The 54,753-nt window shown below is 74.0% G+C and carries 58 protein-coding genes (1 of these 58 only partly in view); 37 read left to right on the top strand and 21 right to left on the bottom strand.

Features of this window, described 5'->3' with window-relative positions; translation table 11 throughout:
• Nucleotides 1-1,074, top strand: partial view of a class I adenylate-forming enzyme family protein gene (locus ACFPCY_RS30520; protein ID WP_378260836.1) — the 3' portion only. Its footprint begins 459 nt before the window's first position; only the last 1,074 of its 1,533 coding nucleotides appear in the window; its start codon lies off the left edge, out of view; the stop codon is at nt 1,072-1,074.
• A gap of 68 nt (nt 1,075-1,142) precedes the next feature.
• On the top strand, nt 1,143-2,186 hold the full coding sequence (locus tag ACFPCY_RS30515) for an AMP-binding protein (RefSeq protein ID WP_378260834.1): 1,044 nt from the start codon (nt 1,143-1,145) through the stop codon (nt 2,184-2,186).
• 701 nt (nt 2,187-2,887) lie between these two features.
• Here the strand turns inward: ACFPCY_RS30515 and ACFPCY_RS30510 are convergent.
• From ACFPCY_RS30510 to ACFPCY_RS30500, 3 genes are all read right to left on the bottom strand, one after another.
• A complete protein-coding gene (locus ACFPCY_RS30510; RefSeq protein WP_378260832.1) occupies nt 2,888-4,321 on the bottom strand; it encodes an aldehyde dehydrogenase in 1,434 nt (477 codons plus the stop codon).
• A gap of 90 nt (nt 4,322-4,411) precedes the next feature.
• Entirely contained in the window at nt 4,412-4,849 is a 438-nt protein-coding gene (locus tag ACFPCY_RS30505) for a cytidine/deoxycytidylate deaminase family protein (RefSeq protein WP_378260830.1), read from the bottom strand.
• Nucleotides 4,842-5,528, bottom strand: coding sequence for a RibD family protein (locus ACFPCY_RS30500; RefSeq protein ID WP_378260828.1), 687 nt, complete (start codon nt 5,526-5,528; stop codon nt 4,842-4,844). The genes ACFPCY_RS30505 and ACFPCY_RS30500 overlap by 8 nt, the downstream gene beginning before the upstream one ends.
• Nucleotides 5,529-5,669: 141 nt before the next feature.
• Here ACFPCY_RS30500 and ACFPCY_RS30495 point away from each other — a divergent pair, with 141 nt between their 5' ends.
• Both ACFPCY_RS30495 and ACFPCY_RS30490 read left to right on the top strand, forming a co-directional pair.
• On the top strand, nt 5,670-6,809 hold the full coding sequence (locus tag ACFPCY_RS30495) for an exonuclease SbcCD subunit D (protein ID WP_378260826.1): 1,140 nt from the start codon (nt 5,670-5,672) through the stop codon (nt 6,807-6,809).
• Nucleotides 6,809-9,868 (top strand): AAA family ATPase, encoded by a 3,060-nt coding sequence (locus ACFPCY_RS30490; protein WP_378260824.1) that lies wholly within the window; start codon nt 6,809-6,811, stop codon nt 9,866-9,868. The genes ACFPCY_RS30495 and ACFPCY_RS30490 overlap by 1 nt, the downstream gene beginning before the upstream one ends.
• A 184-nt stretch (nt 9,869-10,052) precedes the next feature.
• Here ACFPCY_RS30490 and ACFPCY_RS30485 read toward each other — a convergent pair whose 3' ends face one another.
• Nucleotides 10,053-10,226 (bottom strand): hydrophobic protein, encoded by a 174-nt coding sequence (locus ACFPCY_RS30485; RefSeq protein WP_378260822.1) that lies wholly within the window; start codon nt 10,224-10,226, stop codon nt 10,053-10,055.
• A 162-nt stretch (nt 10,227-10,388) separates the two neighbouring features.
• Here ACFPCY_RS30485 and ACFPCY_RS30480 point away from each other — a divergent pair, with 162 nt between their 5' ends.
• Nucleotides 10,389-12,092 (top strand): glycoside hydrolase family 15 protein, encoded by a 1,704-nt coding sequence (locus tag ACFPCY_RS30480; RefSeq protein ID WP_378260820.1) that lies wholly within the window; start codon nt 10,389-10,391, stop codon nt 12,090-12,092.
• Nucleotides 12,093-12,107: 15 nt separating this feature from the next.
• On the opposite strand, the gene ACFPCY_RS30475 is transcribed toward ACFPCY_RS30480, so the two are convergent.
• Both ACFPCY_RS30475 and ACFPCY_RS30470 read right to left on the bottom strand, forming a co-directional pair.
• Entirely contained in the window at nt 12,108-13,190 is a 1,083-nt protein-coding gene (locus ACFPCY_RS30475) for an enolase C-terminal domain-like protein (RefSeq protein WP_378260818.1), read from the bottom strand.
• A complete protein-coding gene (locus ACFPCY_RS30470; RefSeq protein ID WP_378260816.1) occupies nt 13,187-16,186 on the bottom strand; it encodes an FAD-binding and (Fe-S)-binding domain-containing protein in 3,000 nt (999 codons plus the stop codon). Before ACFPCY_RS30470 ends, ACFPCY_RS30475 begins: the two co-directional genes overlap by 4 nt.
• A gap of 117 nt (nt 16,187-16,303) precedes the next feature.
• On the opposite strand from ACFPCY_RS30470, the gene ACFPCY_RS30465 reads away from it, so the two are divergent.
• From ACFPCY_RS30465 to ACFPCY_RS30375, 19 genes are all read left to right on the top strand, one after another.
• A complete protein-coding gene (locus tag ACFPCY_RS30465) occupies nt 16,304-18,097 on the top strand; it encodes a thiamine pyrophosphate-requiring protein (protein ID WP_378260814.1) in 1,794 nt (597 codons plus the stop codon).
• Between the two features lie 7 nt (nt 18,098-18,104).
• Nucleotides 18,105-18,698 (top strand): Na+/H+ antiporter subunit E, encoded by a 594-nt coding sequence (locus tag ACFPCY_RS30460; RefSeq protein ID WP_378260812.1) that lies wholly within the window; start codon nt 18,105-18,107, stop codon nt 18,696-18,698.
• On the top strand, nt 18,695-18,955 hold the full coding sequence (locus ACFPCY_RS30455) for an MrpF/PhaF family protein (RefSeq protein WP_378260810.1): 261 nt from the start codon (nt 18,695-18,697) through the stop codon (nt 18,953-18,955). Before ACFPCY_RS30460 ends, ACFPCY_RS30455 begins: the two co-directional genes overlap by 4 nt.
• The gene (gene mnhG / locus ACFPCY_RS30450) at nt 18,952-19,320 is read left to right on the top strand and encodes a monovalent cation/H(+) antiporter subunit G (RefSeq protein WP_378260807.1); all 369 of its coding nucleotides are present in this window, start codon (nt 18,952-18,954) and stop codon (nt 19,318-19,320) included. Before ACFPCY_RS30455 ends, mnhG begins: the two co-directional genes overlap by 4 nt.
• Nucleotides 19,321-19,327: 7 nt before the next feature.
• A complete protein-coding gene (locus tag ACFPCY_RS30445) occupies nt 19,328-19,651 on the top strand; it encodes a Na(+)/H(+) antiporter subunit B (RefSeq protein WP_378260805.1) in 324 nt (107 codons plus the stop codon).
• Nucleotides 19,618-20,445 carry an MnhB domain-containing protein gene (locus tag ACFPCY_RS30440; RefSeq protein ID WP_378260803.1) on the top strand — a complete coding sequence of 276 codons (828 nt, stop codon included), beginning with the start codon at nt 19,618-19,620 and terminating at the stop codon, nt 20,443-20,445. The genes ACFPCY_RS30445 and ACFPCY_RS30440 overlap by 34 nt, the downstream gene beginning before the upstream one ends.
• On the top strand, nt 20,442-20,810 hold the full coding sequence (locus ACFPCY_RS30435; protein ID WP_378260801.1) for a sodium:proton antiporter: 369 nt from the start codon (nt 20,442-20,444) through the stop codon (nt 20,808-20,810). The genes ACFPCY_RS30440 and ACFPCY_RS30435 overlap by 4 nt, the downstream gene beginning before the upstream one ends.
• A 40-nt stretch (nt 20,811-20,850) precedes the next feature.
• On the top strand, nt 20,851-22,575 hold the full coding sequence (locus ACFPCY_RS30430) for a complex I subunit 5 family protein (protein WP_378260799.1): 1,725 nt from the start codon (nt 20,851-20,853) through the stop codon (nt 22,573-22,575).
• 54 nt (nt 22,576-22,629) lie between these two features.
• On the top strand, nt 22,630-23,583 hold the full coding sequence (locus ACFPCY_RS30425) for a TIGR03557 family F420-dependent LLM class oxidoreductase (protein ID WP_378260797.1): 954 nt from the start codon (nt 22,630-22,632) through the stop codon (nt 23,581-23,583).
• Nucleotides 23,584-23,685: 102 nt separating this feature from the next.
• A complete protein-coding gene (locus ACFPCY_RS30420; protein ID WP_378260795.1) occupies nt 23,686-24,015 on the top strand; it encodes a plasmid stabilization protein in 330 nt (109 codons plus the stop codon).
• 207 nt (nt 24,016-24,222) lie between these two features.
• Entirely contained in the window at nt 24,223-24,765 is a 543-nt protein-coding gene (locus ACFPCY_RS30415) for a hypothetical protein (RefSeq protein WP_378260793.1), read from the top strand.
• Nucleotides 24,766-24,922: 157 nt separating this feature from the next.
• Nucleotides 24,923-25,381 carry a gas vesicle protein GvpJ gene (gvpJ, locus tag ACFPCY_RS30410; protein ID WP_465251242.1) on the top strand — a complete coding sequence of 153 codons (459 nt, stop codon included), beginning with the start codon at nt 24,923-24,925 and terminating at the stop codon, nt 25,379-25,381.
• Nucleotides 25,378-26,148, top strand: coding sequence for a GvpL/GvpF family gas vesicle protein (locus tag ACFPCY_RS30405; protein WP_378260789.1), 771 nt, complete (start codon nt 25,378-25,380; stop codon nt 26,146-26,148). The genes gvpJ and ACFPCY_RS30405 overlap by 4 nt, the downstream gene beginning before the upstream one ends.
• Nucleotides 26,148-26,378, top strand: a complete 231-nt coding sequence (locus ACFPCY_RS30400; RefSeq protein ID WP_378260787.1) for a gas vesicle protein GvpG — start codon at nt 26,148-26,150, stop codon at nt 26,376-26,378. The genes ACFPCY_RS30405 and ACFPCY_RS30400 overlap by 1 nt, the downstream gene beginning before the upstream one ends.
• Complete coding sequence (locus ACFPCY_RS30395) at nt 26,375-26,794, top strand: gas vesicle protein GvpO (protein WP_378260785.1); 420 nt, start codon at nt 26,375-26,377, stop codon at nt 26,792-26,794. Before ACFPCY_RS30400 ends, ACFPCY_RS30395 begins: the two co-directional genes overlap by 4 nt.
• Nucleotides 26,795-26,851: 57 nt before the next feature.
• Nucleotides 26,852-27,352, top strand: a complete 501-nt coding sequence (locus ACFPCY_RS30390) for a gas vesicle protein (RefSeq protein WP_378261446.1) — start codon at nt 26,852-26,854, stop codon at nt 27,350-27,352.
• Nucleotides 27,349-28,209 carry a GvpL/GvpF family gas vesicle protein gene (locus ACFPCY_RS30385; RefSeq protein WP_378260783.1) on the top strand — a complete coding sequence of 287 codons (861 nt, stop codon included), beginning with the start codon at nt 27,349-27,351 and terminating at the stop codon, nt 28,207-28,209. The genes ACFPCY_RS30390 and ACFPCY_RS30385 overlap by 4 nt, the downstream gene beginning before the upstream one ends.
• Nucleotides 28,206-28,448, top strand: a complete 243-nt coding sequence (locus ACFPCY_RS30380) for a gas vesicle protein (protein WP_378260781.1) — start codon at nt 28,206-28,208, stop codon at nt 28,446-28,448. The genes ACFPCY_RS30385 and ACFPCY_RS30380 overlap by 4 nt, the downstream gene beginning before the upstream one ends.
• Nucleotides 28,445-28,765, top strand: coding sequence for a gas vesicle protein K (locus tag ACFPCY_RS30375; RefSeq protein ID WP_378260779.1), 321 nt, complete (start codon nt 28,445-28,447; stop codon nt 28,763-28,765). Before ACFPCY_RS30380 ends, ACFPCY_RS30375 begins: the two co-directional genes overlap by 4 nt.
• Nucleotides 28,766-28,836: 71 nt before the next feature.
• Here the strand turns inward: ACFPCY_RS30375 and ACFPCY_RS30370 are convergent, their stop codons facing one another.
• The gene (locus ACFPCY_RS30370; protein ID WP_378260777.1) at nt 28,837-29,409 is read right to left on the bottom strand and encodes a dihydrofolate reductase family protein; all 573 of its coding nucleotides are present in this window, start codon (nt 29,407-29,409) and stop codon (nt 28,837-28,839) included.
• A gap of 178 nt (nt 29,410-29,587) precedes the next feature.
• Between ACFPCY_RS30370 and ACFPCY_RS30365 the strand changes: the two genes are divergently transcribed.
• The gene (locus ACFPCY_RS30365) at nt 29,588-29,800 is read left to right on the top strand and encodes a hypothetical protein (RefSeq protein ID WP_378260775.1); all 213 of its coding nucleotides are present in this window, start codon (nt 29,588-29,590) and stop codon (nt 29,798-29,800) included.
• Between the two features lie 143 nt (nt 29,801-29,943).
• Here the strand turns inward: ACFPCY_RS30365 and ACFPCY_RS30360 are convergent, their stop codons facing one another.
• The 3 genes from ACFPCY_RS30360 to ACFPCY_RS30350 form a co-directional block, all read right to left on the bottom strand.
• Entirely contained in the window at nt 29,944-30,237 is a 294-nt protein-coding gene (locus tag ACFPCY_RS30360; protein ID WP_378261444.1) for a GroES family chaperonin, read from the bottom strand.
• Between the two features lie 51 nt (nt 30,238-30,288).
• Nucleotides 30,289-30,804, bottom strand: a complete 516-nt coding sequence (locus tag ACFPCY_RS30355; protein WP_378260773.1) for a GNAT family N-acetyltransferase — start codon at nt 30,802-30,804, stop codon at nt 30,289-30,291.
• A 70-nt stretch (nt 30,805-30,874) separates the two neighbouring features.
• Nucleotides 30,875-32,446 (bottom strand): serine/threonine-protein kinase, encoded by a 1,572-nt coding sequence (locus ACFPCY_RS30350; protein ID WP_378260770.1) that lies wholly within the window; start codon nt 32,444-32,446, stop codon nt 30,875-30,877.
• A 172-nt stretch (nt 32,447-32,618) separates the two neighbouring features.
• Here ACFPCY_RS30350 and ACFPCY_RS30345 point away from each other — a divergent pair, with 172 nt between their 5' ends.
• Both ACFPCY_RS30345 and ACFPCY_RS30340 read left to right on the top strand, forming a co-directional pair.
• Entirely contained in the window at nt 32,619-33,743 is a 1,125-nt protein-coding gene (locus tag ACFPCY_RS30345; RefSeq protein WP_378260768.1) for a serine hydrolase domain-containing protein, read from the top strand.
• A gap of 14 nt (nt 33,744-33,757) precedes the next feature.
• A complete protein-coding gene (locus ACFPCY_RS30340) occupies nt 33,758-35,236 on the top strand; it encodes an alpha/beta hydrolase (RefSeq protein WP_378260766.1) in 1,479 nt (492 codons plus the stop codon).
• On the opposite strand, the gene ACFPCY_RS30335 is transcribed toward ACFPCY_RS30340, so the two are convergent.
• Entirely contained in the window at nt 35,192-35,797 is a 606-nt protein-coding gene (locus ACFPCY_RS30335; protein ID WP_378260764.1) for a hypothetical protein, read from the bottom strand. The genes ACFPCY_RS30340 and ACFPCY_RS30335 overlap by 45 nt on opposite strands.
• Nucleotides 35,798-35,930: 133 nt before the next feature.
• On the opposite strand from ACFPCY_RS30335, the gene ACFPCY_RS30330 reads away from it, so the two are divergent.
• From ACFPCY_RS30330 to ACFPCY_RS30310, 5 genes are all read left to right on the top strand, one after another.
• The gene (locus ACFPCY_RS30330; protein ID WP_378260762.1) at nt 35,931-36,860 is read left to right on the top strand and encodes an ADP-ribosylglycohydrolase family protein; all 930 of its coding nucleotides are present in this window, start codon (nt 35,931-35,933) and stop codon (nt 36,858-36,860) included.
• Nucleotides 36,861-36,935: 75 nt separating this feature from the next.
• Nucleotides 36,936-37,370, top strand: coding sequence for a hypothetical protein (locus ACFPCY_RS30325; RefSeq protein WP_378260760.1), 435 nt, complete (start codon nt 36,936-36,938; stop codon nt 37,368-37,370).
• A complete protein-coding gene (locus ACFPCY_RS30320; protein WP_378260758.1) occupies nt 37,340-37,804 on the top strand; it encodes an MFS transporter in 465 nt (154 codons plus the stop codon). Before ACFPCY_RS30325 ends, ACFPCY_RS30320 begins: the two co-directional genes overlap by 31 nt.
• Before the next feature lie 97 nt (nt 37,805-37,901).
• Nucleotides 37,902-38,639: a GAF and ANTAR domain-containing protein gene (locus tag ACFPCY_RS30315; RefSeq protein ID WP_378260756.1), complete on the top strand. Its 738-nt coding sequence runs from the start codon at nt 37,902-37,904 to the stop codon at nt 38,637-38,639.
• A 61-nt stretch (nt 38,640-38,700) separates the two neighbouring features.
• Entirely contained in the window at nt 38,701-39,438 is a 738-nt protein-coding gene (locus ACFPCY_RS30310) for a GAF and ANTAR domain-containing protein (protein ID WP_378260754.1), read from the top strand.
• A gap of 923 nt (nt 39,439-40,361) precedes the next feature.
• Here ACFPCY_RS30310 and ACFPCY_RS30305 read toward each other — a convergent pair.
• The gene (locus ACFPCY_RS30305) at nt 40,362-41,156 is read right to left on the bottom strand and encodes an MBL fold metallo-hydrolase (protein WP_378260752.1); all 795 of its coding nucleotides are present in this window, start codon (nt 41,154-41,156) and stop codon (nt 40,362-40,364) included.
• A gap of 128 nt (nt 41,157-41,284) precedes the next feature.
• Between ACFPCY_RS30305 and ACFPCY_RS30300 the strand changes: the two genes are divergently transcribed.
• The 3 genes from ACFPCY_RS30300 (at nt 41,285) to ACFPCY_RS30290 (ending at nt 43,942) form a co-directional block, all read left to right on the top strand.
• Nucleotides 41,285-41,650, top strand: a complete 366-nt coding sequence (locus ACFPCY_RS30300; RefSeq protein ID WP_378260750.1) for a YciI family protein — start codon at nt 41,285-41,287, stop codon at nt 41,648-41,650.
• A gap of 3 nt (nt 41,651-41,653) precedes the next feature.
• The gene (locus ACFPCY_RS30295) at nt 41,654-43,165 is read left to right on the top strand and encodes an RNA polymerase sigma factor (RefSeq protein ID WP_378260748.1); all 1,512 of its coding nucleotides are present in this window, start codon (nt 41,654-41,656) and stop codon (nt 43,163-43,165) included.
• 78 nt (nt 43,166-43,243) lie between these two features.
• Complete coding sequence (locus tag ACFPCY_RS30290) at nt 43,244-43,942, top strand: YceI family protein (protein WP_378260746.1); 699 nt, start codon at nt 43,244-43,246, stop codon at nt 43,940-43,942.
• 198 nt (nt 43,943-44,140) lie between these two features.
• On the opposite strand, the gene ACFPCY_RS30285 is transcribed toward ACFPCY_RS30290, so the two are convergent.
• Entirely contained in the window at nt 44,141-45,655 is a 1,515-nt protein-coding gene (locus tag ACFPCY_RS30285) for a CehA/McbA family metallohydrolase (RefSeq protein WP_378260744.1), read from the bottom strand.
• Between the two features lie 117 nt (nt 45,656-45,772).
• The gene (locus tag ACFPCY_RS30280; protein WP_378260742.1) at nt 45,773-46,663 is read right to left on the bottom strand and encodes a LysR family transcriptional regulator; all 891 of its coding nucleotides are present in this window, start codon (nt 46,661-46,663) and stop codon (nt 45,773-45,775) included.
• Nucleotides 46,664-46,755: 92 nt separating this feature from the next.
• Between ACFPCY_RS30280 and ACFPCY_RS30275 the strand changes: the two genes are divergently transcribed.
• Nucleotides 46,756-47,151, top strand: a complete 396-nt coding sequence (locus tag ACFPCY_RS30275) for a DoxX family protein (protein ID WP_378260740.1) — start codon at nt 46,756-46,758, stop codon at nt 47,149-47,151.
• A 17-nt stretch (nt 47,152-47,168) separates the two neighbouring features.
• On the opposite strand, the gene ACFPCY_RS30270 is transcribed toward ACFPCY_RS30275, so the two are convergent.
• Nucleotides 47,169-47,861, bottom strand: coding sequence for a TetR/AcrR family transcriptional regulator (locus ACFPCY_RS30270; protein ID WP_378260738.1), 693 nt, complete (start codon nt 47,859-47,861; stop codon nt 47,169-47,171).
• 140 nt (nt 47,862-48,001) lie between these two features.
• On the opposite strand from ACFPCY_RS30270, the gene ACFPCY_RS30265 reads away from it, so the two are divergent.
• Entirely contained in the window at nt 48,002-48,436 is a 435-nt protein-coding gene (locus ACFPCY_RS30265) for a hypothetical protein (protein ID WP_378260736.1), read from the top strand.
• Nucleotides 48,437-48,547: 111 nt separating this feature from the next.
• Here the strand turns inward: ACFPCY_RS30265 and ACFPCY_RS30260 are convergent, their stop codons facing one another.
• From ACFPCY_RS30260 to ACFPCY_RS30235, 6 genes are all read right to left on the bottom strand, one after another.
• Nucleotides 48,548-49,045, bottom strand: a complete 498-nt coding sequence (locus ACFPCY_RS30260; RefSeq protein ID WP_378260734.1) for a hypothetical protein — start codon at nt 49,043-49,045, stop codon at nt 48,548-48,550.
• Between the two features lie 68 nt (nt 49,046-49,113).
• A complete protein-coding gene (locus tag ACFPCY_RS30255) occupies nt 49,114-50,019 on the bottom strand; it encodes an NAD-dependent epimerase/dehydratase family protein (RefSeq protein ID WP_378260732.1) in 906 nt (301 codons plus the stop codon).
• Nucleotides 50,020-50,151: 132 nt separating this feature from the next.
• On the bottom strand, nt 50,152-50,901 hold the full coding sequence (locus ACFPCY_RS30250; protein ID WP_378260730.1) for a S1 family peptidase: 750 nt from the start codon (nt 50,899-50,901) through the stop codon (nt 50,152-50,154).
• A 17-nt stretch (nt 50,902-50,918) separates the two neighbouring features.
• Nucleotides 50,919-51,866 (bottom strand): DMT family transporter, encoded by a 948-nt coding sequence (locus ACFPCY_RS30245; RefSeq protein ID WP_378260728.1) that lies wholly within the window; start codon nt 51,864-51,866, stop codon nt 50,919-50,921.
• Between the two features lie 214 nt (nt 51,867-52,080).
• Nucleotides 52,081-52,848, bottom strand: a complete 768-nt coding sequence (locus ACFPCY_RS30240; RefSeq protein ID WP_378260726.1) for an SDR family NAD(P)-dependent oxidoreductase — start codon at nt 52,846-52,848, stop codon at nt 52,081-52,083.
• A gap of 37 nt (nt 52,849-52,885) precedes the next feature.
• Complete coding sequence (locus ACFPCY_RS30235) at nt 52,886-54,358, bottom strand: flavin-containing monooxygenase (protein WP_378260724.1); 1,473 nt, start codon at nt 54,356-54,358, stop codon at nt 52,886-52,888.
• Nucleotides 54,359-54,753 lie beyond the last annotated feature (395 nt).

Here is a 54,753-nt window from a genome sequence, read left to right as displayed (position 1 = left end):
GAGCCCGGCGCGGAGTCCCTCACCTCCCTGCACACCGGCGACCCCGCGCCGGACGTCCCGGTCGACCCGGCCCGCGACGCGGCCCTGGTCGCCTGCACGCGCGGCGACGGCGCGTCCGCCCGCGCCGTCCGGCTCACCCACGCCGAGGTCGTCGCCGGACTCACCCGCGTCGCCGACGCGGGGCTGGTCGGGCCGTCCGACACGGTGCTGTCCGCGCTGCCGCTCGCCGACCCGATCGCGCTGAACGGCCTGCTCAACCCCGCCCTCCGGCTCGGCGCGACGATCGTCACCCTCGCCGGCGCGGGCCGCCACGAACTGCTCCGCGCCGTCCAGGACCACCGCGTCACCGTCCTGCTCGCGCCGCCGCGGCTGGTCGAGGTGCTCGCCTACGACCGGTCCGTCCCCCGCTACGACCTGCGCTCCCTGCGCGCCGTGGTCAGCACGGGCGGACCCCTGTCCGCCGAGGCCGCGCGCGCCTGCGCCAACCGGCTCGGCTGCCCCGTCCGGCAGGCGTACGGGATCGCCGAGGCCGCCGGGATCACCCACCTCAACCCGCGCGGGGTCGAGGAGGGCACGCTCGACTCGGTCGGCCGCGGCCTGCTCGGCGTCGCCTGGCGGGTCCTCGACCCGGCCACCGGCGCCGACCAGCCCGCCTACCAGCCGGGCGAGCTGTGCCTGCGGCTGCCGATGACCTCGGCCGCCGCCGTCCCGGTCCGCTGGCTCACCACCGGCGACCAGGCGTTCGCCGACGAGCACGGCCGCGTCTACATCCTCGGCCGCCTCGGCGCCGGACGGCCCGAGCCGCCCGCCGAACCCGACGCCGTCCTCGCCGCCCACCCCGCCGTCGCCGACGCGGTCATCGTGCCCGTCCCCGACCTGGAGGTCGGGCTCGCGCCGCACGCGTTCGTCGTCGCGACGCGCCCGGTCGCCCGGGACGAGCTGCTCGCCTACGTCAACGGCCACGTGCCGTCCTACCGGAGGGTCGTCGCGGTGCACGTCGTCGACATGATCCCGCGGTCCCCGGCCGGCCGGGTGCGCCGCCGGGCGCTGCTGCAGCGCGCGGGGCTGTCCTGATGACCTACATACCCACCTACACAGTTCTGCGGATGTGGCCGCCCGGCCCCGCTCCGTACGTTCACCCCATGCCTGAGGGAGAAGCGGGGCCGGGAACGGTGGCCGAGCCCACCGTGACCCGGGCCGTGCTCGCCTCCGCCCGCGAGCACGCGGCCCGGTTCGGCGGGCGCGCCGCGCTGGTCGACCCGGACCGGCGGATCGGGTTCGGCGCCTTCGCGGCGCTCGTCCCCGCCGCCGCGGCCGGACTCCACCGGCACGGCGTGCGGCCCGGCGACGTCGCCGCCGTCCAGGTCGCGGGCGTCGGCGAGCTCGCCCTCGCCGTCCACGCGCTGTGCGCGGCGGGCGCGGTGCCCGCACCGCTCCCGCTGGACGCGACGGTCGGGGAGCTGGCCCGCATGATGACCGAGTGCGGGGCCCGGTTCCTGGTGACCGGCGGCGAGGTCGCGGGGGCGGCCCTCGCCGCCACCGAACGCTCCTACGTCCGGCAGGCGTTCGCCTTCGGGGAGTACCCGGGCGCGACGTCCTTCGCCCGCCTCGTCGGGGCGGGCGCCGCAGGGGGCACGGCCTCCGGGTGGGGGGAGCAGGCGGCCGGATGGGGAGAGACGGCCGCCACCCGGGGGGAGACGGGCGGCGGGTCGGGCAGAGAGGGGGCCGGCGTGGGGAGCGCCGGACCGTCCGACCCGCCGCCGGAAGCCCCGCGCGACCCGGCCCTGCGGCTGTTCGAGCCGCCCGTCGACCTCACCCACGCCGACCGCTTCACCGCGCTGCACCGGCTCGCCGCCGTCACCGGCGTCCACTCCGGCGACGTGCTGGTCTGCGGCGTCCGCGACTGCCGGCCGGACGTCCTCATCGGCCTGTCCGACCTGTGCCTGGCGCACGGCGCGACCCTCGTCGGCGTCCCCGAACCCGAGGTCGCCCCGCTGCTGCACGCCGTCGGCGCGCACCGCGCCACCGCCGCCGTCGTCACCCCGGAGAAGCTCCGCTCCCTCACCTTCGACCACACCCCGGTCCCGGTCCCGGACGTCCGCCTCCTGGTGACCGGCGACGTCGACCCGGACGTGGCGCGCGCCTGCCGCCACCGGCACGGCTGGAGCCCGGTCTCCCTGACCTGACCCCGGCCCCGCGGACCAACCCTCCGGCGTCCGCGCGGCGATTCCGCCCCGCCGCCGGACCCACGGGGACGGCCCCGGCCGAACGGGGACCACCGACCAAACGGGCGCCCGGTGGTCCCCGTCCGCCCGGGGCCGTCTTCGTTGATTTTGTATTCCGGCTCCGCCGGGCTCGCCTGGCGGCTCGCCCGCCGGCCCGGCCTACCTGCGAACGCGGCATCGCTTCGCGATCAAGCGCCCGAGCGCTCGCCTCCGGCGTCGCGCCCGGCCCCTTGGTCACGCGTTCGCGCGCCTCTTGAGGCTTCCGTGGGGTGCACGCTCTCGCCTTCGGCGTCGCGTCCGGGCTGTTGGTCACGCGTTCGTGCGCCTCTTGAGGCTTCCGTGGGGTGCACGCTCTCGCCTTCGGCGTCGCGTCCGGGCTGTTGGTCACGCGTTCGCGCGCCTCTTGAGCTTTTCGTGGGGTGCACGCCTCCGCCTCCGCGCGTTCTTTCCGCCCGGGCGCGGGGCTCGCCTTCGGCGTCGCGCGTTTGGCAGGCGTGCCCGGGCTCGCGCGCTCCGCTTGGCCTGCGCGCGGGCGCGCTACCAAGGGCGTGGAGATGATGCCGGAGGCGAGTCTCCACGCCCTTGATCGCGAAGCGATGTCGCGCTCGCCCGAGTCGCCGGGCCGCGTCTGAGCCGCTGGGCGAGGGCGCGGAGCCGGAGGCTCAATGGGGACGCGGGATGGCCTTGTGTTCCAGGTAGGCGGTGAGGCCTTCGGGGCCCAGTTCTCGGCCCAGGCCGGAGTCCTTGTAGCCGCCGAAGGGGGTGTTGGGGTCCAGGACGTAGAGGTTGACGCCGCAGGAGCCGGTGCGGATGCGGCGGGCCACCTCGACGCCGTGGGGGACGTCGGAGGTCCAGACGGAGCCGCCGAGGCCGTAGTCGCTGTCGTTGGCGATGCGGACGGCGTCGTCCTCGTCCTCGTAGGGGATGAGGACGAGGACGGGGCCGAAGATCTCCTCGCGGGCGATGCGCATGTCGTTGGCGACGTCGGCGAAGACGGTGGGGGCGACGTACCAGCCGCGGTCGTGCGGGCGGTTCAGGCCGCCGGCGATGATCTTGGCGCCCTCGTCCTGGCCGATACGGATGTAGTTCTCCACGCGTTCCTGCTGGCGGCGGGCGACGAGGGGGCCGATCTCGGTGCCGTAGTCGGCGGGGTCGCCGACGGCGAGGGCGGAGACCATGGCGCCGAGGGCGCCCGCGACCTCGTCGTAGCGGCTGCGGGGGGCGAGAATGCGGGTCTGGGCCGCGCAGGCCTCGCCGTTGTTCATCAGGGACGCCATCTTGAAGCCCTCGATGGTCGTGGCGAGGTCGGCGTCCTCCAGGATGATCGCGGCGGACTTGCCGCCGAGTTCGAGGGTCGCGGGGCGCAGGAGGCGGCCGCAGGTCTCGCCGATGCTGCGGCCGGCGGCGGTCGAGCCGGTGAAGGCGACCTTGTCGACGCCGGGGTGGGCGACGAGGTAGGCGCCGACCTCGCGTCCGGCGGGGACGAAGTTGAGCACGCCGTCCGGGACGCCGGCCTCCTTGGCCCACTCGGCGAGCAGGTAGGCGTCGAGCGGGGCCTCCGGGGACGGCTTGGCCACGACGGTGCAGCCCGCGACCAGGGCCGGGGCGAGCTTCAGCATGAGGGTGAACTGCGGGACGTTCCAGGGGTAGATCGCGGCGACGACGCCGACCGGCTCGCGGGTGACGGTGACCGGGCCGAGCATGCCGGGACGCTCGTCCTCCCAGGCGAAGTCCTCGGCGAGGTCCACGTAGTACTGGAGCACCATCTGGGGGAGCGCGGCCTGGCCGAAGATCGAGAACAGGATCGGCGAGCCCATCTCCTCGGTGACGAGGTCGGCCATCTGCTGCTGGCGCTCGGCGTAGATCGCCGAGAGGCGGCCGAGGACCTCGGCGCGCTCGGCGGGCGCCATGCGGGGCCAGGGGCCGTGGTCGAAGGCGCGCCGGGCGGCCTGGACGGCGCGGTCCATGTCGGCCTCGGTGCCGTCCGGGACGCGGCCGACGACCTCCTCGGTGTGCGGGGAGATGACGTCGATGGTGCCGGTGCCCGCGGGGGCCGTCCACTCGCCGCCGATGAACAGCCGATCGTGTTCGCGCATGCCGTCTCCCGGTCTTGACCGAATGCTTGCTTGGGAGACAGCATCGCACGACGCCCCGGGGCGTCCGCAAGGGGGAATGAGACTCCCGTCTCAGGGGCGGCCGAGCAGGTGCGCGTTCGGGTGGCGGGCCCGGTCCGCGAGCGCGGGCAGCTCGACGACCTCGACGCCGTGCGCGCGCAGGTACTCGTCGCCGGTGCCCTCGACGAACAGCGACGGCTCGCGCCAGGCGAACACCACGCGCCGGATCCCGGCCGCGACGATCAGCTCGGCGCACGGCCTCGGCCGCGACTTGCGCGCGCCGCACGGTTCGAGCGAGCTGTAGACGGTCGCGCCCGGCGGGACGTCCCCGAGCTTGGCGAGCGCCGCCTCCTCCGCGTGGTCGGACGGGTCGGACTCGCGCGAGAAGCCGCGCGCCAGCTCCGTCCCGTCCGGGCCGACGACCACCGCGCCGACCGAGAACGCGGTCTCCGACGGCGGGCAGAGCGCGGCGAGGTCGCACGCCAGCGCCAGCCACTCCGCGTCAGCCACGGTTCTCCCCGACCAGGTAGCGCAGCAGGACGAGGTTGCCGATGCGGGTGATGTCCTCCAGCCGCATCGGACGCTGCGGCGACTGCGGGAAGACGCCCGAGCCGGCGAAGCGCGGCGCGGCCGGGTCGCCGAGCAGGAACGGCGCGACGACGAGCTGGATCTCGTCCACCAGGCCCTGCGTGAGGAACGCGGTGTGGATCGCGCCGCCGCCCTCGACGATGAGCCGCCGCACCCCGCGCCGCGCGAGGTCGGCGAGCATCGCGGGGAAGTGGACGGGGTCGCCCGCGTCCATCACCTCGGCGCGGTCGCCGAGCCGCGCGGCGAGCGCCTCGGCGTTCCCGGACGAGGCGTACACCAGCTTCGGCGACTCGCCGGTGGTGAAGAACCGGGCGTCGGGGTCGAGGTCGCCGCTGCCGGTGACGGTCACCTTCACCAGGTCGGGCGGCAGCCCTTGACGGACCCGCCGCTCCCGCCGCGACTCGCCCTTGACCAGCAGTTTCGGGTCGTCCGCGCGGACGGTTCCGGCCCCGACCAGGATCGCGTCGCAGGTGGCGCGGACGGCGTCCACGCGGTCGAAGTCCGCCGGGGTGGACAGGCGCAGCCGCTCGGGGCTCGCGTCGTCGATGTAGCCGTCGATCGACATGGCGCAGCTCAGCAGCACGTAGGGGCGATCGCTCACCGCGCCACTCTAGGGGACCCGGCGGCACGCCGCGCTGCGTGCGCGCGTTGTCGCCGAGCGTCGCACCGGACGGTGAATCGCGGACGGGGCGGCGTTTCTGGGCCTGTTGTGTCGGAGGGGACGCCTAGGGTGTGGACCGCGATGCGAATCCTTCACACCTCCGACTGGCATCTCGGCAGATCGTTCCACCGCGAGGACCTGCTGTCCGCGCAGGCCGCGTACGTCGACCACCTGGTCGAGACCGTGCGCGCCGAGCGGGTCGGCTGCGTGCTGGTGTCCGGCGACGTCTACGACCGCGCGCTCCCCGGCGTGGACGCGGTGAAGCTCGCCAACGAGGCCCTCGAACGGCTCGCCGAGCGCACCCGCGTGGTGCTCATCGCGGGCAACCACGACTCGGCGCGCCGCCTCGGCTTCGGCTCCGGGCTGATGGACGCGGCGGGCGTGCACCTGCGCACCGACCCCGCGCGCGTGGGCGAGCCCGTCATGGTGGAGGACGTCGCCGTCTACGGCATCCCGTACCTGGAGCCCGAGCTCGTCCGGCCGCAGTGGGACCTGCCCGAACGCGGCCACTCCGCCGCGCTCGGCGAGGCGATGCGGCGCGTCCGGGACGACCTGGCGACGCGTCCGGGCGGCACGCGCTCGGTCGTCCTCGCGCACGCGTTCGTCACCGGCGGCGAGCCGAGCGACAGCGAACGCGACATCTCGGTCGGCGGCGCGGCGAACGTCCCCGCGTCGGTGTTCGACGGCGTCGACTACGCCGCGCTCGGCCACCTGCACGGACGCCAGCGCATCACCGATCGCGTCCGGTACTCGGGGTCGCCGCTCGCCTACTCGTTCTCCGAGGAGCACCACCTCAAGGGCTCCTGGCTCATCGACCTCGCCGCGGACGGCACGCTCGCCGCGGAGTTCGTGGAGGCCCCGGTCCCGCGCCGGCTCGCGCGCCTGCGCGGACGGCTGGACGACCTGCTCGAATCGCCGCGCTACGACGACTTCACCGGGCACTGGCTCCAGTTCACCATCACCGACCCGAACCGTCCGACCGCCGCGATGGAGCGGCTCCGCCGCCGCTTCCCGCACACGCTCGCGCTGAACTTCGAGCCCGACGCGTCCGGCGGGGACCGGGAGACCCGCACCTTCGCCGAGCGCGTGCACGAGCGCTCGCATCTGGACATCGCCGCCGACTTCGTCACCGAGGTCACCGGCACGCCCGCGTCCGAGGCCGAGAGCGACCTGCTGCACGAGGCGTTCGAGGCGTTCCGCCGCAAGGAGGCGCTGCGGTAATGCGACTGCACCGGCTCGTCGTCACCGCGTTCGGCCCGTTCAGCGACCGGCAGGAGATCGACTTCGCCGCGCTCGCCGACGCGGGCCTGTTCCTCATCCAGGGGCAGACCGGCGCGGGCAAGACCAGCGTGCTCGACGCGGTCTGCTTCGCGCTCTACGGGCAGGTTCCGGGCGTCCGGAACAGCGCTCGCGGGCTGCGCAGCGACCACGCGGCGCCCGACCTCGCGCCGAGCGTCCAGATGGAGACGACGATCCGGGGCCGCCGCCTGCGCGTCACGCGGTCGCCGGAGTGGTACCGGCCGAAGAAGCGCGGCGAGGGGCTGACCAAGGAGAACGCCAAGGTCGTCCTGGAGGAGTTCGAGCACGGCGAGTGGGTCGCGCTGTCCACCCGCGTGGGCGAGGCCGACGACGTGATCGGCGGGCTGCTCGGCATGACCGCCGCGCAGTTCTGCCAGGTCGCGATGCTGCCGCAGGGCGCGTTCGCCGGGTTCCTGCGCGCGGACGCCAAGGGCCGCCGCGAGCTGCTGGAACGCCTCTTCTCCGCCGAGATCTTCACCGCCGTCGAGACCTGGCTGGCCGACCGCCGCCGCGACACCGGGCGCGAGGCCGACGCCCTGCGCGCCACCGCGGCGTCCATCGCGTCCCGCATCGCCGAGGCCGCCGGCGAGCCGAGCCCGCACGAGTCGATCACCCCCGTCCCCGCCCCGCGCTCCGGTGACCAGGGCCGCGCGGCCTCGCGGGCCGAGGCGGAGTTCACGGCTCAGGAGACGTTGGAGACGGTCGAGGCGCTGCCCGCGTGGGCGCGCGCGCTCGCCGTCGAGCACGCCGACCTGCTGGCCGTCCAGCAGGGCCTTCTGGCGGACGCGTCGGACACCGCGACGGCCTCCCGCCGAGCCCTCGAAGAGGCCCGCGACCTGGCCGAACGCCAGACCCGGCACGCCGAGGCGCTGCGCCGCCGCGACGTGCTGGCCGAGCGGGCCGAGGAGCGCGCCCGGTACGCCGCGCGGCTGGACGCCGCGGCCCGCGCGGACCGGGTCGTCCGGCTCGTCCGGGAGGCCGGCGCGCGGGAGCGGCAGGCCGAGCGGGCCCGCGAGCACGCCGCGTCGGTCCGGTCGCGGGTCGGCGGGCTCGTCCCGCCGGACGCCGCCGAGGACGTCCTCGCCAAGGCCGAGCGCGACCGCCGGGACGAGATCGCCGCGCTCGACGGCCGCCGCGCCGTCGCGAACCGGCTGCGCGAGATCGCGAGCGACCGCGCCGGGCTCGCCGAGTCGCGGTCCCGCCTCGAAGCCGAGGCGAAGCGGCTGGCCGCCGTCCTCGCCGAGCTGCCCGGACGCCTCGACCGGCACCGCGCGGCCGTGGAGCGCGCCCGGCTCGCCGCCGCCGAGGTCGCGGGCGTCCGCGCCACCGCCGACGAGCTGGAGCGCAGGCTGGCCGCCGCGGAGCGCCGCGACCACCTCGCCGTGCTGATCGAGCAGGCCGACGACGCGCACCGCGCCGCCGTGGACGCCGCCCAGGACGCCCGCGACCGCCACCAGGACCTCCAGCAGGCGCGGCTGTCCGGGATGGCCGCCGTCCTCGCCGCCGACCTGGAGGACGGCGCGCCCTGCCGGGTCTGCGGCTCGACCGAGCATCCCGCGCCCGCCACGTCCGGAACCGAGATCCCGGACGAGGACGCCGTGGAGCGCGCCCGCGAGGCGTTCGAGGCCGCCCAGCAGCGCCGCGAGCGGGCCGCGCGGCAGGCCGACGCCCTGCGCGGCGAGCGCGACGCCAAGCTGGAGATCGCGGGCGAGGAGCCCGCCGCCGACATCGCCGCCGAGCGGGACGCGGCGCGCGCCCGCCTCGCCGAGCTGTCCGAGGTCGCCGCCGGCGCCGACCGCCTGGACGCCGACCTGCGCCGGATCGAGGCCGAGGGCGAGCAGCAGCGCGCCCGGAACGAGCAGGTCGCCGCCGCGCTCCAGGCCGCGTCCGCGCGCGACGGGGCCCTCGCCGACGAGCACGCCCGGCACACCGCCGACCTCGCCGCCGCCTGCGGCGACGACCCGTCCCTGGAGGCGCGCGTCGACCGGCTCGACCGGGAGGCGTCCGCGCTGGCCGCCGCCGTCGAGGCGCTCCGCGCGGCCGACCACGCCGCCCGCGAGCTGGCCGCCGCGCGCGAGGCCGCGGCGAACGCCGCCGCCGAGGAGGGCTTCACCTCCCCGGAGGCCGCGTCCGCCGCCTACCTCGACGACGAGGACCAGGCTCCGCTGCGCGAGCGGATCCGCTGGTTCGAGGCCGCCGAGGCCGTCGTCCGCGACGCCCTCGCCGACCGGGCGCTGACCGACGCCGCGTCCCGGCCCGCGCCCGATCTCGCGGCGCTCGCCGAGGCCGTCGATCGCGCCGAGGCCGAACGCACCGCCGCCGCGTCGGCGGTGTCCCGGTCCGGGCAGCGGCTGGCGCGCGTCACCGCGCTCGGCGGCGAGCTCGCGGCGGCCGTCGCGGCCTGGCGCCCGGCCGCCGAGGCGCACGCGGTCGCCGAGCGGCTGGCGGGCCTGACCTCGGGCAAGTCGCCCGCGAACCGGCACGCGATGTCGCTGTCGGCGTACGTGCTCGCGGCCCGCCTCGAACGCGTCGTCGCGGCCGCGAACGAGCGGCTCGGCCGGATGTCGGGCGGCCGGTACGTGCTGCGGCACACCGTCGACAAGGCGGCGGGCGACCGGAGCAAGAGCGGCGGCGGGCTCGGCCTGCGCGTCGTGGACGCCTGGACGGGCAGCGACCGCGACCCGGCCACGCTGTCGGGCGGCGAGTCGTTCATCACGTCCCTGTCGCTCGCGCTCGGCCTCGCCGACGTCGTGACCGCCGAGGCGGGCGGCACCGAGGTGAACACCCTGTTCGTGGACGAGGGGTTCGGCACCCTCGACGACGAGACGCTGGACGAGGTGATGGCCGTCCTCGACGCGCTGCGCGACGGCGGCCGGGCGGTCGGCGTGGTCAGCCACGTCGCCGAGCTCCGCACGCGCATCCCGGCCCAGCTCCGCGTCGCCAAGAACCGCACGGGCTCCACCGTCCGCGTGACGGTCTGACCTGCCCGGCCATTCAGGCGATCTCCGAAGAAAAGGCGATAAGGGCACGGGCCGATCGGCGTTTCAGGGGAAACGCCGATCGGCCCGTGCCCTCAACTGGTTTATCGAGGGGGAGAGACGGTCCTGTCAGGGGACTCTGTCAGGGGACTCTGTCAGTGGTCTCCGTCGGTGGTCGCGTCGCCGGCTACCAGCGGTACCAGCGGCTCCGGCCGCCGCCCGCGCCTTCCGCCGAGCGCAGGACGAAGCCGAGGATCCAGATGACCAGGACGACCAGGGCGATCCACCACAGGATGTGCACGGCGAACCCCAGTCCGCCCAGCAGCAGCGCCAGCAGGAGGATGGCGATGATGAGCGCCACAGTGGCTCACTTCCTTTTCCTGTTGATTTTCGTGTGACGCCCCCCTTCTTACCCTCGGTCCGAGAATCATGCGTGTTGTCCGCCATAGGTAAATGGGGAGTAGATCATCATCTCGCGGGGCACCGCGCGTGTCGGGAGAGGGTTCGGGGGAAGGGGCACCAGATGCTCCATGTGCTGCGTGACTATGCCTTCGTCGGGGACGGTGAGCGGGGCGCGCTGGTAGGTCCGCATGGCGATTTCGCCTGGATGTGCTTTCCGTCGTGGGAGTCCGAGCCGGTCTTCTCGGGCCTGCTGGGAGGGACGGGCACGTACGTGGTGTGCCCGGTCGCGGAGCGCAGGGTGTGGGGCGGCTACTACGAGGAGCACGGGCTGGTCTGGCGCAGCCGCTGGGTCGTCCCGGACGGTCTGGTCGAGTGCCACGAGGCGCTGGCCCGTCCGGCGGACCGGGAGCGGGCCGTCGTGCTGCGGCGGCTCCGCGGTGTGAAGGGACCGGTCCGCATCCGCGTGCGCTTCGGGATCGGCGACGATCGCGAGCTGCGCCGGGAGGGCGGCGCGTGGCTCGGCAAGGCGGACGGGGTGCACTTCCGCTGGACGGGCGTCCCGGAGAACGCCACCGGCTGGCCGCTCGCCTTCGAGCTGGAGCTGGCGGAGGGCGAGACGCGCGACCTGGTCTTGGAGCTTTCGACGCGTCCGATCGAGGGACGCCCCGAGGAGCCCGACCGGCTGTGGCGGCGGACGCGGGACGACTGGCAGGCGCGGATCCCCGACTGCTCGGACACGCTCGCGCCCAGGGACGCGCGCCTGGCCTACGCCGTCCTGACCGGCCTGACCTCGTCGCAGGGCGGGATGGCCGCCGCCGCGACGACGTCGCTGCCGGAGCACCTGGCCGGGACGCGGAACTACGACTACCGGTACGCGTGGATCCGGGACCAGTGCCTGGCGGGCCACGCCGTGGCCACGCACGGCGGGCGCCTCGACCTGCTCGACGCCGCGACCGGCTTCGTCGCGGACCGGCTGCTGGAGGACGGCGCGCGGCTGAAGCCCGCCTACACGGTGGCGGGCGGCCCGATCCCGAAGGAGCGGGAGGCGGGCCTGCCGGGCTATCCGGGCTCGCGCGCGGTCTTCGGCAACCGGGTCACCCAGCAGTTCCAGCTCGACGCGTTCGGCGAGGCGCTGCTCCTGTTCTCGGCGGCGGCCCGGCACGACCACGTCGACGCCCGGATCGCGGACGCCGCGGCCCGGGCCGTCCGGGCGATCGGCGAGCGCTGGCACGAGGACGACTACGGCATCTGGGAGACCGAGCTCCGCCAGTGGACGCACTCCCGCCTGGTGTGCGTGGCGGGCCTGCGCAGGGCCGCCGCGCTGCTCGCGACCGACCGGGAGCGGGCGGACTGGGAGGATCTCGCCGACCACATCCAGGCCGAGACGGCGAAGGCCGCGCTGGACGCCGAGGGCTACTGGCGGCGGGCGCCCGACGACGAGCGCGTGGACGCGGCCCTGCTGCTGCCGGCCCTGCGCGGTGCCTACCCGGTGGACGCCGAGCACGCCACCGCCACCTACGAGAAGATCCGGCAGGACCTGGAGCAGGAGGGGTTCGTCTACCGGTACCGGCTCGGCGACCGGCCGCTGGGCGAGGAGGAGGGCGCGTTCACCCTCTGCGGCTTCCTGCTGTCGCTGGCCGATCTCCAGCAGAACGAGCGGGAGCGGGCGCTCGGACGGTTCGAGCGGGCCCGCTCGGCCTGCGGGACGACGGGCCTGTTCGCCGAGGAGTACGACGTGCACCAGCGGCAGGTCCGGGGGAACCTGCCGCAGGCGTTCGTCCACGGCCTGTTCCTGGAGACGGCGGCCCGCCTCGCCGCGCAGTGATCATCTATCCGGTGGTCAGGTGACGCGGAACCGCTCCGCGTCCGATCGGCGGAAGGTGAGCCCGAGGCCCGGCGCGTCGTCGCGGGGGCGGATGGCTCCGCCCTTCGGGTCGAGGGCGCCGTCGAAGAGCAGCGACTCGATCCGGACGTGGTCGTGGAACCACTCGATGTGCCGGGCGTTCGGGATCGCGGCCATCACGGCGGCGTGCAGGTGCGGGGCGCAGTGGCCGGACAGGTCGCGGTTGAAGGCGCGGGCGAGCCCGGCGATCCGCAGGAACTCGGTGAAGCCGCCGCAGCGGGTGACGTCGGCCTGCGGGCAGTCGACCGCGTGCATGAGCTCCGGGTAGGACGGCAGGTCGTAGCCGTACTCGCCGGCGGCGACCTCGCACTCCACGGCGTCGCGGACGGCGCGGAGCCCGGCCGGGTCGTCGGAGGAGACGGGCTCCTCGAACCAGCGGAGCCCGACGTGCTCGGCGGCGTGCGCGACCTGGACGGCCTGCTTGACCGTGTAGGCGCCGTTGGCGTCGGCGTACAGCTCGGCGTCCGGGCCGACGGCGAGCCGGGCGAGCCGGAGCCGGGCGAGGTCGCGGTCCTCGCGGCGGCCCCACGCCTCGCCGATCTTGATCTTGACGCGCGGGATGCCGAGCCCGGCCGTCCAGTGTTCGAGCTGCTCGCGGGTCTGCCGGTCGTCGTAGGTGGTGAAGCCGCCGGACCCGTACACCGGCACCTCGGCGCGGACGGCGCCGAACAGCCGGTGCAGCGGCAGGCCGAGGACGCGGGCCTTGAGGTCCCACAGCGCGCAGTCCACGGCGGAGATCGCCATGGCGCAGGCGCCGGGCCGTCCGGCGTTGCGGACGGCCCGGCACATGCGTTCGTGCGCGCCCGGGACGTCGTGGACGCCCACATCTGCGACGGCGGGCGCGAGCAGGTCGGCGACGAGCGCGGTGATCGACGCGGGCCCGTAGGTCCAGCCGAGGCCGTGGCCGCCCTCGCCGCGCGCCTCGACGAGGACCATCGTCGTGGACGTCCACGCCATCGTGCCGTCCGCCTCCGGCAGGTCGGTCGGGATGGTGTAGGCGGACGCGGTGATCTCGGTCATGCCCGACGCTCCGCTCCGCTCCGTCGCTGCCCGTCCTTCGCCCGCTGCTCGTCCTTCGACCGATCCGCGTCCTTCGCCCGCTCGCCGCCCTCGGAGTCCTCGTCGCCCTCCGGGAGGAGGTCGGCCAGGATCTCGGCGAGGTGCTTCGGCCGCGCGTCGGTGCCCGCCTCGATCTGCGTCCGGCAGGAGAACCCGTCGGCGAGGATCGCGGTCGAGTCGTCGGCGTCCCGGACGGCGGGCCAGACCCCCTGCTCGGCGATCGTGACGGACACCTCGTGGTGGCCGCTCTCGAAGCCGAAGTTCCCGGCGAGGCCGCAGCAGCCGGCGTCGAGCACCTCGACGTCCACCCCGGCGCGGCGCAGCACGCGGGCGTCGGCGTCGAAGCCCATGATGGCGTGCTGGTGGCAGTGCGGCTGGGCGAGCGCGCGGACCGGGTCGCGGTCGAGCCCGGCGACCAGCCCGTGGGACGCGCCGGGCGACGGCCCGCCGAGCGTCGCCTGCTCCTCGTCCAGGACCTCGGCGAGGGTGCGCGCCGTCTCGCGCAGCAGCGGGACGAGCGGGTCGTCGGGGAGCAGTTCGGGCGCGTCGGCGCGCAGCACGGCGGTGCAGCTCGGCTCCAGCCCGATGACCGGCACGCCCGCGCGCAGCGCCGGTTCGAGCATCTCGGCCGTGCGGCGCAGCCGCTTCTTCGCCTGGTCGAGCTGGCCGGTCGAGATCCAGGTCAGACCGCAGCAGACGGGCCTCGGGGGCACGACGACCCGGTGCCCGGCCGCCTCCAGGACCCGGACGGCCGCCTGCGCGATGTGCGGATGGAAGTTGTTCGTGAAGGTGTCGGGGAACAGGACCACCGGAGTGCCGGCCGTGCGGCGAGGGCGCCGCCGGAACCAGTCGGTGAACCGTTCGGACGCGAAGCGCGGTAGCTGACGCTCCTGGTCGATGCCACCGACGCGCTTGACGACCCGGTTGAGGCCGGGGAGGTTCAGCGCGGTGTTGGCGAGGCGCGGCGCGACCGCGGCGGCCCGCGCCCAGACCGGCAGCCAGCCCATCGAGTAGTGGGACATCGGCCGCTTGCGCCCGGCGTAGTGGTGGGAGAGGAACTCGGCCTTGTAGGTGGCCATGTCCACGTTGACCGGGCACTCGCTCCGGCAGCCCTTGCAGGCGAGGCAGAGGTCGAGGGCGTCCTTCACCTCCTCCGAGCGCCAGCCGTCGTCGATCACGTCGCCGCGCATCATCTCGTCCAGCAGCCGGGCCCGGCCGCGGGTGGAGTGCTCCTCCTCGCGGGTGGCGCGGTAGCTGGGGCACATCACGCCACCGGACGACGACCGGCACTTGCCGATGCCCACGCAGCGCGCGGCGGCGTGGGAGAAGTGGCCGCCGTCCTCGGGATAGGAGAAGTGCGTGGACGGCTCGGGCGGGTGGTAGCTGTGCAGGTCGAGGTACTCGTTGATGGGGAGCGGGTCGACGACGCGGCCGGGGTTCATCCGCTCGTCCGGGTCGAAGATCCGCTTCGTCCGGCGGAACAGCCGGACCACGTCGTCCCCGAACATGATCGGCAGCAGCTCGCCGCGCGACTGGCCGTCGCCGTGCTCGCCCGACAGCGACCCGCCGTAGTCCGACACCAGCTCGGCGGCGCGGATGGCGAACTGGCGGTAGCGGCGGACGCCCTCGTCGTCGGAGAGGTCGAACGGGATGCGGGTGTGCACGCAGCCCTGCCCGAAATGCCCGTAGAGGGTGACCGGGCGGTAGTCGTACTCGCGGATGAGCGACCGGAAGTCGCGCAGGTAGGAGCCGAGCCGGTCGGGCGGGACGGCCGCGTCCTCCCAGCCCTCGTGGGTGTCGCGGTGGTGCGGCGGGTAGGCGGTCGCGCCGAGACCGGCCTCGCGGACCTTCCAGAGCCGCTCCTCTTCCTCCGGGTCGTGGACGAACGCGCAGCGCGGCGGCGGGGACGCATCCCGCGTTCCCTCGATCAGCGCCCGCGCCTTGTCGTCGGCCTCGGCGCGGGTGTCGCCGCCGAAGCGGACCATGAGCCAGCCGGAGCCCTCCGGCATCTCCTCCAGGACCGTCCCACTCGCCAGGTGCGACATGCGGGCGAGGTCGAGGAGGTAGTCGTCCATGCCCTCCAGGGCGAGCGGACGGTACGCGGCGATCTCCGGGACCGCGTCGCCCGCCGACTCGATGTCGTCGTAGCCGAGCACGACCAGCGACTGGTGGTCCGGGACGGGCACCAGCGAGATCTCCGCGTGCAGCACCGTCACCAGCGTCGACTCCGAGCCGACGAGCGCGCGGCCCACGTGGAAGCCGTTCTCGGGCAGGAGCTGGTCCAGGCTGTAGCCGGACACGCGGCGCGGGATGTCGGGGTAGCGGGTGCGGATCAGCGCCATGTTCTGGTCGCGGAGGGCGCGCAGGTCGCGGTAGATCTCCGCGCGCCGGCCGCCCTCGGCGACGATCCGCTCGTACTCCGCGTCGGAGGTCTCGCCGACCCACATCCGCAGGCCGTCGTAGGTGAGCACCTCCAGCCGGACGACCGAATCGGTCATCTTCCCGTAGGCCTGCGCGGACGCCCCGCACGAGTCGTTGCCGATCATCCCGCCGATCGTGCAGGTGTCGTGCGTGGAGGGCTTCGGGCCGACCATCAGGCGGTGCTCGGAGAGCTGGGAGTTCAGGTCGTCCAGGCAGATGCCGGGCTCCACGACGGCCGTCCGGGCGTCCGGGTCGACCGACAGCAGCCGGTTGCAGTACTTCGACCAGTCGATGACCACGGCCTCGTTGCAGCACTGCCCGGCCAGGCTCGTGCCGCCGCCGCGCGACAGCACCGGCACCCGGTACCGGTGGCACACCGCGACCGCGGCGGCCGCGGCGTCCACCGAGTGCGGGACGACCACCCCCACGGGCGGCCGCCGGTAGTTCGACGAGTCGTGGGCGTAGGCCGCGCGGGACCCCGCGTCGAACCGCACCTCGCCGTCCACCTCGGCCTTCAGCGCGTCCTGCAGTGTCATGCGGCCTTCCCCGGCCTGAACCGTGCTGAGTGCCATGGAACCTGCGGTACCCGACTGGCAGGTTTCAAGCACGAGCCGGGGGAACCGCTCGGGGAAGGAACCGAGAAGGGAGCCGCCATGTCCGCGAAAGTCGCCGACTACGTGCTGCAACGCCTGCGCGAGTGGGACGTGCAGCAGATTTTCGGATATCCGGGGGACGGCATCAACGGGCTCGTCGCCGCTCTCGGTCGCGCTGGCAACAAACCCCGGTTCGTCCAGAGCAGGCACGAGGAGATGTCGGCTTTCGAGGCGGTCGGGTACGCGAAGTTCAGCGGCCGTCCGGGCGTGTGCATGGCGACCAGCGGACCGGGCGCGATCCACCTGCTGAACGGCCTCTACGACGCGAAGCTGGACCACGTCCCGGTCGTGGCGATCGTCGGGCAGACCGCCCGAAGCGCGATGGGCGGCGACTACCAGCAGGAGGTCGACCTCCAGGCGCTGTACAAGGACGTCGCGTCGTACGTGCAGACCGCGTCCGTGCCGTCCCAGTTCCCGAACCTGATCGACCGGGCGATCCGGATCGCGATCGCCGAGCGCACCCCGACCGCGGTGATCATCCCGTCGGACCTCCAGGAGGAGGAGTACGCGCCGCCCGAGCACGCGTTCAAGCAGGTGCCGTCGTCCGCGCCCGGTTTCACCCGGCCGCTGACCCGCGCCCCGGACGAGGCCGTGGAGCGGGCCGCCGACGTGCTGAACTCCGGGTCGAAGCTGGCGATCCTGGTCGGCCAGGGCGCGCGCGACGCCGCCGAGGAGGTGCTGGAGGTCGCCGACCTGACCGGCGCCGGGATCGCCAAGGCGCTGCTCGGCAAGGACGTCCTGCCGGACGACCTGCCGTACGTGACCGGCTCGATCGGCCTGCTCGGCACCCGGCCGTCCTACGAGCTGATGCGCGACTGCGACACGCTGCTGATCGTCGGGTCCAACTTCCCGTACTCGCAGTTCATGCCGGAGTTCGGCGACGCCCGCGCCGTCCAGATCGACGTGGACGGCCGGATGATCGGCATGCGCTACCCGACCGAGGTGAACCTCGTCGGCGACGCCGCGCAGACGCTCCGCGCGCTCATCCCCAAGCTGCGGCGCAAGGAGGACCGGTCCTGGCGGGAGACCGTCGAGGGGCACGTGTCGCGCTGGTGGGAGACCGTGGAGCGGCAGGCGCACGTCGCCGCCGACCCGATCAACCCGATGCTGATCGCGTGGGAGCTGTCCTCGCGGCTGCCCGCCGACGCGATCGTCACCGCCGACTCCGGCTCGGCCGCGAACTGGTACGCCCGCGACCTGAGGTTCAAGCGCGGGATGCGCGGTTCGCTGTCGGGGACCCTCGCCACGATGGGCGCGGGCGTCCCGTACGCGATCGGCGCGAAGTTCGCCCATCCGGACCGTCCGGCGATCGCGCTCGTCGGCGACGGCGCCATGCAGATGAACGGCCTCGCCGAGCTGATCACGATGCGCCGCTACCACGAGCTGTGGAGCGACCCTCGGCTCGTCATCGCCGTCCTGCACAACAACGACCTGAACCAGGTCACCTGGGAGCTGCGCGCGATGGGCGGCTCGCCGAAGTTCGAGGAGTCCCAGGTGCTGCCCGAGGTCTCCTACGCCGCGTTCGCCCGCTCCATCGGCCTGGACGGCATCAACGTCGACAAGCCCGAGGACCTCGGCCCCGCCTGGGACCGCGCCCTCGCCGCCGACCGTCCGGTGGTGCTGGACGTCCGGTGCGACCCCGACATCCCGCCGATCCCGCCGCACGCGGACTTCGACCAGCTCAAGGACGCCGCCGAGGCGATCATGAAGGGCGACCCGGACTCGTTCGGCGTCGTGAAGAAGGGCCTGCGCACCAAGGCCCAGGAGCTGTTCGGCCGGTCGGACGACAAGTGAGGCGACCATGGCCGCGCAGCAGGGGCGGATGCAGCCGGGGAGATCGCGGCGGGGGCCGATCCGGTGGCCGGACAGCCCGCGGGAGCTGCTCGCGCGGGTGGCCGGTCCAGCGGCCTGGACGTTCCTCGCGTGGATCCTGCTGACCTGGAAGTTCACCGCCGAGCAGCTGCTGGTCGGGGTCGCGGTCGCGGTGGCGGCCGGGCTGCTGCTCGCGCCGCTCGGCCGGGCGGGCGGACCGTGGGAGCTGCTGCGGCCGGGCCGCCCGCGCGCCGCCGCCGAGCTGCTCGGCCACACCGCGTGGTGGATCGTGGTCGCCAACGTGCGGCTCGCGCGCCGGATCTGGGCGCCGTCCCGGCCGCTGCGCAGCGGCATGGTCGTGGTGCCGACGCGGGAGCGGACCGACGCGGGGCTGACCGCGGTCGCGCTCGTCACGTCCGTGATCGTGGACAACCAGCTCGTCGATCTGGACGCCCGGCGCGGGCTGCTCCAGTACCACGCCGTCGCCGTCCCGGACCGGCCCGAGACGATCAACGAGCGCGTCGAGCGCATCCTGGAACGGACGCACCGCGAGCCGGGGCAGGAAGGCGAGGCCGGATCGTGAGCAGCCTCTACCTGGTGGTCGCGCTGGCCGAGATGGCCATCGCGGCGCTGCTGACCGTCCGGCTCGGGCTCGGGCCGACGACGTCCGACCGGATCGTGGCGCTCAACGCCCTCACCACGCAGGCGATGCTCGCGCTGCTGTTCTTCGCCGCCTACGCCGACCGCACCAGCTACCTGGACGCCGCGCTGTGGCCCGCGTCCTTCGACTACCTCGGGACGATCGTGTGGGCCCGCTACCTGGAACGGGGGCTGCTGTGAGGGAGGCCCTGTTCGCCGTGGCGGCCGTGGTCGGCCTCGGGTTCTCGCTGTCGGGGGCGGTCGGGATCCTGCGGATGCCGGACGTGTACACGCGCATCCAGTGCTCGTCCAAGACGGTCACGATGGGCGTCCTGCCCGCGCTGCTCGCGCTGCTGATCGCGGAGGGGCCGTTCAGCCTCTACGGCGGCCGCGCGCTGATCGTCGCCGTCCTGCTGGCGGTGCTGAACCCGGCCGCCGCGCACGCCCTCGCCCGCGCCGCCTACCGCACCGGCGTGCCGATGTGGCGCGGCGCCGTCCGGGACGAGTCGCTCGAAGGCCGCGAGGACCGGGCCGGGAACGGCGGTCCGGACGGACGGAGGGGGTGAGCGGCGCGTGTTCTGGGCGATCGACTACCTCGTGCTGGCGCTGGTCCTCGCCGGCGGGGTGCTGACCGTCCGGATCCGGTCCCTCAACGGCGCGGTGATGGCGCTGTCGTCGGTCGGCGTGCTGCTCGGCCTGCTGTTCATCGTGCTGGGCGCGCCCGACGTCGCGCACGCCCAGCTCGTCGTCGGCGCGATCGCGCTGCCCGTGCTCTACCTGATCGCCATCGGCAAGACCCGCACGGACGTCCCCGAGGACGACCCGTCGGGCGCGGGGACCGACCGGACCGAGGAGGCCGCACGATGCACCGACGACCGTTCGCCGGAGCCTTCCTGACCGGCGGGTTCGCGGCGCTGCTCGCGGCGGGGTTCCTCGCCGCCCCGCGCGAGCACGCGCCGCTGCCGGCCATGGCCCGGCACGCCCTGGACGTCTCGCTGCCGGAGTGGAAGCTGACCGAGCCGGTCAACGAGATCGTCTACGGGACGCGCGGCTTCGACACCTTCGGCGAGACGTTCCTGCTGCTCTCGGCGGTGATCAGCGTGATCGTCCTGACCCGTCCGCGCGAGTCGCGGGTGGAGGCCATGGGCGAGGAGACCGCCGGCCGCCGCGAGCAGGCCGAGGACGACCCGGACCGGGCCCCGGACGCGCGCGAGCGCGCCGCCCGCCGCGCCGAGCGCGCCGAGCAGGACGCCCGGACCCCGATGACCGTGGTCGTCCGCAACGCGGTGCGCGTGGTCGGGCCCGTCCTGTTCGCGGCCGGGTGCTACCTGGTCGCGTGGGGCTACGCGCCGGGCGGCGGGTTCCCCGCCGGCGCCGTCGTCGCCGGAGTGATCCTCATGATCTACGCCGCGTACGGCCGCCGGATGTTCGGCACCGCGCGGCTGGAGGCGGCCGAGCTGGCCGGGGCGCTCGCCATCGTCCTGATCGCCGTGCTCGGGCTGGTGGTCAAGGGCGCCGTCGGGGCCGACTGGGTGCCGCACGCGGCGGCGCAGACGCCCGCTTCGGGAGGGATCGTCCAGCCGTTCTCGGTCGCCGAGTTCGCCGAGGTCGGCACCGGGATCCTGCTGGCGGTGCACGCGCTGCTCGGGGCCCGGCACGACTGGTCCCCGGATCAGGAGGAGCTGTCATGATCGTGGTGAACTACCTGGCCGCGGCCGCGCTGTTCTGCCTGGGCCTGCACACCGTGCTGACCCGCCGGAACATCGTCCGGATGGTGATGGGCCTGTCCCTGATGGAGTCGTCCACCTACCTGCTGATGATCTCGCTCGCCTACCGGGCCGGGTCCACCGCGCCGGTGCTGGCCGACCCGCCGCACGGACGGAAACCCGGGCAGCTCGCGCACGGGAACGTCGCCGACCCGGTGCTCCAGAACTTCTGCCTGACCGCCATCGTCATCGGCGTCGCGGTGACCGCGGTGTTCCTGTCGGTCGTCGTCCGCGTCGCCCAGCACTACCGGACCCTCGACGCCGACCGCGTCCGGGCGATGCGCGGATGAGCGCGCCGAGCTCCGGCCTCGCTCCGGCGAAGGGCGGCGGATGAGCACGGGCGCGCTGCTGCCGGTCACGGTCGTCCTGCCGCTGGCCGCCGCCGCGCTCGCGCCGCTGCTGGCCCGCCTGGACCGGCGGCTGCCGCTGTTCACCGGCCTCGCCGCGCTGGCGGGCGCGGCCGCGATCCTGCTGCGCGCGCTGCCGGACGTCCTGTCCGGGCGCCTCATCGAGCACCGCCTCGGTGGGCAGGCCCGGGTCATCGCGATCGTCTTCACCGCCGACCCGCTCGGCACCCTGTTCGCCCTGGTCACCGCGCTCGTCGGCGCGCTGCTGCTGATGTACACGCTGTCCGAGCTCGGCGGCCTCGGCGACCGCGAGCTCGGCGGGTACGCCGCGCTGTGCCTGCTGCTGCTCGCCGCGCTGATCGGGACGGCGCTCACCGCCGACCTGTTCAACCTGTTCGTCTGGTTCGAGGTCGCGGCCCTGTCCTCCTACGGGCTGACCGGCTTCTTCCTGGAGCGGCCGATCGCGCTGGAGGCCGCGTTCAAGATCCTCGTGCTGACCACGGTCGCGAGCTTCGGCGTGTTCGTCGGGACCGGCCTGCTCTACGCCCGGCACGGCGCGCTGAACCTCGGCCTCCTGCACGACTCGCTCGGCGGCGCGACCGGCGTCGCCGACCTGGTCGCGCTGGCCCTGCTCATCGGCGGGTACGCGACCAAGGCGGGCCTGGTGCCCTTCCACACCTGGCTGCCGGACGCGCACACCGCCGCGCCCGGCCCGGTCTCGGCGCTGTTCTCCGGGCTGATGGTGAACCTCGGGATCGTCGTGCTGGCGCGGCTCGCCTACCAGGTGTTCGCGCCGTCGCACGTGCCGATCATGGGGCTGCTGATGGTCCTCGGGCTGCTGTCGGCGCTGGCCGGGGCCGTCCTCGCGCTCGGCCAGGACGACCTGAAGCGGCTGCTCGCCTACGACACGGTCTCGCAGATGGGCGTGATCACCGTCGGGCTCGCCACCGGCACGGCGTCCGGGGCCGCCGGGGGCGTGTACCACCTGCTCAACCACGCGCTGTTCAAGTCGCTGCTGTTCCTGTGCGCCGGCGCGATCGTGCACCGGACGGGCCTGACGAACCTGTCCGAGATGGGCGGCCTCGCCCGGCGCATGCCCGTGGTCGCGATCGCGTTCCTCGTCGGCGTCGCGTCCATCGCGGGCGTGCCGCCGCTGAACGGCTACGCCTCGCTGGCGCTCATCCACCACGGCCTGGAGACGACGCACCAGACCGGCCCGGCCGTCCTGCTCGCGCTCGCGCAGGTCGTCACGGTCGCCGCGCTCGCCCGCGCCGCCTGGCTCGCCTTCTTCGCGCGCAAGGAGCCGACGGACGCCGACGAGCGCCCGCGGCCCGGGATGGTCGTGAGCTTCCTCGCACTCGCGGCCTGCTGCCTCGCCCTCGGCGTCCTGTCGCAGCCGATCGTCGAGCACGCCATGAGACCGGCTGCGGGAGCCCTCGTTCGCGGAGATCTTTACGCCGCCGCGGCGGGCGGCCGGGTCGCGCCGATCCCCGCGCCGCCCGTCCGCCTGGAGTACCTCGCGTCGTCGTCGCTGCTGGTCACCGTGGGCTGCCTGGTCGCCGGGCTCGTGCTCGCCAGGCTCAGCGGGCGCGTGGTTTCCGCCCCGCCGTGGCGCCGGCTCGCGGCCCTGCACAACGGTTCGGTGAACGACTACGCCGCGCTCGCGGCGGCCGGGACGCTCGCCGTCGCGCTCGTCGTCCTCACGTGATCGGCCGTCCGGCGATTCGCTTTTCAGCCGCCGCACAGTGGGAAGGGGGCGAGTATGACGCGTTTCGGTTACTTTCTGTCATCAGAGGAGCATCCGCCGAACGCCCTGGTCGAGCAGGCGACGCTGGCCGAACGGGCCGGGTTCGAGTGCCTGTGGATCTCCGACCACTACCACCCGTGGATGAACGTCCAGGGGGAGAGCGGCTTCGTCTGGGCCGTCATCGGCGCGGTCGCGCAGTCCTGCGGCCTGCCGATCACGACCGCGGTCACCTGCCCGACCGTCCGGATCCATCCGGCGATCCTCGCGCAGGCCGCCGCCACGGCCCAGATCCTCACCGGCGGACGGTTCCGGTTCGGCGTCGGCACCGGCGAGGCACTGAACGAGCACGTCCTCGGCGACCGCTGGCCGTCCGCGGACGAGCGGCTGGAGATGCTCGAAGAGGCCGTCGAGGTGATCCGTGACCTGTTCACCGGACGGATGGTCTCCCGGCGCGGGAAGCACTACACGGTCGACACCGCCCGGCTCTACTCGCTTCCCGACACGCCGCCGCCCATCTACGTCTCCGGGTTCGGCCCGAAGGCCATCGACCTGGCCGCCCGGATCGGCGACGGGTTCATGTCGATCCAGCCGAACGAGGAGCACGTCAAGCGGTTCCGCGACGGCGGCGGGGCGGGGAAGCCGACCCAGGCGGGCCTGAAGGTGTGCTGGGGCCCGGACGAGAAGGCCGCCAAGGAGCTGCTCGCCCGCAAGTGGGGCAACGAGGGCCTGCCCGGGCAGGCGGCGCAGCTGCTGCCGCTGCCCGCGCACTTCGAGGAGCTGGCGCAGCTCATCGGCCCGGACGACATGCCGTACCCGTGCGGGCCCGACCCGGACGTCCACGTCCAGGCGATCAAGCAGTACGTGGACGCCGGATACGACGAGATCCACGTCGCCCAGGTGGGGCCCGACCAGAAGGGCTTCTTCGACTTCTACGAGCGCGAGGTGCTGCCTCGCCTCCGCGACCTCTGACACCCGGACACCGAGATGAGAACCACCCGCATCCGAACCACCGGCATCCGAACCACCGACGTCCGGACCCCGTGACGTCCCGATCCGCGAGAGGAGCTTGGCATGCCGAAGGCATGGGGTAGCAAGCGCGAACGGCAGTACGAACACATCAAGGATTCCGAGAAGGACCGCGGCGCCTCCACCGGCCGGGCCAAGGAGATCGCGGCGCGGACGGTGAACAAGGAGCGCGCGCGGCACGGAGAATCGGAGACCGCGAGCAAGTCCTCGACCCAGGACATGTCGTCCGGACGGCGCGGCGGGCTCCGCTCCGGCACGTCGCGGACGAAGGGCAGGACGAAGGATCAGCTGTACCACGAGGCGAAGCGCCGGAACATCAAGGGCCGCTCGTCGATGACGAAGGCGGAACTGCAAAAGGCGCTCAGCGGACGGTAGCGGCGAGCGACACCACCTGTTCGGAACGGCCGGACGTGCACGGAGCGCGTCCGGCCGTTTCCGTTCGCGTCACTTTCCGGACGCCCGGAATGCCCTCTTGAACACAATTATCCGGGTCCCGAAGTTTAGCTTGACCTGACCGGGTACAGCGGCATCACCACCGAAGAAATGTGAACACCGCTGAAACGTCAGAGAGGGTGCTGAGAAATGCCTTCGGCTTCCGGTAAGGACACGGCCTCGCGGGCCGGCGCGTCCGGCAAGGGGACGTCCGCCGCGAAGGGGGCCTCGTCCGCGGCGAAGAAGCGCACCTCCGCCGCGAGGACGGCGAAGGGCGACGCCGGCGACAAGGTGTCCGCGTCGACCGGGCGGGCCGCCGCGTCCGCCGGTGACGCCAAGGACACCGCGACCGCCGGCAAGGTCAAGGATCTGAAGAACGCGAAGGACGCCAAGGGCGTGCGCGGCGCCGGGAAGGCCGCGGGCGCGGTCAAGGACGGCGCGGCGTCGGCCGCCGGGACCGCCGTCGGCTCCGCCCGCCGCACCACCGAGACCGTCGGACGCGGCGTCCAGGAGGGCGTCGGCGCGGCGGCGCACCGTCTCACCATGGTCCCCGCGCTGGTCGCCCGGCTCGCCGCGCTGCCGAACGTGCGGCGCGCGCTGGGCGCGGCCGGCGCGGTGACCGCGGGCGCGGCGACCGTCGCCGTGGCCCGCAAGAAGACGCGCAAGCGCTCGCGTCGCGGCTGGCGTCGCTGACGCGCCCCCGGCGCCGGAACCGGCCGGAACCGGCGTCCTGTTTAGCCCGAACAGTGCGGGTATGGCCCCGGTGACGCATCCCGGGACCCCGCCCGGACCCCCCGGACGTCCGGAACCCCGGACCTCCGGACCCCCGGACCCCCAAGGAGTTGATGAGATGACTGGGCCGATCGCCCAGCAGACCTCGGGCACCAACTACGTGCAGGGCGGCGGCGGAGGCGGCCGCGGTGGCGGCCTCGCCGACGTGGTGGACCTGATCCTGGAGAAGGGTCTGGTCATCGACCTGTACGCCCGCGTCGCGCTGGTCGGCATCGAGATCCTCACCGTGGACGTGCGGATCGTCGTCGCCAGCGTCGACACGTACCTGCGGTTCGCGAAGGCCGTGAACCGCCTCGACCTCGCGCACGACGGCACCGCCCAGGGCCTGCCGCAGTTCGTCGGCGGCATGCAGGAGTCGGGTGCCAAGCAGAAGACCAAGGGAGCGCTGAGCGGCGCGCAGGAGCGCCTCAAGGAGACCTTCGGCGGCGGGGACGGCGACGACGACGAGTCCGAGTCGAAGTCCAAGCAGCCCGCCCGCCGCCGCTCGGCCAAGAAGGACGAGGAGGACGATCAGTGACCGCCCCCCAGGCCGAGCAGCAGACCGCTCCGCAGTACGTCTACGGGGTGACCCGCGCGGACGCGCGGCTGCCGGAGGACCTCACCGGTCTGGACGACAAGCCCGTCCGCTTCGTCCCGCAGGACGACGTCGCCGCGCTCATCAGCGACCTGCCGCAGGGCCGGGCGCTCGGCGCGCGCGCCGACCTCATGGCCCACCAGAACGTGCTCCAGGCCCTCGTGGACGCGGGCACCGCGATCCTGCCGTTCCGGTTCGGCGCGGCGATGGCCGACGCGGACGCCGTCCGCGCCGAGCTGCTCGCGAAGAACGCCGAACGGCTCAACTCGGTCCTCGACACGATCGACGGCCGCATCGCGGTCCGCGTCAAGGGCACCTACGTGGAGGACACCGTCCTGCACGAGGTCCTCACCCAGGACCCGCAGATCGCCGAGCTCGCCGCCCGGCTGCGCGAGGTCCCCGAGGACGCCGAGGACGCCGTCTACTACGACCGGGTGCGGCTCGGCGAGCTGATCGTCGGGGCCCTGCGGGAACGCCGCGTGGACGACGCCGACCGGCTGATGTCCGCGCTCGCGCCGCTCGCCGAGGCCGTCGCCGCGCACGACCCGGTCCGGGACGAGGACGTCGTGGACGCCTCGTTCCTGGTCTCCGCGGACGAGCGCGACCGCTTCGAGAAGGCGGTCGAGGGCCTCACCGGAGAGCACGGCGAGCGCATCCGCATCCGGCTCATCGGGCCGCTGCCGCCCTACGACTTCGTCCCGGAGGGCTGATGGGCCTGTTCACCGGGCTGGTCACCCTGCCGCTCGCGCCCGTCCGCGGGGTGGTGTGGCTGGCCGAGGTCCTGCAGGAGCAGGCCGAGGCGCAGCTGTACGACCCGGGCCGGATCGCGGCCGAGATGCAGGAGATCGCCGACGCCGTCGCGGCGGGCGAGATGAGCGAGGAGGAGGCCGCCGAGGCCGAGGAGGAGCTCGTCGCCCGCCTGCACGGGCCGCCGCGATGACCACCCGCAAGCCCGCCGTCCGCGCGCCCGTGTCCCGCCGGTCCGCGGGCCGCGGGCGCGCGAGGGGGCGGACCGGCGCGGCACCGGCGCGGGGGCGCGGTACGGCGTCGGGCGGAAGCAACGTCACCGAAAGCGCGCGGAGGGCCGCCATGACATCCGCCAAGGAGGCCGCCAGGGAGGCGGTCGAGCAGGTCGCCGGGCTGACCGGCCGTGATCCCGAGGGCGTCGTCGGCATCGAGCGGACCGACGACGGCTGGGCCATCACGGTCGAGGTCGTGGAGACCCACCGCATTCCCGACTCCGCCGACATCCTCGCCTGCTACCGCGTCGAGCTGACCGCCGACGGGGACCTGGCGGGCTACCACCGCATCCAGCGCTACGCGCGCGGCCACGTGGACGGACGCCACCGCACCTGACCGGCGCGGGGGCGGCCGGCCGGGCCGCCGCCAACGGAGGGAACCGACTTGACCGACATGTCCTGGACCGGCGGACGGTCATCGGCACGCACCGTGTCGCCCGACCGGCAGAGCGCCAACCTCGCCGACATCCTCGAACGCGTCCTGGACAAGGGCATCGTCATCGTCGGCGACATCCGGGTGAACCTGCTCGACATCGAACTGCTCACCATCAAGCTGCGGCTGCTGGTCGCCTCCGTCGACCGCGCCAAGGAGATGGGCATCGACTGGTGGGAGCACGACCCGTCGCTGTCCTCGCGCGCGCGGGCCGTCCCGGACGAGCCGGAGCCCCGGTCCGTCGGCGGCTCCACGTCCGGCAGGGACGAGCTGGAGGCGGAGAACCGCCGCCTCCGCGAGCGGCTCGCCGCCCTCGAAGCCGCACAGGACGACGCCCTGGCGGCCTCGCGGGAGGACGCGCGGGAGGACGCGCGGGAGGACGCGCGGGGCGACGCGCGGAAGGACGCAGAAGGGGACGCGCGGGAGGGCGTCCGCGAGAACGCGCGGGAGGAGACGTCATGAGCGACACCGGGATCTACCTCTACGGGGTGGCGCGCGGCCTGGCCCCGGCCGCGCTGGAGGACGTCACCGGGGTCGGCGGCGCGCCCGTCCGGACGGTCGTCCACCCGGACACGCCCCTCGCCGCGCTGGTCAGCACCGTCCCGCTCGACGACTTCGGCGAGGCCGCCCTGCGCGAGAACCTCGAAGACCTCGCCTGGCTGGAGGGCACCGCGCGCGCCCACCACCAGGTCGTCGCGCACGCCGCGCGCCAGGCGCCGACCGCGCCCGTGCGGATCGCGACGCTGTACCGCGACGACGAGCGCGTCCGGGACGTCCTCGCCCGCGACCACGAACGGCTCACCGAGCTGCTCGACCGCGTCACCGGACGCACCGAGTGGGGCGTGAAGGCGTACGCCGAGCCCGAACCCGTCCGGCAGGACGAGCCCGAGCCCGCCGCCCCCGAAAGCGGCGGCACCGGCACCGCCTACCTGCGGCGGCGCCAGGCCCAGCGGCGCACCCGGCAGGCCTCGCAGGACCGCCTCGCCGAGCAGGCCCGCGCCATCCACGCCGAGCTCGCCGACCACGCCGTCGCGACCCGGCAGCACGCCGCCCAGGACCCGCGCCTGTCCGGACGCGCCGAGACCCTGATCCTCAACATGGCCTACCTCGTCGACGACGAGCAGACCGAGGGCTTCCACGAGGTCGCCAGGGCCATCGACGAGCGGCTGCCCGGCGTGACGATCGAGGTCACCGGCCCGTGGCCGCCCTACTCGTTCATCGACACCGCCGAGACCACGCCGACACCCGCGCCCGAGACCGAGTCCGCGACCGCGCCCGAGTCCGCGACCGCGACCGCGACCGAGGGGACCCGCCGTTGACCGCCGTCCTGGACACCGGCGACCCGGCCGTCCCGGCCGAGCGCCTGGCCCTGGTCGACCTGCTGGACCGGCTCCTCGCCGGGGGCGTCGTCCTCACCGGCGACCTGGTCATCTCGATCGCCGGGGTGGACCTCGTCCGGGTCGACCTGCGGGCCGTGATCACGACCGTCCGCGACCAGCTCGCCGTCACCGAGGAGGCCCCCGTCCGAGAAGAGTCGACGAGGGGGGAGGCCCCGTGACCGCCGAGGCGGCCCGCGTCTACTCGCCCGCCGCGCACCGCACCGCGCGGCGCCTGGAGACCGACCCGGAGAACGTCGAACGCGACCTGGTCAAGCTCGTGCTGACCCTGGTCGAGCTGATCCGCCAGCTCATGGAGCGCCAGGCGCTGCGCCGCGTGGACGACGGCAGCCTGACCGACGAGGAGGTCGAGCGCCTGGGCCTGGCGCTGATGAACCTGGAGCGCGCCATGGCCCACCTGCGCGACCACTTCGGCCTGGCCCCCGAGGACCTCAACCTGGACCTCGGCCCGCTGGGCCCGCTCCTGCCCGAGCCCTGATCCCGCGCCGGCCGCGGCCGAACCCGCCGGCCCGCGGTCGAACCCGCCGGCCGCGGCCGGAGATCCGCCGGTCAGTGGACGACGTCGAAGACGTTCTTCTGCAGGCCGTTGGAGTACGCCTCGTGCTCGACGAGCCGGAGGTGCTGGGTGTCCTTGTCGGTGTCGCTGAACAGGCGCTTGCCCGCGCCCAGCAGCAGCGGGAACACCAGCAGGTGGTAGCGGTCGATCAGGCCCGCGTCGGACAGGTCCCGGTTCAGCCGGGCGCTGCCGTGCACGATGATCGGCCCGCCCTCGGTCTTCTTCAGCTCGGCGACCTCGTCCAGGGAGCGCAGGATCGTCGTCTCGCCCCAGTCGTCGACCAGGTCGTCGTCGGTGAGGGTGGTGGACACGACGTACTTCGGCAGCGTCCGGTACCGGGCGAACTCCGCCATGCCCGGCCAGACCTTGCTGAACGCCTCGTAGCTGACGCGGCCCAGCAGCATCGCGCCCGCCTCCTCCTGCTCCCGGCCCTTGATCTCGAAGGCCTCCGGGACGAAGTCGACGCCCTTGAACGTCCAGCCGGAGTTGCGGTAGCCGTCCTCGCCGCCGGGGGAGTCGACGACGCCGTCGAGCGAGACGAACGCGGTGCTGATCAGGGTACGCATGCCGGACCTCCGGGATCCTCGTGGATGGTTCGCGCGCCGGTGCGACCGCTCGTCCACTCCGGCTGCGCCCGACCCTAGAACGAGGGACCGACAGAGTCACGAGCGGATACACTGGGTCAACGATTCGCCACTGAAGGTGAGCAGCGGCCCGGGTCGGGCCCGTCCGGAGGAGCCGAACATGCGCCGAACCCTCACCCGCCCGACCGTGGCCGGGGCGCTCGCCGCCGCCGCGCTGGCCCTGGCCGCGTCCCCGGCCGCCGCCGCCCCGGCGAGCGTCACCGGCCGCCAGTGCGTGGACGGAGGCGGCGTCATCTACGGCGACGACCCGTTCCCGCCCGCCTGGTGCTCGGGCGGGATCTACAACGGCCAGCAGATCTCCGACGCCCGCTAGCCCCTCTCCGACGCGCACCGGCCCCGCCGCCGTCGGGACGCGGCGAAGCCGCGGAAGACGGCGGCGCGGCCGTAGCGGACGGCGGCGGGGCCACGGCGGACGCGGCGGGGGCGTGGCGGACGCGGCGCGACCGCCGGAGGCGGTTACAGGTAGAGGCCGGTGCCGTGCTCGGGGCGCTCGCTGGCGATGGCGTGCAGGTCGCGCTCGCGCATGACGAGGTAGTCCTCGCCCTGGATCTCGACGACGAACTGGTCCTCGGGATGGAACAGGACGCGGTCGCCGACCTTCACGGTGCGGACGTGGTGGCCGACGCCGCGGACCTCACCCCAGTGCAGCCGGTTCGACTGCTCCACCGTGGCGGGAATGACGATGCCGCCGGTGCTGCGGCGCTCGCCGCTCTCCTTCTCGACCCGGATCATGACGCGGTCGTGAAGCATCTGGACTTCGAATTTGGCCTGCTCGGACACCCTCGGAAGATACCAGCCCGCTCACAGGTCGAACGCCGCCGCGTAGCGGACCGTCCCGGACGGGAGGCGGTCCGTGGGGTTCAGTGACAGGGCCATCAGGGCCTCGTCCGGAACGTCGAAACTCGTCCGGATCCCGTGCCGCGCGGCCGTCGTGAAGCCGAACCGCGGGTAGTAGTCCGGGTGCCCGAGCACGACGACGTAGCGTTCGCCCTGCTCGGCGGCGTGCTGGAGCGCCGCGCGGACGGCCGCCGAGCCGGCGCCCGTCCGCTGGTGCTCGGGCCGCACGGAGCACGGCGCCAGCGCGAGCGCCGGGCTGTCGCCGATGTGGCAGCGGGTCAGCAGCGCGTGCCCGACGACCTCGCCGTCCGGGGTGGTCGTGACGACCGAGAGGCCGTCGATCCACGCCTCGTCCCGGCGGAGCGCGTCGACGAGATCGGCCTCGGCGGCCGTCTCGAAGGCCGCCCGCACGACCGCGCGGACGGCGGGGACGTCGGCCTCCGTCTCGGGCCGCGTGATCCAGGTTCCAGAAGTGCTCAAGGCCGATCCGTCCCGTCCTGTGCGATGTGAGCCGTCGCGCGTGGGGCAGCGGCCGTGTGGGTGTGGCGGGTCAGCGCCTTCGGCGGCGGGCGCGGGAGCGGGAGCGGCAGGCGGCGAGCAGTTCCGCCGCCTGGAGCGCGGCCTCCGCCTGCGGGCCGAGCGTGTGCGTCGCGACCTGGTGGACGTACTCCGCCTGCGCCTCCGCCTCGGCGACCTGACCGAGGTTCAGCAGGATCCAACCTATGAGCTGGCGGGTGTCGAGCGTGTCTTCGTGCTGTTCACCGAGTGTCGCCGCGCGCGCCTGGAGGAGCGGCTGCGCGACCGCCATCGCCTCCTGGTCGCGGTCGAGCATGTGCAGCGTCCAGGCGAGCGTGCTGCGGCTCTCCAGGGTCGCCCCGTCCTGCGTGCCGAGCGCCTGCTCGCGGTCGGCGAGGACGCCCGCCGCGATCGGGAGCGCGTCGGCGTGCCGTCCGAGCATGAACAGCGACGTCGCGACGAGGTGCCAGCTCGCGAGCGTTCCCGGGTCGTGCCGGCCGAGGATCCGCGTCCGCGCCTGGGCCACCGCCGTCAGGACGGGCAGCGCCTCCGCCTCCCGGTCGAGCTCGTACAGGACGTTCCCGAGCAGGTGCCGCGCGTCCAGCGCCGCCGGATGCTCGGCGCCCAGGATCCGCTCGCGCTCGCGCACGATGTGGTCGGCCAGTGCCAGTGCCAGCTCGGGCCGCCGCTGCTCCAGATGCTCGGCCGCCACCCGGAACTCCTGCGCCAGCGGCACGCCGGACGGCGCGGACGGGACCGGCGCCGCCGGGGCGTCGGACCCGAGCAGCGCTTCGAGGCGGCGCGTGACGGTGTCCGCGTCCGCCGGACGGTCCGCGGGATCCTTCGCGAGCAGCTCCAGCACCAGCGCGTCCACCTCCGCCGGCACCTGCGGGTTCACCGCGCGCGGCCCGGTCGGCGCGACGCTGAGATGCGCGTTGATCAGCGCCGGGATGCCCTTGTCGGTCGCGAACGGCGGCCGTCCGCACAGCATCTGGTGGAGCAGGCAGCCGAGCGCGTACAGGTCGGTGCGGCCGTCGATCTCGCCCGTGGAGATCTGCTCGGGGGCCATGAACACCGGCGACCCGACCACGGCGCTGCCGGTCAGGCCGGTCGCCGACTGCATGAACCGCGCGATCCCGAAGTCGCAGATCTTCACCCAGCCGGCCGAGGTGACGAAGAGGTTGGCGGGCTTGACGTCCCGGTGCACGATGCCGCGCGCGTGCGCCGCCGCGAGCGCGCCGCAGATCTGCACCGCGTGCCCGAGCGCCCGGTCCAGCGGGAGCCCGGCGGGGTGCCGGGCGAGCAGGCGCGCCATGTCCTCGCCGTCCAGCAGCTCCATGACCAGGTAGAGCAGCCCGTCGTCGGCGTCGATGTCGTGCACGACCGTGATGCCCGGATGCTGGAGCACCGCCGCGAGCTGCGCCTCCCGCCGGAACCGCGCCACCACGTCCGGCCCGGCCTCGGTCGCCGCGGGCAGCACCTTCACCGCGACCGGACGGTCCAGGCGCCGGTCGGACGCCCGCCACACCTCGCCCATGCCGCCGCGCCCGATCCGCTCCTCCAGCCGGTAGCGTCCACCCAGCTCGCGCCCCGCGTACACCGGCACCCCTCCCCACGTCCGACGGGAGTGATTGTGCCGTGAACGGCGCGCCGGGGCGGCACGGGCCTCGGGTCTTCCCCCGGACGGTCTCGGGGGAAGCCCTCACTGCGCCGCGGCGTCCGCCTCCCTAGCGTCGAGAGGCATGAAGTTCCCCCCTTTCATGAGGTTCCCCTCTTTCATGAGGTTCCCCTCTTTCGTCACCTGTGGACTGGCCGCCCTCGCCGTCCTCGCGCCCCTCCCGGCGCGTGCCGCCCCCGCCGGCGGATGCGCGACCGACCACGCGGCGGTCCGGAAGGCGCTGGATGTGCTCACTTCGTCCGGGGAGACGCCCGGCGTGACCGTTCGCGTGGACGATCCGCGCTGCGGTGCGTGGTCCGCCGCGTCCGGACGGGCCGACCTGCGCACCGGACGGCCCATGGCGACCGGCGAGCGCGCCCGCATCGGCAGCATCACCAAGTCGTTCACCGCGACCGTCGTCCTCCAGCTCGCCGCCGAGCACCGCCTGTCGCTGGACGACACCGTCGACCATTGGCTGCCCGGCGTGGTCCGGACACCGCGCTACGACGGGCGCCGCATCACGATCCGCGCGCTGCTCCGGCACACCAGCGGACTGCCCGACCACACCGACGCCATCCCCGACGACGGGTCGGCCCGGTGGCGGCACTACGAGCCCGCCGAACTGGTCGCGATGGCCCTGAAGATGGACCCGCCGGACCGGCCGTGGCACTACTCGTCCACCAACTACGTCCTCGCCGGGATGATCGTCCGGAAGGTGACCGGCCGGAGCGTCGAGGCGGAGAGCACCCGGCGGATCCTGCGTCCGCTCGGGATGCGCGACACCTACTGGCCGGGCGACGAGACGTCCATCCGCGGCCCCCACCCGCGCGGCTACGTGCACCGCGACGGCCGCTGGACCGACTACACCGACCAGGACGCCAGCTACGGCGGCGTCGCGGGCGCGCTGATCTCCACGACCCGGGACGTGAACCGCTTCTACGGCGCGCTGCTCGGCGGACGCCTGCTGCCGCCGCGCCTGCTCGCCGAGATGCGCGCGACCGTGCCCGCCGACCCCGAACGCATCTGGCCCGGCGCGCGCTACGGCCTCGGCCTCATCCAGACGCCGCTGCGGTGCGGCGGCACCTGGACGGGCCACGCGGGCGGCACCCCCGGCTTCGCCGCCGTCGGCGCGGTCGGCCCCGGCGGGCGCGCCGCGGCCGTCTCCCTCAACGCCGACCCCGACACCCTCCAGGCCCAGGACCACATGCTCGACGTCGTGCAGGCCGCCCTGTGCGAACACCGCTGACAAGGAGAACCGACTTGCGCATCCTCATGGCCCTCGGGCTGTCCGTGGCCGCGCTCGCCCCGGCCGTCCCCGCCGCGGCGGCGGCCCCCTCGGACCCGCTCGCGCGCTTCCACCACCAGAAGCTCCACTGGGACGTCTGCCACATGAAGGAGCTGGACGACGCGGGCGCGCAGTGCGCCGACGTGACCGTCCCGCTCGACTACGCGCGCCCGGACGGGAAGACGATCACCGTCGCGATCTCCCGCCTCAGGGCGACGGGCAAGCGCCTCGGCACCATGGTCATCAACGGCGGCGGCCCCGGCCCGGCGATCGACATGCCGCCCTACATCCGCGCGATCACCCCGAAGGCCGGCCCGCGCTTCGACCTCGTCGGCATGGACCCGCGCGGCCTCGGCCGCAGCACGCCGGTCGACTGCGGCTGGCCCAGCGGCACGTGGATCCGCTCGGCCGGCGGCGACCGGCGGGGGTTCGACGCGTCGGTGTCCTTCGCCCGCACCCTCGCCGAACGCTGCCTCGCCAAGTACGGCTCGTACCTGCCGTACATCTCGACCCGCAACATCGCCCGCGACATGGACGTCGTCCGCGCGGCCCTCGGCGAGCGGAAGATCTCCTACAACGGCGCGTCCTACGGCACCTACCTGGGCGCTGTCTACGCCGCGCTGTTCCCCGGACGGCTCGACCGGGCCGTCCTGGACAGCAACGTCGACCCGGACCGCTGGTCCCCGCGCCTGATCCACGGCGCCGAGGAGGCCAACGAGCGGGCCCTCGCCCACTGGGCCGACTGGGCGGCCCGCCGCGACGGCACCTACCACCTGGGCCGCACCCGCGCGGCGGTGCTCGCGACCGTCCACCGGATCATCGCCCGCGCCGGCCGCGCGCCGCTCCCGGTCGGCCCCTACGAGGTGGACGACTCGACCGTCCCGACCGTCCTGTTCAACCTCCTCTCGGACGACCGCGACCGGCCCCGCGCCGACCTCGCGACCACCGTCGCCGCCCTGGACCGCGCCGCGCACGGCGCCCACGTCCCCGCGACCGGCGTCCTCGGCGAGGCCCTGGAGTTCCTCCTCACCGGCAAGGAGTCGGTCTACGGCAGCGGCCAGGCCGCGATCATCTGCGGCGACGCGTCCGCGCCCCGGAACCCGGAGACGTACTGGCGCGACGTCCAGAAGGAACGCCGCGTCCACCCGACCTTCGGCGCCATCGGCGCGAACATCGGCCCCTGCGCGTTCTGGCCGTCCCCCCGCGAACCCCGCACCAAGGTGAACCTGACCCTCCCGAGCCTCCTGATCGGCGCGACCGGCGACCCCCGTACCGTCTACGCGGGCAGCCTGGCCCTGCACCGCGACCTGAAGGGCTCCCGCCTGGTCACCCTGAAGGGCGCCGACGTCCACGCCCCCTACCAGGCCGCCTACGGCAACGCCTGCCTGACCGCCAAGGTCGACGACTACCTACTCACCGCCCGCCTCCCCGCCACCGACACCACCTGCACCTGACCCCGCGGACGGGCGGTCGCCGCCCCGGACCGAGGTGAGCATGATCACCACGGCTCCGGCGGCGCCGACCGCCCACCCGAGCCCGAACAGCACGCCGAGCCCGCTCCCCGCCCCGGCCGCCATCACCAGCCCGCCGAGCCCGACCACGACGCACGCGGCACGCGAGATCCCGCCGCGCTTCCACGCGTCCCCCCAGAACCCGCCGGCCTTCCGCCCGCGCCAGAAGATCAGCACGAGCTGCGCGACCATGCCGAGCGCGACCAGTCCGGAGAACGGCTCGAAGCGCGGATGCAGCGGCGGTATCGAGAAGTGCGGTGGCCGCCGCACGAGCTGGACGATCGCCTTCACGACGATCAGCGGCCCGAGGACCGCGAAGACCGTCCCCACGATGCGGGCCGTGCGCTGCGTCCGCTCTTCCGGTTCCGGCGGGACGAACCGCCACGGCGGAACCCGCTTCAGCCACGCGCCGCTCTCCCGCGACTCCCGCACGAACCGGTCCCGGAACCCCCGGAAGTTCGTCGCGACCAGAATCCCCAACGTCGCGGCGAAAACCCCTGCCACCAGCAGAAATAACCCAGACCCCGCGTCCTGCTGAGTCCCGTCCGCCAGCACCGCCATGTCCGCCACCCCAAAAGAGCGCCGATGTGAGGAGAAGATCGTAAATCCGCCCTCCGTCCGCCCCTAACCTGCCCCGGTGGATAGGACGAGAAGAGCAGTCGGCGCCATCACAGGCTCAGCATTCGGCGATGCACTAGGCGCCCCTTACGAGTTCGGGCCGCCGGGGGCGTTCTCGCGGCGCTTCCCCAGCGGCCCGGGTGAGCTGCGCAGCGGCGGCGGCTGGGACGCCGGGGAGGCGACGGACGACACCCAGATGGCCGTCCTGGTCGCCGAGTCGCTCCTGGAACGCGGCGGCCTCGACCTGCCCGACATGTTCGCCCGCTTCCGGCGCTGGGCCGAGGCCGACCCCAAGGACATCGGGTTGCAGACCGAGGCCGTCCTGACCAGCGGCCACGAGTGGGATCTCGCTGCGGCGCTGCACTTCCAGACGAATATGTACGCGGCCGGGAACGGTGGTTTGATGCGCGCGGCGCCGTCGGCGGTCTACTTCGCGGCGCGGGGGCGCGAGGCGACGATGGACGCCGGCCGTCGCATCACCGCGTTGACGCATGGGGACGGCGCGGCCTGGGAGGGGACGGCGATCCTGCACGAGCTGATCCGCGTCGCGCTCGAGGGGCACGACCCGCTGGACGCCCTTCCCGCCACGCTTACGCAGGTCGGGGAGCGGCATCGGGAGAGGTATGCGCGGGTGCTCGATCCGGCGTGGCATCCGGACGAGGCGACCGAGACCAATGGCGCGGTGTGGGCGTGCCTGGGATCGGCGGTCTGGGCCGTCCGGAACGCGTCGGGGCTGACCGGGGCGTTGCGGGCGGCGATCGATCTGGGCGGGGACACCGACACGGTCGCGGCGGTCGCTGGAGGGCTCGCGGGAGCGGTCTTCGGGCTCGACGACGTGCCCGATTCGTGGCGTGAGGCGTTGCATGTGCCGCTACCGGGTTTCGGACGGGTGCTGAGGTTCGAGGAGATGTGCGAGATGGCCGAGGCATTGGTGCGGGCGGGCGGATAAGGCCGGTCTGTTCGGGTAAGGCCGGTCTGTTCGGGCGTATCGGGTGGGGCGTGAGCGCTGAAGGCGATCGGCGAGGTGGACGACGTCGAGGGCGTGTCCTGCTACGACGAGTCGGTCGCTCCCGTCGCCGCGCACGTGGTGCGCCGGCTCGGCGGGGGAGGACGGGGAGGGCGGGCCGCTGGAGGTGGCCCGGCGCGGACCCGGACCGCGCGGATCGCGCGGATCGCGCGGACCGGCATGACCGTCCTCGATCCGCCCCGGCTGCTGACGCGGCCCGTGCTCGTCCTCGCGGCCGGGGTGGCCGTCAACCGGATGGGATCGTTCGTCCAGGTCCTCCTGGTCGTCTTCCTCACCTCGGCTGGCCACCCGGCGGGCCGCGCCGGGCTCGCGCTGACCGCGTACGGCGCCGGGGCCGTGGCCGGGTGCTGCTCGGGCGGCGCGGCGACCGACCGGTTCCGCCCGCGGCCCGCGATCATCGGGTGGGCCTGTACGGGACGCTCGTCGCGGTGAACGGCCTGATCGTGATCGCCGCCGAGATCCCGGTCACCCGGTTCGTCCAGCACTGGCCGCGCCGGGCCGCGATCCCGGCGGCCATCGCGCTCATCGCGGCCGGGATCGCCGGGTTCGGGCTGCCCGGCACCGGCGCGCTCGCCACGGCCACCTGTGTCTGGACGGCCGGGGAGATGATCGCCGCGCCTTCCGTGGCCGCGTATCCCACCCTCGTTTCCGGGGAGGAGGACCGCGGGCGGTACGGGGCGGTGGCGTCCGGCGCGCAGGGCCTCGGCTATGCGGTCGGCCCGGCGCTCGGCATCGCGGTCTGGACGTGGGACGCCGGATCCTCCTGGTTCGGGTGCCTGAGCCTCGGCACGGCCGCGGCCGTCCTGGCGCGGTGGGGTGTTCGGCGGAAGCGGGTTTCCGCACCGCCACGGGGCGGCGCTGCTTGACCACGGAAGGGGAGCGCTGGAGCATGGGACCGGCGCGGGGCCGCGTCAGGGCCGGGGCGGTTCGTGTCCGTCCTCCGGAAGAACGGATTCGGAGACAGTGCTGGGTGAGCGAGCGGCCCGCCTTCGAGCACTGGTCGCCGAGCGCGCGACGATCCTTGGCGTGCCGGTCTCGGTGGCGGTGGTGTGCGAGACGTGTTCGATGACCGTCGGCGTGGACGGCACGCAGGTGTCGCTCTGGGACGAGGACGGCCGTAGCACGCCGCTCTGCTCGGTGGGCCCCCTCAGCGACCGGCTGGAGGAGCTGCGGTTCACCACCGGGGAGGGACCGGCGGTCGAGACGCTGCGCACCGGCGGCCCGGTCCTGGTGGCCGACCTCGCCGAGGAGCGGCACGCCGCCCGCTGGCCGGTGTTCGTCCCCGCCGCGCTGCAGCTCGGCGCGCGCGCCGTGTTCAGCCTGCCGCTCCAGGTGGGCGCGGCGCGGGTGGGCGTCCTGGAACTGACCCGGCACCGTCCGGGACCGCTGGAACGCGAGGCGCTCGCCGACGCCCTGTCGTTCGCCAGCCTCGTGCTGCGGATGCTGCTGGACGGCCAGGCGGGACTCGACCCGGACGGCGGCACGGCCGACGACCTGTTCTCGCCGCGGCGGGCCGAGGTGCACCAGGCGACCGGCATGGTCGCGGTGCACCTCAACGTGGACGTGACCGAGGCCCTGGCCAGGATGCGCGGCTACGCCTTCGCGCACGACGAGCCGCTCAGCCGGGTGGCGGCCCGCATCATCTCCGGCGACCTACGTCTTGAAACCGATGACAAGGGCAAGGGACCACATGACGCCTGAATCCGAACGGGACCCGGACGCGAGACCCGTGGGTCCCGTGCAGGGGAAGGGGGAGAGAGCGATGAGCCGGGAGGAGCTGCTGGCCCAGACCTTCGTCGAGCTCGCCGACACGCTGACCGCCGACTTCGACGTCATCGCGTTCCTCGACAACCTGGCCCGGCGCGTCGTCGAGCTGCTGGACGTGTCCGCCGTGGGCCTGATGCTGACCGACCACGAGGGCCGGCTGCACGTGACGGCGGCGTCCGACGAGCACGCCCGCCTGGTCGACCTGTTCCAGCTGCAGAACGAGGAGGGCCCGTGCCTGGACTCGTTCCGCACCGGACGGGCCGTCATCTCGCTGAACCTGGAAGCCGACCTCGACCGGTGGCCGCGCGCGGGACGGGCGGCGGTGGACAACGGCTTCCACGCCGTCGCGGCCCTGCCGCTGCGCCTCCGTGACCAGGTCATCGGCGCGATGAACCTGCTCAGCGCCGCGACCGGACGCCCCGACGCGCGCGAGATCGCCATCGGCCAGGCCTTCGCGGACGTCGCGACCATCGGCATCCTGCACCAGCGCGCGCTCCAGGAGCAGCACCTGCTCGCCGAGCAGCTCCAGACCGCCCTGAACAGCCGCATCATCATCGAGCAGGCCAAGGGCGTGCTCGCGGCCCTCCGGGGAGTGGACATGGAGGAGGCGTTCGCGCTGCTGCGCGAGCGCGCCCGCAGCGGCAACCGCCGCCTCGCGGACGTCGCCGCCGCCGTCGTCCGCGCCGCCCCCGACGTCGCCGACCTGCTGGCACCCGAGCAGGAGACCCGCTAGCGGCGGTCCCGAAGGCGGGAGACCCACTAACGGCGATCCGGAAAGCGGGGCACCCGCTAGCGGCGGTCCTGAACGCGAGAGGCCGACTAGAGGCGGTCCTGAAGGCGGGAGATCCGCGGCGGCGGTCCCGAGACCGGGGCACCCGCCGGTGCCGGCGCTGATGCCGTAGCGGCGACCCGCCGGCGGCCGTCCGATAGCGGGAGACCCAATAGGGCCCAATCGGCCGTCCGCACCCTTGGCGGCCGAGCCGCGCGGGCATAGGCTCCGAATGCCGGTCGGCATTTTCTCGCTCCCGACCGGGAGAGGCGGAGTCCCCGCCGCTGCCCAGGACCCCGGCAGCCCTACCAGTTCGGAGAGCCGTTGGTCCCTTGGGTATGCGGCGTTCGCTCCTGATGCCCACCCGGGTACGGCACCACGCGCGCGCCGACCGTCCGGACTTCCGAGATGTCGCGGCCCCACGGGCCGTGGCCGGGGTCGCCGCAGGGTGCCCCCTCCCCAACATGGACTGCCGGCCCCAACCCGCCCCGGGGACGGCAGCCACCCTGCGGCGCCCCACCCGGCGCGCCCCCGACCGCCGCCCCTCCGCCCGCAACAGCCGCCGGACCGCCCGCCACACGAAACCGAACCGCCGCCCGGGCGAGACACCGCATCGTGCGCCCGCGGCGCGACGCCGGACCGTGCGCCCGCGGCGCGACATCGGACCGTGAGCCAGCGACGCAACATCGGACCGTGCGCCCGCGGCGCGACACTGAACCGTGGGCCTGCGACGCGAGACCGGACCGTGGGCCTGCGGCGTGACGCCGGACCGTGCGTTTGCGGCGTGAAACGCGACACGTGAGCCGTCCGCCTGCGGTGTGACGCCTTAGTCGTGGGCCTGCGCCGCCCGTTCGGGCGTGACAGCTGAGCCGTGCGCTGGGGTTGGCTCAGCTTTGCGGGCGGCCGGCGGGCGTCCGGATCGCGTGGACGGAGCGGGGAGCGGCGTGGTCGACGGGCCCGTCGTACCGGGACGCGGTGCGGGCCGTGGCCTCGGCCGGGGTGAGGAACGGCCCCACGTGCGTGACGAGCAGGCGCCGGACGTTCGCGGCCCGCGCGGTGTCGCCCGCGTCCTCCGGAGTGCAGTGGACGCGCTCGTCCGCCGGTAGCGGCTCGGCGCTGTCGGCCTCGCAGACCAGCAGGTCCGAGCCGTCCGCCAGCTCGGTGAGCGCGGCGCAGGGACCGGTGTCGCCGGAGTAGGCGAGCGCGCCGCCCGCGGCCTCGGCGCGCAGCGCGAAGGCCGGGAGGCCGTGCGCCACCTCGCGGCTGGTCAGGGTGAGGCCGCCGACGCGGACGCTGTGCCCGTCGTGCAGTTCCTCGACCGCGAAGGCCGACTCGACGGGGCTGCGGCGGGCCGAGTTGGTGAGGAAGTGCGCCAGCCGGTCGGCGGTCCCGGGCGGCCCGAACAGTGGGATCGGCGCGCTCAGCCGGACGTCGGCGTAGAGCGCGCCGTAGTACGCCGTCAGGAGGTCGGCCGTGTGGTCGGCGTGCAGGTGCGAGATCCAGATCGCGTCCAGGCCGTCCAACTGGACGTGCCGGCGGAGTTCGGCGAGCGTGCCGGTGCCGGCGTCCACCCACACCCGGGTGTCCCCGGCCGTCAGCAGATAGCCGGAACAGGGGTTTTCGGGCTCCGGATACGGCGTCGCGGAGCCGAGGACGGTGAGAGTGAGCGCGTCGCCGGTCATCCGCGCAGGGTAGCCGGAAAAATCTCGGCGGGTGGTGTCCGTTTCCGCGCTCCCCGTCCGTGGACAGGGCGTGCGGTGGACGGCGCGCCGCACGATCACGCTTCGGACGACATGAGGGGAACACCACGATGAAGTACATGATGCTGATCTACGCGGGCTCGGTCGGCGCGGACGGCGTGCCCGAGGACGTCTCCGGCGAGGGACCGGGCTTCGAGGAGTGGCGGCGCTACGACCGGCAGGTCCGGGACGCGGGGATCCTCGTCGCCGGGGAGTCGCTGGCCGACCTGGTCACCGCCACGACCGTCCGGGTGGACGGCGCGGGCGAGCGGACCGTCACCGACGGGCCGTTCGCCGAGTCCCGCGAGGTGCTGGGCGGTTTCTACGTGATCGACGTCCCGGACCTGGACGCCGCGCTCGACTGGGCGGCCCGCTGCCCCGGCGCGCGCGGTGACGGCGCGGTCGTCGTGCGCCCGGTCGCCGATTTCGGGAGCTGACCCATGCCCATCGGCCCCCCTCACGACGACAGGACCGAAAACGGCGGCGCGGCAACCGGCTCCGGCGCCGACTCCGGAACCAGAGCGGGCGCCAGCGCCGGAACCGGTGCTGGAACCGGTGCGGAGATCGGCTCGGACGAGGTCCGGATCGAGGACGTGTTCCGGGAGGAGCACGGGCGGCTGCTCGCCGCGCTCGCCCGCCGCTTCGGCGATCTCGACCTGGCCGAGGAGGCCGCCGCCGACGCGCTGGAGGCGGCCGTCGCCCGCTGGCCGGTGGACGGCGTCCCGCCGAATCCCGGCGGCTGGCTGATGACGACGGCGCGGCGGCGGGCGGTGGACCGGTTGCGCCGCGACCGGGCGCTCGCCGTCCGGCTGGCGATCCTCCGGGTCGAGGCGGACCGCGCCGAACCGCCGCCCGATCCGTCCGAGGCGGCGGACGCGGCGGACGCGGCGGGCGGCGAGGCCGGTCTCCCGGACGAGCGCCTGCTGCTGTTCTTCACCTGCGCGCACCCCGCCCTCTCCGCCGCGGACCGCGTGGCGCTCACGCTGCGGTTCCTCGGCGGCCTCAGCACCCCCGAGGTGGCGCGCGCGTTCCTGGTCCCGGTCGAGACGATGGCGAAGCGGCTCACCCGGGCCAAGCGGAAGATCGTCCAGGCGCGCATCCCGTTCCGCGTCCCCGGCGCGGACGAGCTGCCCGAGCGGCTGCCCGCCGTCCTCCAGGCCGTCTACTCGATCTTCACCGAGGGCTACGCGGCCAGCTCGGGCCCGCGGTTGCAGCGGACCGACCTGGCCGAGGAGGCGATCCGCCTGGGCCGCATCCTGCACCACCTCCTGCCCACGTCCCCGAGACCGACCCCGACCCCGACTCCGACCCCGAGCGCCACCTCGGCCCCGGCCTCCGCCCCGACCACCACCACGAACGGACACGCGAACGGAAAGGAGGAACGGGAGACGGCCGGGCTGCTCGCGCTGATGCTGCTCGTGCACGCCCGCCGCGCGACCCGCCTCGGCCCGGACGGCGGCCTCGCCCTGCTGGACGACCAGGACCGCGCCCGCTGGGACCGCGACATGATCGAGGAGGGCCGGGCCCTGACCGTGACGGCCCTCACCGGCGGTCCGCCCGGCCCGTACGGGGTGCAGGCGGCCATCGCGGCCCTGCACGCCGAGGCCCCGGACGTGGCGGGCACCGACTGGCCGCAGATCGTCGCGCTGTACGACGTGCTGCTCGCGCTCGCGCCGTCCCCGGTCGTGGCGCTGAACCGGGCCGTCGCGGTCGCGATGCGGGACGGTCCGGAAGCCGGGCTCGTCCTGCTCGACGACCTCCGGGACGAGCCGGGCCTCCGCGCGTACCACCCCTACCTGGTGGCGCGGGCCGACCTGCTGGAGCGGACCGGCCGCCTGCCCGAGGCCGGGGCCGCCTACCGCGCCGCGCTGGAACTGGCCGGAACCGAGCCCGAGCGGGTCCGGCTGCGCCGCCGCGTCGCCGGGATCGAGGCCCGTCTTAACGAATCATGAGAAAACACGGAGTCCGGAACGCCGGATACGGTCGCCCGCGTTGTTGTTCAAGGTTGAACTGCCAGCGAGGAGCGAAGGATGCGCCGTATCACCCGGCACTGGAAGAAATGGCTGGTCGCAGCGGTCGCCGCCGCCGTCGTCCTGGCCGTGGGCGGCCCGTACGTCTACATCAACCTGATCGAGGACGAGCCGCCGTCCGCGCTCTCCCTGGACGAGCAGACCCGCGAGACGGGCACGGCGGCCGGCGTCGCCGACCTGAACGGCACGTGGAAGGTCGCGGCGGGCTCGCAGGCCGGCTACCGGGTGGGCGAGAACCTCTTCGGCCAGCGCACCACGGCCGTCGGACGCACCCGGAAGGTCACCGGGGAGGCCGTGATCAGCGGCACGAGGGTGACGGCCGGGACGTGGACGGTGGACCTCGCGTCCGTCGCCAGCGACCAGAGCCGCCGCGACGAGCGCTTCCGCGGCGACATCATGAACACGGCGCAGTATCCGGACGCGACGTTCAAGCTGACCGCCCCGATCGACCTCGGGACGGCGCCCCCGGCGGTCGGGGCGAAGATCACCGCCAGGGCGACCGGGAACCTGACCGTCCACGGTACGACCCGCGGCGTCACGTTCGACGTCGCGGCGCAGCGCACGGCGGCCGGCTTCCAGGTGACCGGTCAGATCCCGGTCACGTTCTCCGACTTCGGCGTGACCGCGCCGAACTTCGGCGCCATCCAGGTGGACAAGAACGGCCAGGTCGAGTTCCTGCTCACCTTCGCCAAACCCTGAGCCCCCGCAAGCCGAGCCACTGAAATCCAGCCATTGAAGTGGGGTCCCTGAAACCGGGCCCATGAAGGCCGGGCTCCTTAGGCCGAATCGCCGAATCGCCGAATCGCTGAAACCGGGCCCTCCGAAGCACGTCGCCTCGGAGGGCCCGGCAAGGACAGCCGCTGAGCGGCCTCGGTGAGGTTCTCGACTCCGGGTCGCTTAGCGGGCGTCGATCCAGATGGGGTTGGTCAGCGCGGCCATCGGGCCGGGCGTCCCGTCGGCGGCGGCCGCGTGCCGGACCTCCGCGCGGACGTACGTCGCGTACGACGGCGTGGTCTGCCACTCGAACGCGCCCTTGCCGGAGTCGGGCAGGGCGGCGGTGAACAGCGGCCCCTGGTCGGTCAGGAACCGGACGGTGCACCCGGAGCCGACCCCGGACACCTCCAGCCGCGCGGTCACCGGCCGGTCCCGGCGTGCCGCGAGCCGCTCGCCGATGCCCGCCCTGCGTCCGTCGCCGGAGACCGCGAAGTCCAGCTCGACCTTGGACGACTCGGCGATCCAGCTCCGTCCGGCGCGCAGCCCGGCGAGGATCGCGGGCCGGGACAGGTCGTCGGCGAGGACGACCGTCTGCGGCAGCCCGACGACCTGCGGCTCGCGGTGCGCGTCGCTGTTGCCCATCGCGGGCAGCCAGCGTCCGCGCCCGCGCGCGGCGGCGACGAGCTGGTTGTCCCAGTCGCCGATCGACATCTCGTCGTCGGGGGAGTAGGTCGAGTTCCACACCTCCATGGCGTCCGCCTGGTCGTAGCCGTACTTCCAGAACGAGCCGATGGACGTGCCGTGCGGGTGGGCCGGGACGACGATCCCGCCCGCCTGCCGGATCCGGTGCGCGAACCGCTCCCACTCGCCGTCCCGCGCGCGGTAGCGCCAGTCGATGAACGTGCCCGGCTCGACGCCGATCGCGAGGACGTGCCCGTTGCGGGTGGTGACCTCCTCGCCGGGCAGGATCAGCAGGTCGTCGCCCCACAGCCCGGCCCACGCGCCGTGCGCGGACGAGGTGTTGTGCTCGGTCGTGGTGATGAAGTCCAGCCCCGCGGCGCGCGCGGCGGCGGCGACCTCGGCCGGGGTCCGCTTGCCGTCCGAGTGGACGGTGTGCAGGTGGCAGTCGCCGCGGTACCAGGCGCGACCGCGTCCCTTGGCCCGCGCCGCCGGGTACGCCGGACGCGGCGTCGAGCCCGCCTTGCCGTACCGCAGGGTGATCGTCACGCTGTAGTCCAGGCCCTGCGGCGCGACCGTGTACGGGCCGAGGACGATGTGCCACGTCCCGGCGTTGACCGGTCCCGCGAGGTAGCCGGGCGTCGCCTGCTCGGCGCTGATCGCGAACTCGGTGCGCGCGCCGCCGGACCAGCCGCGGAAGCCGCCTCCGCCGAGCTGCGTCCCGCGCTCGTCGAAGATCCCGATGTCGCACGCGTTGCCCTGCGTCCCGGACGGCACGGACGGCCGGTCGTAGGTGTAGGAGACCGCGATCTCCCGCACGCCGCGCGGCACCTTGACCGGCAGGTACACGTAGTCGGCCGCGCCGGTCGGCAGGTGGCCGCTGACCGTCCTGGTCACCTCGCCACCGCCGCCGGGGGACGTCCCGGGCGGCGTGTCCGCGTGCGCGAACGTGACGGGGTCGAGCGTGAGCACCCCCGCTCCCGCGATCACCGAGAGCCTGAGAACGTCGCGCCGTCGCATGCGTGCCTCCAACCGGATCGGGAACCGCCGGTCAGCGTCGTCCTCCCTGGTTACGGGCGCGCGACACGTTCGCGATCACCCGATGGCGACGAGGCGAAGCCGTCCCGGCCGGGCGGGTCAGAACACCGTGGCGAGGCAGCAGCGCACGAAGTCGCGGACGACCGGGTCGCCGTCCCGGTGCGGCGGCCACGCGACGCCGACCCGGCTGGGGGAGACGCCGGTGAGCTTCCGGTACGCGATCCCCGGACGCGCGTAGAAGCGGGACGCGGACTCCGGCGCGAGCGCGATCCCGTAGCCGTTCGCGATCGCGTTCTGCCACTCTTCGGGCTGCGCGGTGACCGCGCCGATGCGGGGCGCCCGGCCGTCGCGCTCGCCGGTGGCGAGCCAGTAGTCGCGCCACTCGCCGGTCTCCGGGGGAGCGGCGACGAACGGCTCGTCCCACAGCTCCTCGAACGCGATCACGTCCCGCGCCGCGAGCGGATGCGTGGCCGCGAGCGCGACGCAGCGCGGTTCGGCGAACAGCTCGCGGACGCACCAGGCGTCCGCGCCGGGGAACGGCAGGCGGACGAGCGCGGCGTCCACCTCACCGGACGCCAGGCCCGCGCTCGGGTCGCTCCAGGGAGCCTGGAAGGTGTCGACGCGCCAGCCGGGCCGCCGCCCGGCGAACTCCGCGACGATCCGCTGCGTGGCCTCGTTCGCGCCGCTCGCCACGAACCCCACGCGCAGCACCCGGCCGGACCGCCGCGCCTCGGCCCTGGTCTCGCGCATCACCCGGTCCCAGGCGGCGAGCAGCGCGGGGACGCGGTCGGCGAGCGCCCGTCCCGCCCCGGTGAGCGCCATCCCCGAGTGCGACCGGACGAACAGCGGCACGCCGAGGACGTCCTCCAGCCGCCTCATCCGCTTGGTCAGCGCGGGCTGCGACACCCGCGTCAGCTCGGCGGCGGCCGTCAGGTTGCCCTCCTCGGCGACCGCGGCGAACTGCCGGAGCAACCGCGAGTCGAAGTCCATTCCTCCAGGTTATGGACGCGGGCATTGGACGATCCGGCGGCCCCCGGAGAACGCTGGTGCCCGGTTCGCCGTCCGGCTCAGGGAGGGAAGACATGTTCGCCGGCTATGTCGCCGTGACCGTCGTCGCGATCGCGGCCAACCTCGCGGTCGCCGCCGCCGACTTCGCGCGGGCGGGGTTCGTCCTGGCCAACGCCGCCGAGGTGCGGATGCCGCCGCGCCTGCTGCCGGTCGTGGCCGTCCTCAAGGCCGCCAGTGCCGTGGGGCTGCTGATCGGTCTGCTGGGCGCGCGGTGGCCGGGCGGGGGACTCGGCGAGCTCGGGCGGGAGGCACGATGGCTCGGCGTCGCCGCGGCACTCGGGCTCACGCTGTTCTTCGCCTGCGCGCTCGGCGCGCACGTCCGCGCCCGCGTGTTCCACAACATCGCCTTCCCCGGCGCGTACTTCGGTGTGGCGGTCGCCGCGCTGGTCCTGGGCGCCGCCCAACTCTGAAGGGCCTGCGTCCCGCGTTACCGGCCGGTAGGGGGTTCGCTGCTGGCCGATGCCCGCAGGTCCAGGCTGGCGGGGATGGCGCGGAAGGCGTCGTGGAGGCGCTGGACGAGCAGGTCGCGACCCCCGCGGGCGTCGTCGCGGACCCAGTCGCGGGCGGCGACGCTCCAGGCCGTGGTGGTGAGCTCGGCGAGGACCTGGAGGCGCAGGTCGCCGTCGTCGAGGCCGAGCTCGCCGGCCAGGCAGGCGACGACCTGGCGTTCGACGCCGGTGCGGTGGTGGTCCACGTAGGCCAGCAGGGCCGGTGTGGCGAGGATCAGCTTGCGGGTGGCCACGTAGCGGCGGTCCCAGTCGGGGTCCAGGGCCACCGCGGCGTCGGTGAGGGCGTCGCGGAGCCCGTCGAGGACCACGCCGTCCGGGCGGCGCTCTTCGAGGGTGGCGGTGTAGGCCGTCCACACCTCGGCCTCGGCTTCGACGGCGACGGCCTCCTTGGCGGGGAAGGCGCGGAAGAAGGTGCTCTTGGACACCTCCGCCTCCTCGACCAGCCGTTCCAGCGTCGTCGCCTCGAAGCCGTGGGCGGTGAACAGGCGCAGCGCGGTCTCGGCCAGGGTGCGGCGCGTGCGCAGCCGCTTGCGCTCGCGCAGCGGCAGGGCGCGTTCGTCGGCCGCCGCGGCCGAGCCGCCGTGGGCGGGAGCCTCCCGGGTGTTCGCCATGGACGGATCGTAGCCCAAAACGAGTCCGAGCACCTAAAGGGAACGAGTCTCGTCCGGTACTTGTCTTCAAACGAGACTGAGTGCCATGATTTGGGTCGTCGGCAGGACGCCGCACCCCCCGATCCGCAAGGAGCCGTCCCATGTCCTCCACCGCGTCCCTGAACCCCAAGATCGTCGGCCAGGCCGAGAACGCGCACGAGGCCGTCCTGGCCCGGGCTCTGGCCACGACCGGCGTCACCAAGCAGCAGTGGATCGCGCTCACGCTGGCCGCCACCGCCGGGGAGCCGCAGGGCGCCGGCACGCTGGCCGGACGCCTCGCCGGCGCCCTGCGCAGCGCCGACCCCGCGGTCGTGCCCCGGATCCTGGACGACCTGGTCACCGCCGGGATGCTGGCCGCCGATCACTCCGTCACCCCGGCCGGGCAGGAGCTGTTCGCCCGGGTCCGGGCCGAGACCGGGCAGGTCATCGCCCGCGCCTACGCCGACATCCCCGCCGACGACCTGCGGACGGCCGCCCGCGTCCTCCAACTGGTCACGGACCGCCTCGACCGGGATGCCGCCCGCGCCGGGGCCTGACCCCGCTCCGCCGATCTCCCCCTACCACCGGACACAAGGACCGATCATGGGCGGCCCGGCACCCCGGACGCGTCCGCGGTGTGGCCTTCGTCGAGACGATCGCCAAGGCGATCACCGCCTGGGCGGCTCGCCACCGCCTTCGACGGCCGGTCCAAGCCCGGCGGAGCCGGCAGGGATGGCGTGGGCGGCGGGGGTGGCGGTGAAGTGCAGCGTCAGGTCCTCGGGCTCGCTCGCGGACGCGGCGTCGCGCGGGACGGACGTCGAGATCTCGTAGACGACCTCGTGGTCGTCGCCGTCGCCCCGGCCGGTCCAGCGGCCGAACGGGCGGTCGCGGCGGGCCAGGTCGAGCAGCGATCCGCTGAAGACGGGGAACGGCATCAGGTCGCCCGCCTGCTCGAACACCCCGACGTGGACGGTCCTGGAGGCGGGCGCCGGGTCCGCGCACTCGACGCGCAGGGCGACCACGGCGTCCCGGTCGTCCCGGTAGCGGACGACCACGGTGTCCATCCGGTGCTCGCCGGGCGCGAGCGCGTCCAAGTGGAGGCTCGTGGCGGCCTCCGCGTCGCCGGTCAGCGACAGCACCGGGACGGACGTGGACTGGACGGTCATGAGGCGGCTCCTCCGGCACTCTCTCTTTAGTCTTGCTAACAAAAACGAGAGGCCGGATATTCCGCGCGCTACCGGCTCCGGAGGGCCTCCCAGGCGCTCCCGATCACCTCGGCCAGGCTGGAACGCTCCGGCTCCCAGCCCAGGTCACGGCGTATCGCGGCGGCGTCGCACAGCAGCAGCGGAGGTTCCGGCGACGGCGGCCGGTGAACGACCGGGACGTCCCGTCCGGTGACCTGCTCGACAGCGCTGATCACCTCCGCGACCGACGCGCCCACGCCCGATCCCACGTTGTAGGTGCGGTGCGTCCCCGGCGTCCCGGCGGACAGGGCCAGCTCGTACGCGCGCGCGAGGTCGTCCACGTGCAGGTACTCCCGGACGGCCGCACCGTCGCCGTTCACTTCCAGATGCGGCGCCTGCCCCGCGGCCACGGCAAGCGCGCGCGGGATCAACCGTGTCGGGTCGGGGTCGCCGCGTCCGTCCACCGAACCGGACACGTTGAACGTCCGCAGAACCACCGCGCCGATGCGTCCGGTAGCCGCCTGGTACCGGACGACCTCCTCGGCCGCCAGTTTGGACGTCCCGTAAGGACTGGACGGCGCGGGCGGCTGCGATTCGGGAATCGGCTGCTTCTCGGGCGTCCCGTAGACGGCCGCCGTCGAGCCGAACACGACCGTAGGCGAACCCGTCAGCGCGTCCAGCAGATGTACCGTGCCCTGCACGTTCGCCGTGAAGAACCGCAGCGGCTCGGTGAACGACTCGCGCACGCGCGTGAGCGCGGCCAGATGACACACCGCGTCGTACGTCTCGTCCAGGACGAGCGGCGCGAGCAGATCCCCGACTACCGGACGCACGCCCGGTGGCAGCGTCCTGTCGGGCGCGCGCACGAGCCCGTCCACCTCGTGACCGGCCGCGACCAGCCGCCGCCCAACCGCGTACCCGACGTAACCCGCCGCCCCCGTGACCAGCACCCGCATTCGCCCAGCATGACGGCCGAACCGGCACCCGGCAACGCCACCCGGACCCGGCGTGTCCCCCGGCCTTCCCAGCGGCCTCCTCGGCGGTCTCCCCGGCGGCCTGTCCGGCGCGGCGGGTCGCGCAGGCGGGAATCAGACGCGGGCGTAGACGCCCGGATAGCCGGGACGCGCGCACCCGTACGCCCACGAGGTCAGCGCGACGATGCGACCGTTCACCAGAAGCGGCCCGCCGCTGTCGAACTGGCACGTGTCGGCCTTGGGCGAGCCCGCGCACAGCATGTCGGACGCGTCGTAAGACGCGCCGTACGCCGCCGCGCACGCCGCGTCCCCACGCAACGGCACCGTCGCCGCGTGCAGGCGCGTGTTGAACCAGTCCGTTTCCGACGTGGTGCCCCAGCCGACGACTTCCCCCTCGCGCGCGTCACCCGGACGTCCCGTCGCGACGGTCGGCCGGTTCACGCCCCGCTTCAGCGTCAGGACGGCGAGGTCGTGATGCTCGACGTCCTCGGTCTTGAACTTCGTCTCGTGGTAGCGCGGATCGACCCACACGCTCTTCACGTCGACCGTCTCACCGCCCTTGTCGCGCAGGTCGCTCCGTCCGAACGTGACCTTCAGGACGCCGGGGAGGCCCCTCACGGCCGAGACGCAGTGCGCGGCGGTCAGCATCTTGTCGGGCGCCGTAAGCGCGGCGCCGCAGAACTGCCCGGCGGGACGGACGAAGAAGAACGGCGAGCCGACGGCCCCCAGCCACGGGTACCGCTCGGCGGGCACCGCGCGCCCGTGCACGACCGCCGAGGCGGACGCGGCGGGCAGGAGAGCGGAGGCGGACGCGGCGGCAGCGGCGATGAGAGCGGCACGGCGCCAGAGGGAAGGGAGTGCCATGGAGTGAATGTAGGCAATCACTGGAGTTGGCGCACGGCCCGGCGACCGTCCGGACGGCCGCCGGAGTCCCGCCGCTCGTGCCGCGGGAAGTTCAGCAGCGCCGCCAGCCCGAGCACGAAACCGGTCGTGCGCAGCGCGAACGGCCCGGGATCGGACGGCCAGCCCTCGTGGAAGAGCACCGTGCTCGCCAGCACCAGGTAGCTGCGGCCGATGACGGTCAGCACGGTCGCGATGATCGCCAGCCGGCAGCGTTGCAGCGCCACCTGCAACTGCCCGAGCGCCAGCGCCGCGAGCCCGAGCGTCAGGTACGGGTACGGCGAGTTCAGGACGGCGGCGACGTCGTGCCCCGAGGCGTCGAAGACCAGCGCCATGCCCCGGATGCCCGCCTCGGCGAGCCCCGCGCACGCGCCCGCGCCGATCCCGTACGCGACGCCGGCCAGCCGCCGCGCGTGCCGTCCGCCCGAGCGCCGGTCCCCGACCAGCCAGACCAGCCCGGCGACCACGACCGCCGGGAGCGTCACCGCGAGCATCGGCCACGGGTCCGCCAGGGTGTGCCGCCAGCCCCGGTCGGCCGTCGCCGCCGATCCCTCCCCGGCGGACAGCCCGACCAGCACCGTCGCGACGACGAACAGCGCCACGCTCGTCCACTCGCGGGGGCTCATCCGCTCGCCGAGTACCCACACCGCGTAGATCACCAGCAGCACGAGGCTGACCGCGAACACCGGCTGGACGACCGCGAGCGGCAGCGCCTCGAACGCCACCACCTCGCCCGCCAGCCCGGCGAACAGCAGCAGCCCGCCGCCGAACCACACCGGGTCGGTCAGCATCGTCCAGGCGACGTGGAACGGACGGCTGCCCCGCAGGGGCGGCATCCGCCCGGCTGCCGTCCGGAACACGACGAAAGCGACGTAATACGTGCTCGTCGCGAGCAGGGCGAGGGCTGCGTAGCCGAGATCGTGGCCCATCGAGGGGACCTTTCGGGGCAGGACTGCGGGGAGTTTTGGGGAGACACCATTCCGTGTCACCCGGTTCCGTGACAATCCCCTCACGCGAATTCCGGCGACGGATGCGTCATCCACCGCCGCGTCTCGCGCGTCCTACCCCTTCACCCCTGAGCGTCCGACGTCTTCAGCCCGCCCGCCGCCGCGCGCCGAGCCCGGCGCTTCGGATTTCCGAGGGTCAGTCCCACTTGCGGCCGGAGCGCGAGAACCGTCCGACGAGCGACGGCGGGATCACCCGGCTCAGCCCCACGATCGCCTTGTACTGGACGCCCGGGACGCTCACCTCGACCCCGCGCCGCAGGTCGCGCAGGCCCTCGTCCACGACCCGGTCCTGCTCCAGCCACATGAAGCCGGGGATGCCCGAGACGTCCATCCCGGCGCGCTCGTGGAACTCGGTGTGCACGAACCCCGGGCACAGCGCCATGACCCGCACCCGCTCCGCGCCCGGCCGGCCCGCGATCTCCGCCGCCGCCCCCTGCGAGAACGACACGACCCACGCCTTGGACGCGCCGTAGGTGCCGCGCGTCGCGAACGCCGCGACCGACGCCACGTTGACCACCCCGCCGCGCCCGCGCTCCAGCATGGACGGCAGCGCCGCGTACGTCAGCCGCAGCACCGCCTCGCAGTGCACCTTCAGCATCTTCAGCTCGTCGGCCACCGGCGCGTCGAGGAACGCGCCCCGGTTGCCGAACCCGGCGTTGTTGACCAGCAGGTCCACGCCTTGACGCAGCCGCTCCTCGGCCTTGCCGATCCCCTCGTCGGTGGCGAGGTCGGCGGGCAGCGTCCCGGCGTGGACGCCGTACCTGTCGCGCAGTTCGCCCGCGTACGCGTCGAGCCGCCCGGCGTCCCGCGCGAGCAGCACCAGGTCGAATCCGTCGGAGGCCAGGCGGCGGGCGAACGCGGCGCCCAGACCCGCGGTGGCACCAGTGATCAGAGCAGTCGGCATGACGTCGAGCCTAGGCGGTCGGGTATCCCGCGTCCCGTCACGCGGCCGCGGTGTTGCGCCCCCTCAAGAAATCGCGGGGATCGGGACGGCGCGTCGCCCGGCGATACGCGAAAGTGAAGCCCGGCCAGTTGTTGACGATCCGTCCGTCTTCCGTCATGTACCAGCTCTGGCAGCCGCTGTTCCAGACGGTCGCGCGCAGCAGCTCCTGCATGCGGGCGTCGAACGCGTCCTGGACGTCCGGACGCACCTCGATCCAGTCGAGCCCCGCGCGCCGCATCGCCGCGACGCACCCCACCACGTACCGGAACTGCGACTCCAGCATGTAGATGATCGAGTTGTGCCCGAGGTTGGTGTACGGCCCGTAGAGCAGGAACAGGTTCGGGAAGCCGCTGACGGTGATGCCCAGATGCGCCGAGGGGCCGCCGTCGCGCCACACCTTGTCGAGCTCGCGGCCGTCCCGCCCGACGATCCGCATGGGCGCGAGGAACTCGGTGGACGCGAAGCCCGTCGCGTACACGATGGCGTCGAGCTCGCGCTCCGTCCCGTCCGCCGTGACCACACCGGACGCCGTGACGCGCTCGATCGGCTCCGTCACCAGCTCGACGTGCTCCTCGCCGAACGCGGGGTAGTAGTCGTCGGACAGCAGGATCCGCTTGCACCCCATCGGGTAGTCCGGACGCAGCCGTTCCACCAGTTCCGCGTCCGCGACCTGCTCTTCCAGCCGCTTCCGGAACCGCCACGCCATCGCGCCCATCAGCTTCGGATACTTCACGAAGCCGAGCGCCCGCGACTCGTACTGCGCGTAGATCCGCGCCCGGCTCGCGGCGTACACGCCCGGCACCGTCCGCAGCAGCGCCCTCTCCCACGCCCGGTACGGACGGTCCGGCTTGGGGATCACGTACGGCGCCGACCGCTGGAACACGTGCAACCGCGCCGCCGTCCTCGCCAGCTCCGGGACGATCTGGATCGCGCTCGCCCCCGTCCCGATCACCGCGACGCGTTTCCCGGCCAGGTCGGCGCCGTGCTCCCAGCGCGACGAGTGGAACGCCGTGCCCTGGAACCCGTCCCGTCCCTCGATCTCCGGCAAAACGGGCCGGTTCAGCTGCCCGCACGCCGAGACCAGCACGCGCGCGGCGATCTCCCCCTTGGACGTGCCGACCCGCCACAGGCTCTCGGCCTCGTCCCACTCCGCGCCCGTCACCTCGGTGCCGAACCGGATGCGGGGGAGCACCTCGTACTTGCGCGCGCAGTGCCACAGGTAGTCGAGGATCTCCTCCTGCGGCGGGAACCTGCGGCTCCAGTCCGTCTTCCGCTCGAACGAGAACGAGTAGAGATGGGACGGCACGTCGCAGGCCGCGCCCGGATAGGTGTTGTCGCGCCACGTCCCGCCGAGCCCGCCGGCCTTCTCCAGCACCACCAGGTCGCGGACCCCGGCCCGAAGCAGCCGGATCGCCATCCCGATCCCGCCGAACCCGCTGCCAATGATCACCACGTCGTGCGGAGCGCTCATGCCGCCACCCGAATCTCGTTCAGTCCGGTCGTCCTCGAGCGTAGTGAGCAACCGGGACGCTGACCAGGCGCCCGGACCCGCCACGCGGCGGCGGCGCCGAGTTGCGGGCACCGCTCCCGTCGGGTAACGTTCTTCCTCGCGCCTGGAGGGATGCGGGACGCCGCCATGAGCGGTGGACGGCCCGGTGTGCGCCACCATCAACGATCTTGCGGATTCGGTTCCGTCGTGTTCGCGTGTCCTGATGGCATCGGAAAGGGTCCGATTTTGTGAATCGGATCGGATCTGGTGAAATAGAAGGGCCGCAGGGAACGGCCGCGAAAGCGGACGGGAACTGCGGAATCGGAATCGGCCGGAAATTGACAAGCCGGGCGGGACTGATAAAGTAAGCGAGTCGC

Origin of the sequence: Actinomadura gamaensis, from assembly GCF_042652125.1 — a bacterium.
Classification (GTDB): Bacteria; Actinomycetota; Actinomycetes; order Streptosporangiales; family Streptosporangiaceae; genus Spirillospora; species Spirillospora gamaensis.
This window is presented reverse-complemented; position numbering and strand designations above follow the sequence as displayed.

Coding starts and splice junctions, on each gene's coding strand:
- ACFPCY_RS30415 (WP_378260793.1), top strand. CDS start 24,223: ATGCCTTCGGCTTCCGGTAAGGACACGGCCTCGCGGGCCGGCGCGTCC.
- ACFPCY_RS30515 (WP_378260834.1), top strand. CDS start 1,143: ATGCCTGAGGGAGAAGCGGGGCCGGGAACGGTGGCCGAGCCCACCGTG.
- ACFPCY_RS30245 (WP_378260728.1), bottom strand. CDS start 51,866: ATGGGCCACGATCTCGGCTACGCAGCCCTCGCCCTGCTCGCGACGAGC.
- ACFPCY_RS30390 (WP_378261446.1), top strand. CDS start 26,852: ATGTCCTGGACCGGCGGACGGTCATCGGCACGCACCGTGTCGCCCGAC.
- ACFPCY_RS30360 (WP_378261444.1), bottom strand. CDS start 30,237: ATGCTTCACGACCGCGTCATGATCCGGGTCGAGAAGGAGAGCGGCGAG.
- ACFPCY_RS30470 (WP_378260816.1), bottom strand. CDS start 16,186: ATGACACTGCAGGACGCGCTGAAGGCCGAGGTGGACGGCGAGGTGCGG.
- ACFPCY_RS30395 (WP_378260785.1), top strand. CDS start 26,375: ATGACCACCCGCAAGCCCGCCGTCCGCGCGCCCGTGTCCCGCCGGTCC.
- gvpJ (WP_465251242.1), top strand. CDS start 24,923: ATGACTGGGCCGATCGCCCAGCAGACCTCGGGCACCAACTACGTGCAG.
- ACFPCY_RS30270 (WP_378260738.1), bottom strand. CDS start 47,861: ATGGCGAACACCCGGGAGGCTCCCGCCCACGGCGGCTCGGCCGCGGCG.
- ACFPCY_RS30440 (WP_378260803.1), top strand. CDS start 19,618: ATGCACCGACGACCGTTCGCCGGAGCCTTCCTGACCGGCGGGTTCGCG.
- ACFPCY_RS30255 (WP_378260732.1), bottom strand. CDS start 50,019: ATGCGGGTGCTGGTCACGGGGGCGGCGGGTTACGTCGGGTACGCGGTT.
- ACFPCY_RS30510 (WP_378260832.1), bottom strand. CDS start 4,321: ATGCGCGAACACGATCGGCTGTTCATCGGCGGCGAGTGGACGGCCCCC.
- ACFPCY_RS30370 (WP_378260777.1), bottom strand. CDS start 29,409: ATGCGTACCCTGATCAGCACCGCGTTCGTCTCGCTCGACGGCGTCGTC.
- ACFPCY_RS30365 (WP_378260775.1), top strand. CDS start 29,588: ATGCGCCGAACCCTCACCCGCCCGACCGTGGCCGGGGCGCTCGCCGCC.
- ACFPCY_RS30305 (WP_378260752.1), bottom strand. CDS start 41,156: ATGACCGGCGACGCGCTCACTCTCACCGTCCTCGGCTCCGCGACGCCG.
- ACFPCY_RS30275 (WP_378260740.1), top strand. CDS start 46,756: ATGTTCGCCGGCTATGTCGCCGTGACCGTCGTCGCGATCGCGGCCAAC.
- ACFPCY_RS30265 (WP_378260736.1), top strand. CDS start 48,002: ATGTCCTCCACCGCGTCCCTGAACCCCAAGATCGTCGGCCAGGCCGAG.
- ACFPCY_RS30285 (WP_378260744.1), bottom strand. CDS start 45,655: ATGCGACGGCGCGACGTTCTCAGGCTCTCGGTGATCGCGGGAGCGGGG.
- ACFPCY_RS30295 (WP_378260748.1), top strand. CDS start 41,654: ATGCCCATCGGCCCCCCTCACGACGACAGGACCGAAAACGGCGGCGCG.
- ACFPCY_RS30300 (WP_378260750.1), top strand. CDS start 41,285: ATGAAGTACATGATGCTGATCTACGCGGGCTCGGTCGGCGCGGACGGC.
- ACFPCY_RS30240 (WP_378260726.1), bottom strand. CDS start 52,848: ATGCCGACTGCTCTGATCACTGGTGCCACCGCGGGTCTGGGCGCCGCG.
- ACFPCY_RS30460 (WP_378260812.1), top strand. CDS start 18,105: ATGGCCGCGCAGCAGGGGCGGATGCAGCCGGGGAGATCGCGGCGGGGG.
- ACFPCY_RS30495 (WP_378260826.1), top strand. CDS start 5,670: ATGCGAATCCTTCACACCTCCGACTGGCATCTCGGCAGATCGTTCCAC.
- ACFPCY_RS30345 (WP_378260768.1), top strand. CDS start 32,619: ATGAGGTTCCCCTCTTTCGTCACCTGTGGACTGGCCGCCCTCGCCGTC.
- ACFPCY_RS30235 (WP_378260724.1), bottom strand. CDS start 54,358: ATGAGCGCTCCGCACGACGTGGTGATCATTGGCAGCGGGTTCGGCGGG.
- ACFPCY_RS30465 (WP_378260814.1), top strand. CDS start 16,304: ATGTCCGCGAAAGTCGCCGACTACGTGCTGCAACGCCTGCGCGAGTGG.
- ACFPCY_RS30480 (WP_378260820.1), top strand. CDS start 10,389: ATGCTCCATGTGCTGCGTGACTATGCCTTCGTCGGGGACGGTGAGCGG.
- ACFPCY_RS30290 (WP_378260746.1), top strand. CDS start 43,244: ATGCGCCGTATCACCCGGCACTGGAAGAAATGGCTGGTCGCAGCGGTC.
- ACFPCY_RS30400 (WP_378260787.1), top strand. CDS start 26,148: ATGGGCCTGTTCACCGGGCTGGTCACCCTGCCGCTCGCGCCCGTCCGC.
- ACFPCY_RS30430 (WP_378260799.1), top strand. CDS start 20,851: ATGAGCACGGGCGCGCTGCTGCCGGTCACGGTCGTCCTGCCGCTGGCC.
- ACFPCY_RS30475 (WP_378260818.1), bottom strand. CDS start 13,190: ATGACCGAGATCACCGCGTCCGCCTACACCATCCCGACCGACCTGCCG.
- ACFPCY_RS30260 (WP_378260734.1), bottom strand. CDS start 49,045: ATGACCGTCCAGTCCACGTCCGTCCCGGTGCTGTCGCTGACCGGCGAC.
- ACFPCY_RS30435 (WP_378260801.1), top strand. CDS start 20,442: ATGATCGTGGTGAACTACCTGGCCGCGGCCGCGCTGTTCTGCCTGGGC.
- ACFPCY_RS30250 (WP_378260730.1), bottom strand. CDS start 50,901: ATGGCACTCCCTTCCCTCTGGCGCCGTGCCGCTCTCATCGCCGCTGCC.
- ACFPCY_RS30490 (WP_378260824.1), top strand. CDS start 6,809: ATGCGACTGCACCGGCTCGTCGTCACCGCGTTCGGCCCGTTCAGCGAC.
- ACFPCY_RS30420 (WP_378260795.1), top strand. CDS start 23,686: ATGCCGAAGGCATGGGGTAGCAAGCGCGAACGGCAGTACGAACACATC.
- ACFPCY_RS30385 (WP_378260783.1), top strand. CDS start 27,349: ATGAGCGACACCGGGATCTACCTCTACGGGGTGGCGCGCGGCCTGGCC.
- ACFPCY_RS30425 (WP_378260797.1), top strand. CDS start 22,630: ATGACGCGTTTCGGTTACTTTCTGTCATCAGAGGAGCATCCGCCGAAC.
- ACFPCY_RS30310 (WP_378260754.1), top strand. CDS start 38,701: ATGAGCCGGGAGGAGCTGCTGGCCCAGACCTTCGTCGAGCTCGCCGAC.
- ACFPCY_RS30280 (WP_378260742.1), bottom strand. CDS start 46,663: ATGGACTTCGACTCGCGGTTGCTCCGGCAGTTCGCCGCGGTCGCCGAG.